The organism is Clostridium algidicarnis (assembly GCF_000703125.1).
In the GTDB taxonomy this organism is placed as follows: domain Bacteria; phylum Bacillota; class Clostridia; order Clostridiales; family Clostridiaceae; genus Clostridium_L; species Clostridium_L algidicarnis.
The window spans coordinates 288,357-337,500 of sequence record NZ_JNLN01000001.1 but is presented as its reverse complement, the minus strand read 5'-3'; the positions used below and the strand labels follow the sequence as shown (position 1 = coordinate 337,500).

Below are 49,144 nucleotides of genomic sequence, written 5' to 3'. Positions count from 1 at the left end.
AACCTGAAACCGTGTGCCTACAACCGGTCAAAGCACCTTATGTGTGTGATGACGTGCTTTTTGTAGAACGAGCCAACGAGTTACGATATGTAGCGAGGTTAAGTACTTAAGGTACGGAGCCGAAGGGAAACCGAGTCTTAATAGGGCAAATAGTTGCATGTCGTAGACCCGAAACCGGGTGACCTATCCATGGCCAGGTTGAAGCAGAAGTAAAATTCTGTGGAGGACCGAACCAAATTGGTGTTGAAAAACCATGGGATGAGCTGTGGATAGCGGAGAAATTCCAATCGAACCCGGAGATAGCTGGTTCTCCTCGAAATAGCTTTAGGGCTAGCGTCGGATATGAGTAGTGGAGGTAGAGCACTGAATGGGCTAGGGGCCGTATAGGTTACCAAACTCTATCAAACTCCGAATGCCACATACTATTAGTCCGGCAGTCAGACTGCGAGTGATAAGGCCCGTAGTCAAAAGGGAAACAGCCCAGACCATCAGCTAAGGTCCCAAAGTATAGATTAAGTGGAAAAGGATGTGGGATTTCAAAGACAACTAGGATGTTGGCTTAGAAGCAGCCACTCATTAAAAGAGTGCGTAATAGCTCACTAGTCGAGAGATCCCGCGCCGAAGATGTTCGGGGCTAAAATCTATCACCGAAGCTATGGGTGTACATTTATGTACGCGGTAGAGGAGCGTCCTGTACTGGCTGAAGTCGTACCGAAAGGAGCGGTGGACGGTACAGGAGTGAGAATGTTGGCATAAGTAGCGAGAACTAGGTGAGAATCCTAGTGGTCGAAAATCTAAGGTTTCCTGGGGAAGGTTCGTCCGCCCAGGGTTAGTCGGGACCTAAGCCGAGGCCGAAAGGCGTAGGCGATGGACAATCGGTTGATATTCCGATACCACTATGTAGCGTTATTACCAATGGGGTGACGCAGGAGGATAAGATGTGCTAGCTATTGGATGCTAGTCTAAGCACTTAGGGAGTCTGGATAGGAAAATCCGTTCAGACAATTCTGAGGTGTGATGGGGAAGGTCATTTTGACCGAAGTATCTGATTCCACGCTGCCAAGAAAAGCCTCTAGGGAGCAAAATAGTGCCCGTACCGCAAACCGACACAGGTAGATGAGGAGAGAATCCTAAGACCATCGGAAGAATTGCAGTTAAGGAACTCGGCAAATTGACCCCGTAACTTCGGGAGAAGGGGTGCCTACGCAAGTAGGCCGCAGAGAATAGGCCCAAGCAACTGTTTAGCAAAAACACAGGTCTCTGCTAAAGCGAAAGCTGAAGTATAGGGGCTGACGCCTGCCCGGTGCTGGAAGGTTAAGGGGAATGCTTAGCGTAAGCGAAGGTATGAACTTAAGCCCCAGTAAACGGCGGCCGTAACTATAACGGTCCTAAGGTAGCGAAATTCCTTGTCAGGTAAGTTCTGACCCGCACGAATGGCGTAATGACTTGGGCACTGTCTCAACTGCAAATCCGGCGAAATTGTAGTGCCAGTGAAGATGCTGGCTACCCGCGATTGGACGGAAAGACCCCGTAGAGCTTTACTGTAGCTTAGCATTGAATTTCGGTATTGTCTGTACAGGATAGGTGGGAGACTGAGAAACTGGGGCGTCAGCTTCAGTGGAGTCACCCTTGGGATACCACCCTGACAGTACTGAGGTTCTAACGGATACCCATGAAACTGGGTGCCGGACATTGTTAGGTGGGCAGTTTGACTGGGGCGGTCGCCTCCTAAAAAGTAACGGAGGCGCCCAAAGGTTCCCTCAGAACGGTCGGAAATCGTTCGAAGAGTGCAAAGGCAGAAGGGAGCCTGACTGCGACACCTACAAGTGGAGCAGGGACGAAAGTCGGGCTTAGTGATCCGGTGGTACCTCGTGGGAGGGCCATCGCTCAACGGATAAAAGCTACCTCGGGGATAACAGGCTGATCTCCCCCAAGAGTCCACATCGACGGGGAGGTTTGGCACCTCGATGTCGGCTCGTCGCATCCTGGGGCTGAAGTAGGTCCCAAGGGTTGGGCTGTTCGCCCATTAAAGCGGCACGCGAGCTGGGTTCAGAACGTCGTGAGACAGTTCGGTCCCTATCCGTCGCGGGCGTAGGAAATTTGAGAGGAGCTGTCCCTAGTACGAGAGGACCGGGATGGACTGACCTCTGGTGTACCAGTTGTCACGCCAGTGGCATTGCTGGGTAGCTATGTCGGGACGGGATAAACGCTGAAAGCATCTAAGCGTGAAGCCCACCTCAAGATTAGATTTCCCATAGCGTAAGCTAGTAAGACCCCTTGAAGAACACGAGGTTGATAGGTCAGAGGTGTAAGTGCAGTAATGTATTAAGCTGACTGATACTAATAGGTCGAGGGCTTGACCAAATATTTTAAACCATATGCAGTTTTGAAAGAACAGGTTCTTTCAGATAAATGAATACAAATCTTTAACAAGATTTGCATAAGCGACTATGATAAAATCAAAGATTAAGTGATAAGGAAACTCGCTCAGCGAAACTGAGGAGTATGATTCTGTAAGCTAAATCAAAGATTTAGACAGAAATCGCATCCGGTGATTATGGCTTAGTGGTAACACCCCTTCCCATTCCGAACAGGATGGTTAAGCACTAAAGCGCTGATGGTACTACAAGGGAGGCCTTGTGGGAGAGTAAGTCGTCGCCGGGTATATCCTTCGGGATTACAATAATTAATGTTCCGTGATAGCTCAACGGTGGAGCACTCGGCTGTTAACCGATAGGTTGGAGGTTCGAATCCTCTTCACGGAGCCAATTATATAATTAAATATAAGGCTTTAAGAACTTTTAATTATGATAGTTAAAGGTTCTTTATTTTTTTGCATAATTTTAAGAAAAAGGGATATTAAACCACAAAGATGTAAAAGTATAAAAGAATTTTTACTATTTTGTAATCTATAATCTATAATAAAAAGCTATCATTATACATAAAGACAAGCATCTACTAGTTATAAAATAATTCGACTTTATTTTATTGCATTTTGATGAAAGATTAGGAGTGGGAATATGTCAATTACAGATCACAGGAACCAAAAGCCTATTTTAAAAAAAAATAAAAAACTAAACAATAAAAATCTGGCTATTAGTATTTTAGTTTTATCAATATTAATAATTGGAATAATTGCAGGACAATTTATAATAAATAAATATGGTGAAAATGATTCAACTGTATCCGCATCAGAAGAAACAAAGTCACCGGATACTGGAAAACCATCTAAAAAGGGTAAAGAAAAGATAGAAGAAAAGGAGTTAGCATACAAAAATACTTCAATAAAAGGTCAAGACAAGATAGATTCTGCAACTATAGCAAAGGATGCTATAAATGGTAAGGCAATTAAAGATGGTAAAAAGGTAATTTATTTAACCTTTGATGATGGCCCTTCCACCACAGTTACACCTCAGATACTTAATATATTAAAAAGCGAAGATGTAAAGGCTACATTCTTTATATTAGGCAAAAGTTTATCTTCAGATGGTGTTACTATTAATGAAAAATCTGGAGAAGTTCTAAAACAAGAATATGATGATGGACATGCTATTGCTAATCATACTTATTCTCATGATTATAAATATCTTTATCCGAGTAAAAATATTAATATGACAAGGGTTTTAGAAGATATTGAAAAGAATAATGTTTTAATTAAAAAGGTTATTGGAGAGTCATTTGAAACTACAGTTGTAAGATTTCCAGGAGGACTTATGTCTTGGAAAGGGCAAGATGTAGCTATAGAAAAACTAAAAGAAAAAAATATAGTACCTGTGGATTGGAATGCATTAAATGGAGATGCAGAAAGTAAAAAGAGGAAACCTGAAGAATTAATTGAAAAGGCTATAAGTACAAGTAAAAATAAGGACAAGGTTGTAATGCTTATGCACGATACCTATGGAAAAGAAACTACAGCTGAAGCTTTAACAAAGATAATCCAACACTTTAAAAACGAAGGATATGAATTTAGGACTTTAAATTAGATATTTTAAATAATAATTAATAATAAGCAAATTACAATATTACTATAAATTACAATAGGTTACTATATATTAAGTATTTTCATAATGTTAAAGAAAAATTATGATATAATAAAAGAGAAGTTGAAATAGACTTCTCTTTTATTATATTACAGAGAGAGGTATTTATGGATAAAAAGGTATTGATTGTAGAAGATGAAAACAGTATAAGAGGTTTTCTCAAAATAAACTTTAGAAGAAATGATTTCACTGTTATCGAAGCAAGTTCTGGAGAAGAAGGTTTTAGAAAGGCAATGTTAGAAAATCCTCATATTGCAGTTTTAGATGTTATGCTGCCAGGCAAAGATGGATTTACATTGTGTAAGGAACTAAGAGATAGGTTTCCTGATATGGGTATAATTATGCTTACTGCTAGAAATCAGGATATGGATAGAATAATGGGTTTAGAACAAGGTGCTGATGATTATTTAAGTAAACCTTTTAATCCAATAGAATTGATGCTTAGAGTTAAGGCAATAATTAGAAGAATTGAAACTAAAGATGTATTTAAAGATAAAGAAGTTGTTGAAAGAAATGGTTTTAAACTAGACTTGTATTCACAAAAATTGTATAAAGGTACGAAAGAAATATATATTACACCTAAAGAATATTTATTATTTAAATTGTTTATAGAAAGTCCGGGAAAGGCCTTTACTAGAGATGAATTATTAAATATAATTTGGGGATATGATTATTTTGGAGATCCAAAAATAGTAGATGTTAATATAAGAAGATTAAGAACTAAGATAGAAGAAGATCCTTCAGAGCCTAAATATATACAAACTATTTGGGGAACAGGATATAGGTGGAATAATGAAAAAGATATTTAAAGTGGATCAAAGTATTAGAGTGAGACTGACATTAAAATTACTTGTAATAATATTGTTTACTATATCAATTTTAGAAGTGTCACTTATTACTTTTGTTCGCCAATATTTTTATAAAAATACTGAAGATATTATTACAAATCAAGTAATGGTATCAGCAGATCTTTATAACAGTTATTTTTCGAACTCTACTTTAGAAGAAAATATACTTGATAATGTAGATGTATTTTGGAAACAAACCAATGCACAAGTACAAATATTAAATACTGATGGCAAGCTTATAATGGATTCATTAGGTGCTACTTCAGAAGAATATATAAAATCCATAGATGTTAAAAAAGCTATTGATGGTGAAAAGGGAAAGTGGATTGGAAATGTAAATTATTATAATCATAAAGTAATGGCAGTCTCTTACCCACTAAAATCTTATGATGAAATTGTTGGAGTTATTAGATTTATATCATCTATGGAGGAGGTTGAAAACTCAATATATGCTATTTCATTTGTATTCGTAATGGTAGGTTCAGTGGTTCTTATCATATCAGGTATAGTAACTTGGTTTGCTGCTAAGAACATAATATACCCAGTAAAAGAACTTACTACAACTGCAGAGCAAATGGCAGAAGGAAATTATTATATAAGAAATACTAAGGTTAAAGATGATGAAATTGGTAAATTATCTGATACATTAAATTATATGGCAGAAGAAATATTAAAAAAGGATAAACTTAAGAATGAATTTATTTCATCCGTATCACATGAACTGAGAACCCCTCTTACATCAATAAAAGGATGGACTGTAACGCTAGGTTATGATTTGGAAGATAAAGAAGTTATAAAAGATGGCTTAAGCATAATTGAAAAAGAATGTGACAGACTTACTGAGATGGTGGAAGAGCTCTTAGACTTTTCTAAGTTTGTATCAGGAAAAGTTTCACTTCAAAAGGTAAGTATAGATATTATTGATATGATAAGTTATATTGATAGATATATGAGACCAAGGGCAGAAAGAGAGGGAGTAGATCTTGTGGTATCAGTAGAAGACAACATACCTAAAGTTCATTTAGATGTAAATAGAATGAAACAAGTCTTTATAAATTTATTAGATAATGCACTTAAATTCACACCAAGAGAAGGAAAAGTAATTATAGAGGCTTATGCTAAAGATAATGAGTTAAATGTTGTAATTAGCGATACTGGGAGTGGAATAAGTAAAAAAGACTTACCAAGGATAAAAGAAAAGTTTTATAAAGGAAAAAGCAGTAAATCACAAAATGGAATAGGTCTTTCTATTTGTGATGAAATAATAAAGCTTCATGAAGGTAAATTTATTATTGAAAGTGAAGAAGGGAATGGAACTGTAGTAAAAGTTATACTTCCACTAAAAGATAAAGTAGCTATAAGTATGTAAATTAAGTATCTAGTATCTTAATTAGTGGTACATTAGGAGGGGAAGATGCGAAAAATTTATATTATAATAATGTCCTTTTCATTAATAGTTATTCTATCGGGATGTAATCCTATTGAGTTTAAATCCACATCAAAAATAATATCACCTGAAAATAAGGATTTAATGATTAAAGGAAAGTGGTATATAGATGATTATAAAATTATGAGACAGGGAAAAGTTAAAAATCATAAGTTAAACAAATACTTAAATACTTATATTCAAATAGATAATAATTTTTTATATGTTGGTGGAGATGTATATGAAGATGTAAAATATAAGTATAGAAGAGTAAATACACATAATTACTTTTTCAATCATAGTGAAATTAATCCTAAAGGCTTAGGGATAGATAAAGATGAATTAGAGGTTATATCCGCAAGCTTAGAAGGTAAGGTTTTGTATGAATATATAAAATATGATGAAAATAAATTGATGTTTTTTTCTGATGGAATATGTTATTTTGCAAGCAAAAGAAGTAATTTAATAGATAAAGATGTTAGACAGTCATACTCAAATAATACTATGGGAGAAGAAACTCAAGATATTGATAAAAATAAAAGATCTGGAGTAATGATTGGTTTAAGAAGTCAGAGAAACCAGTCGGAAAACGGAGATATAAATGAAAGTGGTTATAGGACTTTATGGATTTCAAGTACAGATAAAAGTGACATCAAAATAAAAGAAAAACCTAATGTAATATTTCCTAGAATATCAGGATTTTGGGAGTTAGGTGTAAAAAAAGATTTAGTTAATGGATATGAAAATGAAACTGTTTATGTGAAGACGTATGGATACAAAGAAGATAAATATATTAGAGATTACTTTAAAGATGCTGATAACAATATTTATAGAAATGTAAATTTTATAAGTAATGATTATATTGCTTTAGAATCTATTAAAAATGATAAAAATAAGTCTATAGTATCAGATGAATATGTAGTTTTACCTTTAGATAATATTCAACAAGAAAAGGGCTTAAAGATAGTAGATATTGAAGGGGCTGAAGGAAAGGTTGTCCAAGAAAAGTCATTTAAATCAGCCATAGAATCTAATAAAGACTTAAAATCTAAATTAGAGACTAATTTAAATGAAGAAAGCTTTACTGTGGTTAGAAAAAATGGCCATTGGGCATTTAAAGGTAGAGCTAAACCAAAGTCTAATGATGAGAAATTGTTTTTAGACTATGATATAAAGATATTGCCATCTAAAAGGCTTATAGTTTATGATGAATTAAAAGTCCCGTGGAATAAAATAAAAGAAAGAATGCCAGAGGCTTTAGATGCGTATACTTCTCCAAATAGTGATATAGCAATACTTATTTCAAAGAATAGCCTATTTGTGTATTCTATTGAAAATGGTGAATTAGGTGAAAGGCCTTTAAAAAAGGTTAAATTAAATGAAGAAGAAAGTGTGATTATGGCAGAATGGGCATTAGACGAATTTGTTTATAAATGGGACAAGGTGTTTAGATAATCATATATACATAGTAATAAAATAAGGGAATTGAGAATATTCCTACAATAGTGTAAAATTAAAAGCAGATGTCTATAAGATATATCTGCTTTATTTCACATTAAAATTATTAGGGGGACTGATTAGGTGTTAGAAAAGAATATAATTAAGCAAGTTCTAGGGAAGGCTTTAAGTACAGGTGGAGATTTTGCTGAAATTTTTGTGGAAGATAGTATAAATAATAACATATCATTAGTAAATGGGAAGATAGACGGTGCTGTTGCAGGAAGAGACTTTGGAATAGGAATAAGGATATTTAAAGGGTTCAAAAGTGTTTATGCCTATACAAATGACAAAAGTGTTGAGGGGATGCTAGAAACAGCATATAAGGCATCTTGTGCCATAGGGGAATTAAAGGAAGAGGTAGCTATAAATATTATGGAAAGAATAAATACAAATATTCATCCAATACTTTATGTGCCTTCAACTATACAAAATGCAAATAAAATAGAAGTAATGAAAAGGACATACAAATCAGCCAAAGACTATAGCAAAGAAATAACGCAAGTTATAGTAAATTATTTAGACAAAGATCAAAAGGTTCTTATTGCAAATAGTGATGGTCTATTTACACAAGATAGAAGGATAAGAACGAGAATTCATATAAATTCTATTGCAAGTAATGGAATAGAAAATCAAGTAGGGTTTGAAGCACCGGGTAGATTTATGGGATTTGAAATGTTTGATAGTGTAGATGTAGAACATTTAGCAAAGGAAGCTAGTAAAAGTGCAGTTACAATGCTTCATGCAAAAAACTGTCCAGCGGGAAAGATGATGGTAGCTATTGAAAATGGTTTTGGTGGAGTTATATTTCATGAAGCTTGTGGCCATGCATTAGAAGCAACTTCTGTAGCCAAAGGAAATTCTGTATTTTGTGATAAGATGGGTAAGCAGATAGCATCCACTAAGGTAACAGCTATAGATGATGGTACAATGAAGAATTTATGGGGTTCATTAAATATAGATGATGAAGGCACCAAAACAAGAAGAAATGTATTAATAGAAGATGGAATATTAAAAAGTTATATGATAGATAAACTTAACGCTAGAAGAATGAATATGGAGGAGACAGGAAGTTCAAGAAGAGAATCTTATAGATACGCTCCAACTTCTAGAATGACTAATACCTATATTGACAATGGTAATGACGATAATGATGATATATTAGCTTCAATTGATGAAGGACTTTATGCTAAAAAGATGGGTGGAGGATCTGTAAACCCTATAACAGGAGAATTTAACTTTGCTGTAGCAGAAGGTTACTTAATTAAAAATGGTAAAATTCAAGAACCAGTAAGAGGAGCTAGTTTGATTGGTAAAGGATCAGAGATACTTATGAACATAGATATGGTAGGCAAAAACTTAGCACAGGGGCAAGGAATGTGTGGCTCTTCTAGTGGCAGTATACCTACAAATGTAGGACAACCTCTCATTAGAGTATCTAATATAACTGTAGGTGGAAGGTAAAAGGGGGGATAAGCTATGGATATAAAATTTATTAAAGAAATAATATTTGAAAGAGCAAAAGATGCTGGATTTTCTGAATTTGAAATATATTATAGTAAAGATGATAATCTTAGTATAGGAGTGTACAAAGGTGATATAGATAAATATAGTGTAAATACAACTATGGGTATAAGCTTTAGGGGTATATATAAGGGAAATATGGGATACTCTTATACTGAACTAATAGATGAAGAGGCTATAGATACATTGTTAGAAAGTGCAAAACAAAGTGCTGTTTCTATAGATAATAATGAAGAAGAAATTATATACGGAGAGAAACAAGATTATGTTAAGTTAAATTGTTACAATGAGGAATTAAGCAATATATCTACAAAACAAAAGATAGATTTTATAAAAGATTTGGAAAGTAAAACTTTAAACTTTCATGAAAAGGTTGAAACAATAGCAGGGTGCGAATTAGAATCTTCAACCATAGAATATGGGATAATGAATTCAAAGGGGATAGAATTAGATAATAAACAAAATTTTATATCAGCTTATGTAGTTCCAGTAATTAAGGAAAAGGACATAAAATATGATGGATTTAAATTTAAGATAACGCAAGATTTTAAAGAATTAGATATTAAGATGTTAGCAAAAGAATCTGTAGGAATGGCCTTAGATAGGGTAGGTGGAGAAACTGTAAATAGTGGTAATTATAAAATAGTCTTAAAAAATGATGTAATGGCTATGATGTTAAGTACATTTATAGGTGCATTTAGTGCAGAAAATGCTGAAAAGGGACTATCCTTATTAAAGGGAAAAGAAGGAAGAATCATAGCAAATCCTATAGTAAGTCTAGTAGATGATCCACATTTAGAAGGTAGCTTTGCATCCACACCATTTGATGCAGAGGCTGTAGCCACATATAAGAAATATATGATTAAAGATGGATATTTAAATACTCTTTTATATAACTTAAAATCAGCAACTAAAGAAGGAAAAAAGAGTACAGGAAATGCTTATAAATCTTCTTTTGCATCGTCCATTAGTATTGCTCCAACTAATTGCTATATAGAAAAAGGTAAGAGTACTTTTGAAGATGTACTAAATTATGTAGGAGAAGGTATATTAATAACGGATATTGAAGGAACACATGCTGGCGCTAATGCAATTACTGGAGACTTTTCATTAGCCGCTAAAGGGTTTTCTATAAAGCTTGGTAAAAGTGCAGAGCCTATAGAACAAATAACAGTAGCAGGAAACTTTTTTGAATTGCTTAAAGATATAGAATATATAGGTGAGGATTTAGAATTTACTATACCCATGGGAGCTAATTTTGGATCTCCATCAGTAGTTATAAAATCATTATCTGTAGCAGGAAAATAAAATTAAAATACTTTTTATTTTTAAAAAATTTTAGAACTTATTTTAAATTTAAGTATTACATTAAGAAGACACCTGAAGTTTAAATAAACTTCAGGTGTCTTCTTTAATCATCATAATTTTTTAATTATTATCATCTTTTTCAAAGTAATTGCTTTTTATTATCTTATCGGATATCTCTAGGGCTTTAATAGAATGCTCTTTCATGTCTACAGAGGTCCCTACAAAATCTTTATTTGTAAGAATAGAATAATCCTTTTCTGTTTTTAAAAGATTTCGTCCCATAACTGTAGAATTATAAGATATTTCATTTATACCCATAAGATAAGCTAGGGTAGGCATAAGATCTATTTGTCCACCTGTAACCTCTAATTTTTGCGGCTCTTCAAAGGATTTATCGTATATTATAAAAGGTATATGATTGTCCACATTAAGCCACTTAGGGTCTGGAGATTCTAATTTTTGAACTTGATCATTATAGTACTTATGAACACCGGTATGATCACCGGTTATAGCCACAACAGTATTATTTAATAGACCTTCAGCTTCTAGGTTTTGCAAAAACAATCCTATCTGTTTATCAGTATAATGTACACTTTCAAAATATCCACCAAGTACATTATTATCTAGATCTTCACTTAAATTTAATTCCTTATATTCTTTAGGTAAATCAAAGGGACCATGACTAGTTAATGTAACCATGAAACTATAAAAAGGTTGATTTTGATTTTTAAGAATAGGAACAATTTGCCTAAAATAAGAAGCATCACTAAGACCAAGTCCAATAACTTCATCTATTTCAAAGTCATGAGAATCTATGCATTTCTTAAAACCTACTCCTTTAAGACCTTCCATCCAATTCCAAAAGGCTCCCTTATCAGGGTGAATAGCTAAAGTTTCATAACCCATTTCTTCTAAAAGTAATGGTAAGGAATTATAAGTATTATTAGGATAATTAAAGAAAGTACTACCCTGCCTTAAGGGATAAATAGATGTATTTGTCATCAAATCAGAATCAGAGCTTGTACCCTCATTAACTTGTTCATTTATATTGGGAAAGTATATACTATTAGCTAATAATTTATTTAAATTTGGAGTTATTTCCTTATCCTCTACTTTTTCATTTATAACAAAGTTCTCTAAAGATTCTACTTGAATTAAAATTAAATTTTTATCCTTAAAAAGCCCTTGGTATTGGTTATCAGGAATGTCTTCAAATTTATCCTTATACCATTTATCAATTTCTGATTTTTCTTCAGTAGTAAGTTCTAAGGTCTTTGAATTTTGCCATACAGAATAAGCATTGAAGATATGATATCCTATAGGAGAAAAATATGTAGTAGTGTCAGTGGCATCATACATTGAAAAAAGGTAACTTCTATCATTATCTTTTTTTAGTATTTCTGTAGAAAAAGGTACATAAAAAATAAAACTAAGAGTAACGATAATTGTACCAAAGAAAAGGCCTAGGTGCCTTTTCCCACCTATATAAATATTTTTATGTTTTAAAGTCCATAAACTTAAAATTATTAAATCTAATACAAATAATAGATCATATTTGCTTAACATAGAAAAAACACTACCAGAAAGATTATCTAAATTAGCAGTCTGTTTTATTATAGTAAGTGATGGAACAGTATTAAAACCTCTAAAGTACCAAAGGTCTACTAATATAAATAATGTTAAAATACTGTTTATAGATATAAGATATTTTATATGACCTTTATTTTTAAATAAAAAGTAAAATGACATGAAAAGCATTATAAATGCCAAATAATAATTTAAAAAATAAATTGAAGATTTAAATCCTAAGGCTAAATTAAAACTGTAGGTGTTCTTATTATTAATAAACGATAGGAAAAGAATACACTTAAAAGTGATACTAAATAATGTAATGAAGAACAATATCCCTCTATGTACACTACCTTTGTTGTGCGATGTTGGCGTTTTATTTAACATATCAACCATCCTTTTTAATGAAGTTTTAATTATATTAATTTATTATTAACTGTCTAACTATATAATTATAAGACACAATTTAAATAAAGTGAAGGAAAAGGCGATACATTTAATAAATTAAATTAGAAAATATTAAATTAGCTATATAAATAAGCTTTATTATATTATCAAATAGGTTTGCTTAAAGGTATTTAAAAAAGCAATAAGCCAATTTGATTATTGATGTTATAATAAAGCTATGTTTTAAACTATTAAAATAAGAGGTGAATTAATGTGATACACACAATTGATTGTAAAGGTCTTAAATGTCCACAGCCTGTTATAAATACTAAAAAGTATTTTGATTCTATAAAGGAAGGCGAAGCTTTAATAATCGTAGATAACGAAGTTGCAAAAAATAATATATGTAAATTTGCACAAAGTAATGGATATAAATATAAGGCAGTAGATTCAGAAGGGTTATTTAATATAAACATAACTAAAGAAGATTGCCATTGTGAAATTATGAAGTTTGATAAAAAGTTAGTAATAGTTGTAGGTACGGATAAACTTGGAGAAGGAGAGGAAGTTCTAGGAGCAAATCTCATGAAAAGTTATATGTACGCTTTGTCTGAAAGTGATGATATGCCATCAGACATTATATTCTTAAACTCTGGAGTTAAACTTACTACAAAAGGTTCTAGTGTTATAGATAGTTTAGAGGAGTTAAAAAATAAGGGAGTAAATATCACTAGTTGTGGTACATGCCTTGATTTTTATAATCTAAAAGATGATTTGCTTATAGGAGATATTTCCAATATGTATACAATAGTAGAAACTATGAACAAGTCTGATAATACGATTAAATTATAAAATTATAGACTTTTATATTAAAAATTAGGATTAGGTGTTAAAAGCTTTTCAATATTATATTGAGAAGCTTTTTTAAAGTTCTTTTTATATACTATAACTTATATTACAATAGACCTAACATAATATTATATACTATAATAAAGATTCTAAACTTAACTTAAAGGGGAAAATCAATGAAACATTTATTCATAATAAATCCTAAAGCTGGTAAGGGAAAGGCTGTTACCTTTATTAAAGAAATAAAAGATTATTTTAAAGATGAAGAAGAGTATTTTATAGAAACAACTGAAAGGGAAGGCCATGCAACAAGTTTAGTAAGGGAGTATGTGGCTAGAAATGATTATAGAGTGTATTCCATTGGTGGCGATGGAACATTAAATGAGGTTTTAAATGGTATCATAGGTAGCAATAGTAGTCTTGCAGTTATTCCAGCTGGAACAGGAAATGATTTTATAAAAAGTATTATGGAAGGTGGGAATCATAAAGATATACTTAGAAGAACTATTGAAGGTGCCGAAGAATTTATGGATTTAGGAAAAATTAATAAAAAGTATTTTATTAATATAGCGTCCGTAGGATTTGATGCTGCTGTTACACAAAATGCAAGACATTTAAAGCAAAAGCCTTTTATAAGTGGAAAGTTAGCTTACCTTTTCAGTATATTTTTAACTATGTACAAATTTAAAGGAATAGATGTCGATATCCTTATAGATGGAGTTACTATAAAAAGAAGGATTCTTTTAATTGCTATAGCTAATGGAAAGTACTATGGTGGAGGAATGAAAGTTGCACCAGATGCAAAAGTTACTGATGGATTTTTAGATATATGTATTGTTAATAATATGAGCATGTGGCGGGTACTTAGATTATTTCCAAAGCTAATAATAGGTACACATGGAGAAATAGAAGAGGTAGAATTTTTGAAATGTGAAAGCATACTTATTAAAGGTAAAGAAAGTTTTCCTATTAATATGGATGGAGAGATATTAAATAACAATGAGATTCATATAGGCGTTGAAAAACAACATATAAGCATAGTAAAACCAAATAATTAAACAAGAAAGTTAATTTTAAAGAAATACTTCTTAAAAGAAGTATTTTTTTATACTAATAATAAGTATAAAAGTTATAGAATGTACCTAAATAGTATAGTATAATACTGATATGTAATATACTATATATTTTAATATTAAGGCGGAGGGGTATAAATGGCATTTATGTATGAACCTTCAGCTAACGAGGTTAAAAATGATCTTAGATATTTAAACCTTTTAGCAAATCAGTATCCTACAATTGCAAAAGCTAGTACTGAAATAATTAATTTACAAGCAATATTAAATCTTCCAAAAGGAACGGAACATTTTTTAACTGATATTCATGGCGAATATGAGCCCTTTTTGCACGTGTTAAAAAATGGTTCAGGAGTTATAAAAAGAAAGATAGATGATATATTTGGAAACTCATTAAGAGAATCAGAAAAAAAGAGTTTAGCTTCACTTATATATTATCCGGAACAGAAATTAGAGATAATCTTAAAAGAAGAAGAAAATATAGATGACTGGTATAGGATAACTTTATATAGGCTTATAGAAATTTGTAGATATGCATCATCAAAATATACAAGATCTAAAGTAAGAAAAGCCCTACCTAAAGATTTTTCTTATATAATAGAAGAATTACTTCATGAAGAGCCTGGCAGAGTAGATAAACAGGAATATTATAATGAAATAATCAATACAATAATATGCCTTGATAGGGCAAAGGAGTTTATTATAGCTTTATCTAAATTAATTCAAAGACTAGTTATAGATAGACTTCACATTGTAGGTGATATATTTGATAGAGGTCCTGGGGCACATATAATATTAGATACATTAATTGATTATCATGCAGTGGACATTCAGTGGGGAAATCATGATATATTATGGATGGGAGCAGCAGCAGGATCAGAAGTTTGTATAGCAAGTGTTCTTAGAATTTCAGCAAGATATGCAAATTTAGATACTGTAGAGGATGGATATGGAATAAACATGCTACCTCTTGCAACCTTTGCATTAGAGCATTATAGAAATGATGAGTGTGTATACTTTAAGCCACGTTTTGATTGTGAAACAGCATACAGTTTAAATGAAATAAATTTACTATCAAAAATGCATAAAGCTATAGCTATAATACAGTTTAAATTAGAGAAAAAAGTAATAGAAAAAAGGCCAGAGTTTCATATGGAGGATAGGCTATTATTAAACAATATAAATTATGAAGAGGGTACTATAGAGATAGATGGCAAGGTTTACAAATTAACAGATAGTAACTTTCCAACTATAGATCCTAAAGATCCTTATAAACTAACTGAAGATGAGGAAATCTTAATAGAAAAGTTAAAGTCTTCTTTTATAAATAGTGAAAAGTTACAAAAACATGTAAGATTTCTTTTTGCAAAAGGCAGTATATATTTAAGACATAATTCTAACTTACTTTTCCATGGATGTATTCCGCTAAATGAAGACGGAAGCTTTACTAAAGTTACGTTAAAAAACAAAAAATTTAAGGGTAAGGCACTTTTGGATGAATTTGATAGATTAGCAAGGGAAGCTTACTTTTATAAAATTAATTCAACAGCTAAGCAGTATGGTTTAGACACTATATGGTATTTATGGACGGGCCCATTTTCTCCTTTATTTGGAAAGGATAAGATGACTACATTTGAAAGATATTTTATAGAAGATGAAGAAGCTCATAAGGAACCTAAAAATTCTTATTATAAATATAGAGATGAAGAAAGTGCGTGCAATAGAATATTAGAAGAGTTTAACATGGATAATGTTAATTCTCATATAATAAATGGACATATGCCTGTGCAAAAGAAAAATGGGGAAAGTCCTATAAAAGCAAATGGAAAGCTTTTAGTTATAGATGGCGGGTTTTCAAGGGCATACCAAAGAAAAACTGGAATTGCAGGATACACATTAATCTATAATTCCTTTGGACTTCAGCTAGTTTCACATGAACCCTTTAAGTCTACGGAAGCTGCAATAATAGAAGAAACTGATATTTTATCATCTATGGTAGTTTTAGAACAAAATGTAGAAAGAAAGACTGTAGCAGATACAGATGTAGGTGAAGAGTTAAAAAAGCAAATTAAAGACTTAAAGATGTTACTTCTAGCCTATAGAAAAGGGCTTATAAAAGAAAAAAGATAGAGATTTTATCTCTATCTTTTCATTTCGTTAAATAGTACATATAATCCAATTCCAATTAAAATAACTGGGAAAAGAAGTTTATAATCCATCCAATAAAAGAATTTATTGAACACTTGATTTAGTATTGACATAACGGAAACTATAGTAAGTATAAATATGGGAATTAAAAGTCCCTTTTCCCTATTTCCAAACCAATATAATTGAAATAATCCAATAGCTACAGAAAGCGGGTAAAGTGGCCATATATATTTTTTAAAATGAAAGCTTGAAATGTTTTCTATTAAAAATAATGTGCCTAAAGTAGTAAGTATTCCTCCAGGAACTAACATTCCTGGATCTTTTCGTGTTTCAAAGTATTTTACCTCGAAAAGTATGCCAGGAACTAGAAGGAATAGGGGCCAAAGATTTCTAAAGCTAAGTATGTCTATAAAAAATATTCTATTTATTAAGGCGGACAATCCCAAAAGTATCAATATAATACCAAAGATAATGTTACCTTTCTTCATAAAGATTCACTCCTTTGCAAAGTTTATATATATAAATTCTATTACAAGTTATAACATTTGTAAAATGCTTAAAGTAATAATTCTTTTATGGGTTAGGTGACTATAGTCATAATTTATGGATAATATCTATAAAAATAGTTATAAGCTTTATTAAGTGAGCCGTATTTTTAATAGTATATAAAAAAAGATCTTTGAATTATTGCTAAAATTTTATGAGTTTATTAATAATTCCTATAGATTATATTAAATCCTTTTATAAAACATTAATATCTTTTTTATATAAGAAAAAAAATTAAGTTTTGAATAATGTGTGGATTATTCTGAATTTAACATATAAAATGTAATTATGAGTATATTTTAATACTTGAGAATATTTATAATATTTAAGAAGGGTTGGTTGCTATGATAAGTAATGTAGATATTTTAGAAGCTATGACAATAAAATTAGATGATGAACTTCCAAAGTCTATTGAATTTAAGGAGGGTATAAGACGAGCTCCAGATAGAGGCTTTACACTTACTAAGGCTCAAACACAAATAGCCTTAAAAAATGCCTTAAGATACATACCAGAAAAATATCATGAAACTTTGGCTCCTGAGTTTATGGAGGAACTTAGAACTCGTGGAAGAATATATGGATACAGATATAGACCACAGGGAAGAATTCACGGTAAACCTATAAATGAATATAAAGGGAATTGTATAGAAGGTAAAGCTTTTCAGGTTATGATAGACAATAACCTGGATTTTGATATAGCACTTTACCCTTATGAACTTGTAACCTATGGTGAGACAGGACAAGTGTGTCAAAATTGGATGCAATATAGATTAATAATGAAATATCTAGAAGAGATGACAGAAAATCAAACTTTAGTTATAGAGTCTGGACATCCATTAGGTCTTTTCCAATCAAAACCTGAAGCTCCACGGGTTATAATAACTAACGCCTTAATGGTAGGCATGTTTGATAATAACGAAGACTGGCATTATGCTATGCAAATGGGGGTGGCAAATTATGGACAAATGACTGCTGGCGGTTGGATGTATATAGGACCTCAAGGTATAGTCCATGGAACATTTAATACTATATTAAATGCGGGAAGACAAAAGCTGGGAGTAGGTCCAGATGAAGATCTAAGAGGTCATATATTTGTTTCTTCAGGACTTGGTGGCATGAGTGGAGCACAACCAAAGGCTATAGAAATATCTGGTGGAGTAGGAATAGTTGCAGAGGTAGACTATTCTAGAATAGAAACTAGATTCAAGCAAGGATGGGTAAGCAAGGTATCTTCAGATTTAAAGGAAGTATGTGATTTAGCCAAAGAATACATGGATAAAAAAGAGCCTATATCAATAGCTTATCATGGAAATATAGTAGATTTACTACAATATGCTGTAGAAAATCATTTTCATATAGAATTATTATCAGATCAAACTTCTTGTCATGCAGTTTATGAAGGCGGATATTGTCCTCAAGGAGTGAGCTTTGATGAAAGAACAAAACTACTAAAAGAAGATAGAGAAAAGTTTAAGACTTTAGTTGATGCTAGTCTTAGAAAACATTTTGAATTTATAAAGATTTTAGTGGATAGGGGGACATATTTCTTTGATTATGGAAATTCTTTCATGAAGGCTGTTTATGATGCAGGAGTGAAAGAAATAGTTAAAAACGGTGTAGATGAAAAGGATGGATTTATATTCCCATCTTACGTAGAAGATATAATGGGACCTGAACTATTTGATTACGGATATGGACCATTTAGATGGGTATGCTTAAGTGGTGATCATAAAGACCTTATAAAGACCGATAAGGCTGCCATGGATTGTATTGATCCAAATAGAAGAGCACAAGATAGAGATAATTATATGTGGATAAAAAATGCAGAAAAGAACAAACTTGTAGTTGGAACAGAAGCTAGAATATTATATCAAGATGCTATGGGAAGAACCAACATTGCATTAAAGTTTAATGAGATGGTTAGAAAAGGAGAAGTTGGCCCTATAATGCTCGGTAGAGATCATCATGATGTAAGTGGAACAGATTCACCATTTAGAGAAACATCTAATATAAAAGATGGAAGTAATATAATGGCAGATATGGCTATTCAATGTTATGCTGGAAATGCTGCTAGAGGAATGAGTCTTGTAGCTCTTCATAATGGCGGTGGAGTTGGAATCGGAAAGTCCATTAATGGAGGTTTTGGGTTAGTTTTAGATGGCAGTACTAGGGTTGATAACATAATTAAAAGTGCTATACCATGGGATGTAATGGGAGGAGTTGCAAGAAGAGCCTGGGCTAGAAATGAAAATTCTATAAGCACAAGTATAGAATATAATAAAATGAGGTCTGGGGAAGAGCACATAACCTTACCTTTTATACCAAGAGAAGAGCTAGTAATGGCAGTTATAGAAGAATCATTTAAAAAGATAAAATCAGAAGAATTAAAATTAAAAACAAAAGAAGAAGTTGAATTAATTAAAGAAAAAATAATAATTAAGAAAGAAAATATAAAGGGTTGGAAATAATAATTAATAAGGCTTTAAGTAAGGGCTAATTGTGAAAGGATGAAATTTAATATGAGTAATGAAAAAAGGTTAATGGAATGTGTTCCAAACTTTAGTGAAGGAAGAGATATAAAGAAGATTGAAAAGATTTTGGAAAGTTTCAGAGGAAAACAAGGTGTAAAGTTATTAGATTATAGTAGAGATGAAGATCACAATAGATTAGTTGTAACTGTTGTTGGAGAACCGATTGCATTAAAAAATGCAGTACTAGAGGCTATGGGAACAGCAATTGAAATTATAGATATGAGGGTTCATAAAGGACAACATCCAAGAATGGGAGCTACAGATGTAGTACCTTTTATACCTATAAAAAATGTTACTATGGAAGAAGCTGTAGAGCTTGCAAAAGATTTAGCTAAAGAAGTATCAGAAAAATATGGATTACCAATTTATTTATACGAAAAGGCTGCTTCTACCCCTGAAAGAGAAAATCTTGCAAAGGTTAGAAAGGGTCAATTTGAAAAGATGAACGAAAAATTAAAGGAAGAAGGGTGGAAACCTGATTTTGGACCAAATCATGTTCATGAAACTGCAGGAGTTACAGCTATAGGTGCTAGAATGCCATTAGTTGCTTTCAACGTTAATCTAGATACTGGTAATTTAGATATAGCAAATAATATAGCAAAAAATGTTAGATTCATAGGTGGAGGATTAAGATTTTGTAAGGCCATGGGCGTTGAATTAAAAGAAAGAGGAATAACACAAATATCCATGAATATGACAGACTATACTAAGACCTCACTATATAGATCTTTTGAAATGGTTAAAATGGAAGCAAAGAGATATGGAGTTAATGTAGTAGGTAGCGAAGTTATAGGACTTTTGCCTATGGAGGCTTTAATTGATACTGCTGTTTATTATATGGGAATAGAGAACTTCTCACTAAACCAAGTTTTAGAAAACTCTCTAATGGAATAATGAATTGAAGGGAGTAAACGATATGAAAAATAAGATTATTATAAAAGATGCTTCAGAAATAGTTACTTGTAGCGGATTTGAGGCTAAAAAAGGAAAAGAGATGCAGGATATAGCTGTAATTTATGATGGAGCTATAATTATAGAGGATGGAATCATAAAAGATATAGGTATATCAAAAGAAGTTTTAAAGGATATAAACGAAGAAGAATATGAAGTAATATCAGCAAAAGGAAAGGCTGTACTTCCAGGATTTGTTGATTCACACACACATTTTGTGTTTGGAGGATATAGGGCTGAAGAGTTTTCTTGGAGATTAAAAGGTGATAGCTACATGTCTATTATGGAAAGAGGCGGTGGCATAATAAATAGTGTAGAAAGCACAAGAAAGGCTACAGAAGAAGAACTTTATAGCCTAGGCCAGGAAAGACTAGATTCTATGCTTAAGTTTGGTATAACAACAGTAGAAGGTAAAAGTGGATATGGCCTTGATATTGATACAGAACTAAAGCAATTAAAGGTAATGGAAAGATTAAACAAAGATCATACTGTGGATGTAGTGTCTACATTTTTAGGAGCTCATGCAACTCCAAAGGAATACAAGGATAGAACAGACGATTATGTAAAGTTTATTATAAATGAAGTATTGCCAAAGGCTAAAGATAAGGCAGAATTTTGCGATGTGTTTTGCGAGAAAAATGTTTTTTCTATAGAGCAATCAAGAGAAATATTAAAGGCAGCTAAGTCTTTAGGTATGAAAATCAAACTTCATGCGGATGAAATAGTACAACTAGGGGGGGCAGAACTTGCAGGGGAATTAGGTGCTACATCAGCAGATCACTTACTACAAGCCTCAGATAAGGGAATAAAAGATATGGCTAAAGCAGGTACTGTTGCTACATTACTTCCATGTACTGCCTTTAGTTTAAAAGAATCTTTTGCAAGAGGAAGGGAAATGATAGATAGTGGATGCGCAGTAGCATTAGCTACAGACCTTAACCCAGGTAGTTGCTTTACTAACTCTATACCTTTAATGTTTGCGCTTGCTTGCATTCAAATGGATCTTTCTATAGAAGAGGCAATAACTGCACTTACTATAAATGGAGCGGCAGCTTTAGATAGAGCAGATAAGATTGGAAGTTTAGATGTAGGCAAAAAGGCAGATATTATAATGCTTAAGTATCCTTCATATAAATTTATTCCTTATAATATTGGAATGAATACTGTAGACATGGTAATTAAAAGTGGTAAAGTTGTTATTTAAATTCATAAAACAAAATTTAAGAATAGAGTATAAATAAAATTAAAGCAAAGAAATATGTAATTGAACTTTATATATTTCTTTGCTTTTTATAATTAATCAAATAAAAACATAGATTATACTTCATGTATAAAAGTTTCTTATATTTTAACCTGTAACATGAGATACAGATTAAAATAATTATTTAAACTATACTGTTTTAAAAGAGTATAGTTTAAATAACTTATATACAGGAGGATATTTATGGAGAGTGATAAAAATAAGAAGAGAATGCAATTTTCAGTAGATTTTGATGTATTCCAAGGATTTAATGTAGACAGTATAGATGACAAGGTGGAAGATATAAATAAGAGCAAAAATATGTCTTCAAAGATTTCACAGTGGCCTATAAAACTAAAGATCGTAAGTCCTTTTGCATCCTCCTTAGACAATAAGCACCTACTTATATCTGCAGATTGCGTTGCATATGCTTATGGTAATTTTCATAATGACTTTATGAAAGATAAATCAATTCTTATATTATGTCCTAAAGCTGAGAATATAACTAATTATGAAAACACAATAGTAGAGATTTTAAAAGTTCATCCAATAGAATCAGTAACTTTAGTAAGGATGGAAGTACCTTGTTGCATGGATATAACAGAGATTATAATAAGTGCATTAAAAAGATGTGATAAAGAGATTAATTTTAAAGAGGTTATTATAGATACTAGTGGGAATATAATTTAACAAATATAAAATACACTAAACTTATATTGAAACTTTTATCATATATAGTTTAATAAGCGTATATATATAATTATAGAAAATATTATTATAAAGATTGTGAAACTATTGTATTAGAATATAAAATATGATAAACTTAATATATAATTTAATATAAAATAATAGATATTTAAAATTTTGGTGAGTTTAAGAGAACCAGATTTAAGTTGATACTTAAGTCTTGTTCTCTTTTTTTTTGTTATAAAAGAATGGAGGGTTTTAAATGTATGATGTTACAATTATTGGAGCAGGTGTTATAGGGGCTTCTATAGCAAGGGATATTAGTAAGTATGAACTAAATGCTTGTGTTATAGAAAAGGCTGAAGATGTATCTTCGGGAACTAGCAAGGCAAATAGTGCTATAATTCATGCGGGTTATGATGCAAATCCAGAGTCAATGAAAGGTAAATTAAATGCAAAGGGTAACGCAATGTTTGATAAATTAAAGGAGGAGTTAGATTTTCCTTTTAAGAGAAACGGATCTTTTGTACTTTGTTTTGAAAAAGAAAATGTGTATAAATTAGAAGACTTAAAAAGACAAGGGGAATTAAATGGAGTTCTAAATCTTAAAATATTATCAAAAGAAGAAATTTTAGATATGGAACCTAATATATCAGAAGAGGTTGTAGCAGCTCTTTATGCTCCTACAGGTGGAATAGTTTGTCCTTATGAACTTACTATTGCATTGTCAGAAAACGCTTGTAAGAATGGTGTAGAATTTAAACTAAATACAAAGGTTGAAAATATAATTAAAAAAGACGATAGATATATAATAAAAACTAATAATGGAGATATTGAAAGTAAGGTTGTTATAAATGCAGCTGGAGTTTTTGCAGATGAAATAAATAATATGGTAAGTGAGGATAAGATACAAATAACTCCAAGAAGAGGAGAATACTGTTTATTTGATAAGGCTGCAGGAGATATGATAAATGGTACTATATTTCAACTCCCAACAGATATGGGAAAGGGTGTACTAGTAACACCTACAGTAGACGGAAATCTTTTAGTTGGTCCTAATGCTATGGATATAGATGACAAAGAAGATTTTACAACTTCAAAAGAAGGCTTAGATGATATATTGAAAAGAGCCACTAAAAGTGTTAAAAACATTCCTATGAATCAAATAATAACAAACTTTTCAGGTCTTAGGGCACATAGTAATTTAGATGATTTCATAATAGGTGAAGCAAGAGATGCTAAAAACTTTGTAAATGCGGCAGGAATAGAATCACCAGGACTTTCTAGTGCGCCAGCTATATCGGAAGTTGTATTAAATATAGTTATAAAAACACTTAATCCTTCACTAAAAAGTAACTTTGATCCTATAAGAAAGTCTATACCTAAGTTTAGGGAAATGAACAATGATGAAAGAAGAGAATTAATAGCTAAGGACCCTAAGTATGGTAAGATAATATGTAGATGTGAACTTATAACTGAAGGGGAAATTTTAGATTCTATAAAAGGACCATTAGGTGCAACAACACTTGATGGAGTAAAAAGAAGAACTAGAGCTGGAATGGGAAGATGTCAAGGTGGATTTTGTTCTAGTAGAATAGTTGATATACTATCTAAAGAATTAAATGTTCCAGTTACAATGATAAAGAAAAATAAAGGGAATTCTAATATATTAGTATCAGAAAATAAAGAAGGAATCTAATTTTAAATATAGAGTGGAGGATTTAGGTATGGAAGAATTTGATATAGTTATAATTGGAGGCGGACCAGCTGGTATGGCAGCGGCAGTGGCTGCAAAAGAAGAGGGTATAGATAATATATTGATCTTAGAGAGAGAAGACCACTTAGGTGGAATATTAAATCAATGTATTCACAACGGATTTGGACTCCATACATTTAAAGAAGAATTAACAGGACCAGAATATGCTGAAAGATTTGTAGAAAAGATAAATGAGTATAAAATACCATATAAATTAAATTCTATGGTACTTGATTTAACTAAGGATAAAGTTATAACAGCCGTAAATCCAGAGGATGGAATAATTGAAATAAAAGCTAAAAGTTTAATTTTAGCTATGGGCTGTAGAGAAAGACCAAGAGGAGCTATAAATATTCCAGGAAGTAGATGTGCAGGTATATATACTGCTGGTACGGCTCAAAAGTTTGTTAATATAGAAGGCTATGTACCAGGTAAAGAAGTGGTTATATTAGGTTCAGGTGATATTGGTCTTATAATGGCCAGAAGAATGACTTTAGAGGGAGCAAACGTAAAGGCAGTAGTAGAAGTTATGCCTTACTCTGGAGGACTTAATAGAAATATAGTTCAATGTCTTGACGATTTTAATATACCATTAAGACTTAGCCATACAGTTATAGATATAAAGGGTAAAGATAGAGTAGAGGGAGTTACTGTGGCTAAAGTTGATGAAAACAGAAAGCCAATTAAAGGCAGCGAAGAGTATATACCTTGTGATACTTTATTATTATCTGTAGGATTACTTCCTGAAAATGAGCTATCAAGAAAAGCTGAAATAAAACTATCTAATGTAACCGGAGGACCAGAAGTGGATGAAAGTATGCAAACCGATAGTGAAGGTATATTCGCCTCGGGAAATGTACTTCATGTTCATGACCTTGTGGATAACGTTACTTTAGAAAGTTATAACGCAGGAAAAAATGCTGCAAATTATGTAAATGGAAGAAGCTTTGAAGGTGAAAAGATAGATATAATAGCTACTGAAGGAGTAAGATATACTGTTCCTAAACTATTAAATCCTAATAATGTTGAAAAACAATTAGAAGTTAGATTTAGAGTTGGAGAAGTATATAAAGATTATTACGTAGCAGTGTATTTTGACGATGTAAGAGAGATGCATATAAAGAAAAGGATTCTTACTCCAGGTGAAATGGAAACAGTGAGATTAAGCAAAGAGATGTTATTAAAGCATACAAAATGCCAAAGCATCACAATCAAGATAGAAAGGGAGTAGGTAATATGGAAAAACGAGAGTTAATATGTATATCTTGTCCTATGGGATGTAGGCTTGAGGTTGAAATGGAAGGAAAAGAAGCTATTAATGTTACAGGAAATAGTTGTAAGAGAGGTTATGAGTATGGAATAAAAGAGTGTACTAATCCTACAAGAATAATAACCTCGTCAGTAAAAGTAGAAAATGGGGAAATACAAATGGTACCTGTAAAGACAGAGATAGATGTACCAAAAGGTAAGATGTTTGATTGTATTAAAGCGTTAAAGGGATTAAAAGTAAATGCCCCTATAAACGTTGGAGATACAATAGTTAAGGACATAGCAGGTACTGGAGTTAATATAATAGCAACAAGAAGTATAGTATCAAAATAAACATTAAAATACTTTAGATTATATGAATATAAAAAGAAGAAAGAAAATACAAAGATTTTCTTTCTTCTTTTTAGTTTTTTTAAATATTATGATACTTAATGATTTTTTTGATTAGAGAGGTATGATAAATTGTCCATATTTAATTTAAACATTATAAGTGTGTATACTTACAATGTTTTTTTATTAGGTTTAATAATCAAAGCTCCATTATCTCCAAAAACATATTATACATAAGTTCATGGCCGACTTTTGTAGGATGTATACCATCTATAAAGTATTCTTCTTTATTTTCTAAATTTATTATATTTCTAAAGGAAGCACCAAAATCAATGTATCTTATGGAACTTTTAGTACAGTAATCTATAATACTTTCTTTATAGGTGTATATCAGTGAATTAACCAGAGAATAATCTAAGTATGAAGACCAATAAATCATAGCCATGGAACCAATTACAAAGGGCTGTATGCCAATCACAGGAATTATATCATTGTCAACACAATCTTTTATTAATATTTTTATGTTATCATAAACGGCAAAAGAACTTCTACCAAGTAGGAAGTCATTAGTTCCAGCCATTATAAAAGCATAATCAGGCTTTGGAATAATTATATCCTCATAGAATCTAGACAAAATTCCTGTGGTAGTATCTCCATTTACGCCTTTATTTGTAATTTCAAGATTAATGTTACTTTTTAACATTTCAATCCATCTATATTTTTTTTCTAAACCATAACCAAAAGTTAAGCTATCTCCAATAAAAATAATTTTCAAGGTAACCTCCTGTTTATAAATAAATAATCTTGTTTTATGATATATTTAAAACATAATATGTACTTATTATATTAGGATAGAAAGGAAATATCTATGAAAAATGATAGAAAAGCAAAAAAAGATTATATATTACTAGATGGAGCTATGGGCTCATTTTTAAAACAAAATGGAATAAGTAACTATAAAAGTATACCGGAGTTAAATATTAAAAATGAAGATTTAATTAAAAAGGTTCATGAAGAATACGTAAAATCAGGAAGTGATGTAATACTTACTAATAGTTTTTCTTTAAACAGAATAAACTTAAAAAGTAATGAGCATAAACTTAAAACCTTGATAAAGGCATCTATAGATCTAGCAAATCAGTCAAAGAAAAATATTTTAGTTGCTTATGATGTAGGACCACTTGGGATTGATATGAATGATAAATTTGTGGACTCAAAAGACGTATATGAAACTTATTATGAAATAGCTAAAATAATTAAAGATTTAGATATAGATATGATATTTATAGAAACTATGTATCAAATGCAAGAAGCATTATGTGCGTTAGATGCATTTAAGGATACTAATAAAGATATATTTTTAAGTTTTACATTTAATGAGGATAATAGGTTATATTCAGGAGAAACTACAAAAGATATTGTAAGGTTACTTAAGGATTATAAGTTAAAAGCTTTGGGGTTTAACTGTGTAGATGTAAGATCAAAAGCTTTGTCATTAACTAAGGAATTTAAAACATATTCACCATTTCCTATAATAGCTAAACCTAATTTAGGAATTCCAAAAGAAAAAGATAATATATTAACTTATGGTGTATTAGAATCTGAATTTATAGATGAAATGGAATCTATATATAAAGCAGGAGCAATATATATAGGTGGATGCTGTGGCACTAATCCAATTCATATAAAATTATTAAAAGAAAGACTTATGGATATTTAAAATATGATAAGTATTAGAGAAAATTAAAATAACTTTTTAAAACAACCTTCACATATAAATTTATTCCCATTATCAGCCGACATACCTTCATTTTCAGCTAAAGATTTTGAACAGATATAACAGGACTTTTTATGGCTCTTTTTCAAATTATCTTTAGGCAAATTAGAAGGCGACTTTACTACCTTGTTTGATGGTGGGGTATATTCTATTGGGTCTAAGAGAGCTTCATTTTCATCTATTTTATAAGATATATTATACTTACTTTCTGCGTAAAGTTCTAATTCAAACCTAGGGTTTACTTTATCATACAATTCCTCTATATAAAGTCTTCTTATTTGAGCATCATTTATTATTAATCCGCTTTTTTCTATTCCATCAAATATACTCTTAGTAATATTGTTAGTGTCAGGGTGACGTTTAGAGCTTTTATAATAAACCTTCAATATTGCTATTAAAGATTCTGTAAGTGTTATATTAGGGTTTTGGCACATTGTGGCATAGGCAATTTCCTCTTCATATAAGGCATATCTATCGTGGTATTTTCCTGAGTTATAAGGTAAAATAGCTCGTCCACTAAGATTAAACAATTTAAAATTAGATTTTGATATAGGAGAGCCCTTTACCACAACTTTAGCATAATAGCATGACATAAACATTACTCCTTTATTAGAATTTAAGATTATATAAAGATCTTTATAGCTTTATTAAATATATTATTTCCATGGTAATTATTCTATCATTGAAAACTTATGTTCTCAAGTGCCATTTTTAAATTTTATGTATTAATTTTATTATTGACTTCGAACTCATTGATTATATAATACGTATTAAGTATAATATAATGATAAAATGATTATATTAAGGATGGTTGAATATGGATAAAGATATAAAGATATTAGCGATAGAAAGCAGTTGTGACGAAACAGCCGCAGCTGTTGTAATAAATGGAAGACAAGTTCTTTCAAATATAATTTCATCCCAAATAGAAACACATAAAAAATTTGGAGGTGTAGTTCCAGAAGTAGCATCGAGAAAACATATAGAAGCAGTAAATATAGTGGTAGAACAAGCCTTAGAAGAAGCTTCTATGGATTTAAGCGATATAGATGCCATAGCGGTAACATATGGTCCAGGACTTGTAGGAGCGCTTTTGGTAGGCATACAATATGCAAAGGGCTTAGCTTATGGAAGTAAAAAACCTTTAATAGGTATAAATCATATTGAGGGTCATATAAGTGCGAATTTTATCCAATACAAAGATTTAAAACCACCATTTATGTGTCTTGTAGTATCAGGTGGACATACATTTATTGTATATGTAAAAGATTTTGGACAGTTTGAGGTTATAGGTGAAACTAGAGATGATGCTGCAGGAGAGGCCTATGATAAAGTTGCAAGGTCACTAGGGCTTGGATATCCAGGAGGTCCTAAGATAGATTTACTATCCAAAGAAGGAAATAAAGATGCTATAAAGTTCCCTAAAGCTAATTTTCATGATGGCACTTTAGATTTTTCTTTTAGTGGTGTGAAGTCATCAGTTTTAAATTATCTAAATAAAATGGAAATGAAAAACGAAACAGTAAATAAAGCAGATGTGGCTGCATCATTTCAAAAAGCTGTAGTTGAAGTGCTTACAGACAATGCTCTTAAGGCTTGTAAAATAAAAGGTGTAGATAAAATAGCTATAGCAGGTGGAGTTGCATCTAATTCAGAACTTAGAAGAAATCTTATTGAAAAAGGAAATAAAGAAGGTATAGAGGTTTTATTCCCAGATCCGATTTTATGTACTGACAATGCTGCCATGATAGGAAGTGCTGGTTATTTTGAGTTTATGAAAGGAATAAAATCTGATTTAGATTTAAATGCAAGACCCAATCTTAAATTAGGAGAAAGATAATTATGAAATTTTTACCTTACTCTAACAGTATGCATAAATACAAACCCAAAAGAAAGGTTAATAAATTAAGAATTATAGAAATAGTTGTTGTATTATTATTTTTAGTAACATTTTTTGGAATGTTATATGAAAATATAAGTAGCCATAAGATGAGCATTAAAGCAAAAGGCAAAGGCAAATATGTGTCTATAAATGAAAAAAAGATATATTATGATTTAATTGGACATGGAAAGGCTACTATAATTCTAGAATCTGATATAGGAGCTGATCACTTAGAATGGAGTAAACTTGTTAAGAGTATGCCAAAGAATTTTAGAGTTTTTTATTATGATAGGGCAGGATATGGTTTAAGTGAAGGAGCGGGAAAAGATGTAAGTATAGAGGATGAGGTTAAAGACCTTTCAGATATTTTATATAAAGGAGCAGTTAATGGACCTTATATATTTGTGGGAAATTCATATGGATCACTTTTAGCTAATAACTTTGCTAAAATGTATCCAAATGAAGTCATAGGCTCAATACTCATAAATCCTATATTAGAGAAGGATCTTAGCTTAAAGGAAACCCAAAAAGATTTAAAAAAACAAATAAGAAATAAATCAGTCCAGGAGACATTTTCCAGTATAGGTTCTATAAGAATACTTAATAATATAAATGTGATTAAAATAAGAAATGATATAACATCACTGCTTTCAGAAGAAAATGCAGAAGTGTTTAATTCCTTTACTGTAAGCAAAAAATATTTGAAAGCATACAAAGAAGAATTAAATATTTTGAAAGATTACAATTTGGATTTACAACAACAAGGAATGTTAGGAGATAAACCATTAGTAATTTTATTAAGCGAGAATAAAGGTGACGAATATATAAAAGAAGCAAGTAAACTTGCACAACTATCATCTAAATCTGAAGTTAAAGTATTACCTAATATAAATAATATACCATTAGAAGATGAAAATTCAATTATATTTTATTTAGGAAATATTTTGAAAGATACAGATAAGTTATCTGAAAAGGAGTAATTTATAGAAAGGTGAATAATATTTTTTGTTATTTGCAAGTATACTTAAATATAAAGTTTTAGTGAGGATTTCAATATATAATTTGAATACCTCACTAAAACTTTATATTTTGACATACAGTTGTAACAATTATAGTTTAATATATATGTAAAGGTAGAATATAGGTATAGAGAGGATGATTTAAATGGATGATAGGTATGAAAACAACTCTGAAGGTACAAAAGCGAACATACAAGGATATTCACCAGATTTTATTATTATACCAAAAGAAGACCCCTTAAATAATAATAAAAATCATCGAAGGGAGAATACAAGTATGGAGAAAATAAATAATAAAAAGAAAAGAAATAGAGATAGAAGTATCTTCCCATATGTGGCCTTGTCATTGATATTTGCTATAATAGGAGGACTTCTAGGAGCAGCTGGAGTACTATATATAGCTCCACAAAGTGAAAACTTTAAAAATACAGCATTATATAAAACTATAACAGAAGAAAAAAGCAAAGATTATGGACCTACTACTTTAAGAGAAGAGAAAGATGCACTAACAGTTACTGAAATTATAGATAAGGTGGGCCCAGCTGTGGTTGGAGTTACTACTAAAAGTATAAAAGACTATGGCATTTTTGGAAATCAGGCAACAGAGGGTATAGGTTCTGGATTTATAATAAATGAAGAAGGTTATTTGCTTACAAATTATCATGTTATAAATGGAGCTCAAGATGTAAAAGTAATATTAAATGATGGTAAAGAAGTTGGCGCAAAAGTTATAAACTACGATGCAGAAAATGATATAGCTGTAGTTAAGATAAAGGAAGAGATGAAGATGCCAGGAGTAGTGGAACTTGGAGATTCGGATTCTGTTCAAGCAGGAGAATCTGTTGTTGCAATAGGAAACCCTCTAGGAAAAGAATTTTTAGGTACAGTAACATCGGGTATAGTAAGTGCAATAAATAGATCCATAAATATAGGTGGTAAAGACTTAACACTTATTCAAACAGATGCAGCTATAAATCCTGGTAACAGCGGTGGCCCTTTATTAAATTCAAGAGGTCAAGTTATAGGTATGAACACTGCAAAGATTAATTCACAATCAGCAGAAGGTGGCGTAGAAGGTATTGGTTTTTCTATACCTATAAATCAAGCTAAAGCAAAACTTGGAGATTTATCAAAACCTATATTAGAAATAGGCATTAGGGGAAGAGATATATCAGAAAATGTATCTAAAGAAAACAAAATACCTGTGGGAGTTTATGTTATGGAGGTTATAGAATTTAGTCCAGCAGAAAAGGTTGGAATAAGACCATCAGATGTCATAACAAGTTTTGATGGTAATAAGGTAAATACTATGGCTGAATTAAATAAGCTAAAATCTCAAAAAAATAATGGTGATGAGGTTAGCATTGAAGTTTATAGGGAAGGAAAAAGTAAAACTATAAATCTCACATTACAGGAAAAAAAGTAAATTTAACAAGAAGAGATAAGTTTAAAAAGCTGATATAGTAATTACTATATCAGCTTTTCCCATTCGTCATATAAGGTTTCTGAGACTTTTTGTAGTTGTAGCAATTCTTTGTTAATAGATTCACTCTTTTCTGCGTTTGAATAAACCTCTTCTAAACATAGTAGTTCTTGAAGTTTTAGTATATTTGACTCATTAGATGAAATATCTTGTTCTAAAGATTTAAGTTTAGTTTCTTCTTCTTTTGCCTTTTTATCTAAAAGTCGTTTTTTACGTTTTTCTTCAGACACCTGAGTTTTACTTTTATTTTGGAGCTCTTCTAAGCCTTCATATCTAGAGGGATTCTTTTTCTTTTCTTGGAAGTAATTATAATTTCCAAGGTATTCTTTTATGCCATCTGAATTAAGTTCACAGATATTATTTATAACCTTATTTAAAAAGTATCTATCATGAGAAATAATAAGTAAAGTTCCATCGTAGTTATTTATGGCATCTTCTAAGGCTTCTCTTGACATAATGTCTAAGTGATTTGTAGGTTCATCTAATAATAGAAAATTAGATTTTGAAAGCATGAGCTTTAAAAGGTTAATTCTACACTTTTCGCCACCACTCAATTTATTTATTTCTTTAAAAACATCATCACCAGTGAAAAGAAAAGATGCTAAAGCATTTCTAACTTGCGTTGTTGTCATGTGAGGATACTCATCCCAAATTTCATCTATAATTGTTTTATTTTCATTTAAGTTTGACTGTTCTTGATCATAGTATCCTATAAAAACATTTTTACCTAAGGTCTTAGTACCAGTACTAGCAGGGATGTCGTCCATTATAATTTTAAAAAGAGTAGTTTTACCTCTTCCATTTTCACCAATAAGGGCTATACGATCCCCTCTTTTTATATCAAAATTAACATCGGAGAAAAGGTGGTTTTCTCCAAAGCTTTTGCTTAAATTTTCTACATATAATACATCATTTCCACTTTTTATTAAGGTTTCGAATTTTATTTTAGAAGCTTTTGCATCTTTATCAGGAGTTTCGAGTCTTTCTATTTTAGCTAAAGCTTTTTCTCTACTTTCTGCTGCACGTACACTTTTTTCACGATTAAAAGATTTATATTTTTCAATAATGTCCTCTTGCCTTTTAATTTCAATTTGTTGGAGATTATAAGCCTTTAGCTTTGTTTCAAACTCTTTTTTTCTAAGATCTATATATTTTGAGTAATTTGCGTTATAACAATCTACGTGTCCATTAATAAGTTCAAAGGTGTGTGTAGTTATAGCATCTAAGAAAAATCTATCATGAGATATAATAACGATGGTTCCTTTATAACCTTTTAAGTAATCTTCAAGCCACTCTATAGCATCTAGGTCTAAATGATTTGTAGGTTCGTCTAGAAGCAATATTTCAGGCTTTGTAAGAAGAAGTTTACAAAGAGCGACCCTAGTCTTTTGACCACCACTTAGAATATTTATAGGCTTTTCATAATCCTCTTCTAAAAATCCTAATCCTTTTAATACCTTATTAATATTTGCTTTATAGGTATATCCACCTTTATTATTATATAATTCAGTTAAAGTAGTATAGTCTTTTATGACTTTATCATGATAGGAAGCGTTATTAGGATCATAGCCATCGTTTAATTTCATTTCTAACTCTTTTAGTTTTTTTTCAATGGCTAATAGCTCACTAAAAACAGAAAGCATTTCTTCATAAATACTACTATTAGATCCTAGGGAAAGATGCTGTGAAAGATACCCTAGGGCTTTATTTTTATCTATAAATACATCACCTGTATCATAAGTGAGTTCACCTGTTAATATTTTGAATAAGGTAGATTTACCAGCTCCATTAGCACCTATAAAACCAACTTTATCACCTTCATTTATAGAAAAAGTTACTTTGTCTAACACTACATCTACACCATAACTTTTAGAAATATTTTTACAACCAATAACAATCATATTAATACCGCCTTGTTTTTTTTATTATTGACTACATTATACTATATTTTCATTTTTAATAACAAAAAATATATTTATTATTATAACATAGATCATCTATAAATCTTGCATTTAGTAATTTGAACGTAGTAAAGGTATACATTTAACTTTGAAAAAAAGGTCGTAAAATTATTAATAAAAAAATTTAAAAAACATATTGACTATTAGTCATTAAGGGATATAATAATATATGTTAGATAAATGACCGACAGTCATTAAACTAAATAAGTTTACTATAAATAGATAAAAGAACTAAGGTAGAGTAAACAATTTAAAGGGTTTCCTATGGAAGAAGGAGTATGGAAGATTATGAATGTAACATAAGAATATATCAGGAGTGGATAATGTGGATAAGATAACTAAAAAGGATGAAATAAAAAGCAAGTCAGAAAATAAGAAACTAATAAAGGAGAAGGATTTATATAGTGCGGCTTATGAACTTTTTACTACAAAAGGATTTCAAAATACGGCCATAGACGATATCGTTAAAAAGGCAGGAGTAGCCAAGGGAACATTTTACCTATACTTTAAAGACAAATACGATATTATAAACAAAATTATACTTCAAAAAAGTTCTGGTCTTATAAAAGAAGCCATGCAAAAAACCAAAGAAGAATCTTTTGACGATTTTATAGATATGTTTTTATTTTATGTTAACTATATAATAGAATATTTAAAAGATAATAAACTTATGCTTAAGATTGTAAATAAGAACTTTTCATGGGGAGTATATAGAAGAGCTATAATGCAACCTGAACAACATGAAGAAATGAGAGAAGTAATAGATATACTTATAGTTAATATGGAATCACGAGGCACAGATAAAAAAGAATCAGAAAAGATTCTATTTATGATTATAGAGCTTATAGGAAGTGTTTGTTATAGCAGCATTATACTTGAAGAACCCTACGACATGGATACAATGAAACCTATTTTATTTAAAACTATAAAAAAAATGTTAGAAGTTTAAACATAAAGAAAGGATTGAGGCAAAGTGAAAAAATTTGGTGAATTCATAGCAAAGCATAGAAATATAGTTCTTATAGTAGCAGTACTTTTATCAATTATATCAGTCTTTGGTATGGTAAATACAAAAATAAATTATGATGTTTTGACTTATTTACCACAGGAACTAGATTCTATGAAAGGTCAAAATATATTGGATGATACATTTGCAAGTGCATCTTTATCTATGCTAATTATGGATGATGCAGAACCTAAAGAGGTATCAAGAATAAAAGAAAAAATTCAAACAATTGAGGGAGTAGACAGTGTACTTTGGATAGATGATGCATTAGACATATCTATTCCAAAAGAAATATTGCCAGACGATGTAAAAAAGGCACTTTACAGTGGTGATTCTACAATGATGGTAATAAAGTATAAAGAAGGAAGCTCCTCAGAGGTCACACAAAATGCTATAACAGATATAAGAAAGGTAATGGATGAAAAAAGCTTTCTAAGTGGCGTATCAGCTATAGTAAAAGATACAAAGGATCTTTCAGATAAGCAGACTCCTATTTATGTGTTAATTGCAGTAATTTTATCTACAATAGTTTTAGCACTTACTATGGAATCTGTAATTATACCATTTATATTTTTAGCCTCCATTGGGTTTGCAATTTTATATAACTTTGGAAGCAATATATTCTTAGGCGAGGTTTCTTATATAACAAAAGCCTTGGCAGCGGTACTCCAATTAGGGGTAACTATGGACTACTCAATATTTTTATTACACAGATATGAAGAAGAAAAGCTTAAAATAGAAGATAAAGAAGAGGCTATGGCAGAAGCAATAGCAAATACTATAACAGCTATATCAGGAAGTTCTCTTACAACTATAGCAGGTTTCCTTGCACTTTGTGTTATGGAACTAGCCCTTGGAAAAGATATAGGAATTGTAATGGCTAAAGGAGTATTACTTGGAGTAATATGTACGGTAACTATTTTACCAGCATTAGTTTTATACTTTGATAAAGCTATACACAGGTTCAAGCATAAAACAATATTGCCTGAATTTACAAAAGTTGCAGATTATGTAACTAATCACTATAAGCTTATTGTTGTTATATTCATTATAGCTTTTATACCAGCAATTTATGGAGCCAATAATGCAAAGGTTTATTATAACTTAGATGAATCATTACCTAAAGATATGGAATCTGTAGTAGCCTTAAACAAGCTTAAAGAAGATTATAATATGACAACTACCCATATGATAGTTGTAAAAGACGATTTGCCACAGTACAAAAAGAAAGAAATGGCAGATAGAATAGAAAAGGTTGATGGAATAGAAAAAGTTTTATCTTATGATAAATTAGTAGGTGGATCAATTCCAGAAAGCTTTGTCCCAGAAGATATAAAATCAAACTTTAAAAAGGATGGATACAACTTAATAGTTGCAAATTCTATATATAAAGCAGCACAAGATGAAGAAAATGCTCAAGTAGACGAAATAATAAATATTGCAAAAGAGTATGATGAAGATGCTATGGTATCGGGAGAAGGACCTTTAACTAAAGATCTAATTCGTATAGCAGAGAGCGATTTTAAAAGAGTAAATGTAGTTTCAATTTTAGCTATATTTGCTATAATATTTGGAGTATTTTTATCTTTTTCATTACCATTTATTTTAGTATTATCAATAGAACTTGCTATATTTATAAATCTTGGAATTCCGTACTACACAGGTACAGCACTTCCTTTTATCTCAAATATAGTAATTGGAACCATACAGCTAGGAGCAACTGTAGACTATGCTATCTTACTCACATCTAGATTCAAAGAGGAGATTGGAAATGGATATGACAAGATAGAAGCTATGAAAATATCCGTGCAAGGTTCAGCAAAATCTATAGTAACAAGTGCTCTTACATTTTTTGCCGCTACTGCAGGAGTAGCACTTATATCAGATATGGAACTTATAAAGAGTCTATGCTTTTTAATGGCTAGAGGAGCTCTTATAAGTATGGTTGTAATAATATTCATATTACCATCAATATTAATAGTTTCAGAAAAATTTATAGGTCTTACAACTAAAGGATGGGGACAAAAGAAAAAGCCAAACGAAGATGTTAAATTATCAGCTTAAAATTACAGGAGGTAAGTACAATGAGAAAAGATAAGTTAAATTATATGTCAAAAACAATTATAAGCCTTGTTTTAGTGGCTTCAATAGTGAGTCCTAACTTAGTACAGGCATCAGAAGCAATTAAAAAAGATGAATCAGTATATATAACCTTGGATAAAGAAGGAAAGGTACAAGATAAGATAGTAAGTACTTGGATTCATAATCCAAACGGTGGTGATATAAAAGATAAGTCCAATTTAAAGGACATTAAAAATATAAAAGGTGAAGATAAGCCAGAGATAAATGGAGAATCAATTACATGGAGATCTAAAGAAAATGATATTTTTTATCAAGGAAACTCTAATGAAGAGCTACCTTTAGAAATAACAATGATATATTATTTAAATGGAGTAAGTATAAAACCAGAAGAATTAGCAGGAAAATCTGGTAAGGTAAAAATAAGCTTAGAAATAAGAAATAAAGAAGCACATAAAGTTACTATTAATGGCAAAGAAAAAACAATATATACACCTTTTGCTACTGTAGCCTTACTAAACTTACCAATAGATAACTTTAAAAATATAAATGTAAACTCTGGACAAATAGTTTCTGATGGAAATAACAATATAATAACTTATATTGGATTACCAGGATTAAAGGAGAGCTTAGGACTTAACACTATGGATATAGATCTTGGACTTGAAGATAAGCTTGAAATAGAAGCTGATGTTGAAAACTTTAAGATGGGACCAGTAATGATAACAGCCACACCTGATCTTCCAGAAATTGAAAAGCTAAAAGATTCTAAAGATCTTTCAGAACTAGTTGATGGAATAGATGAATTAAAGGATGCTAGTGGAAAGTTAAAAGAAGGTAGTGAAAAGCTATCAGAAGGAGAAAGTCTTTTTGCTGAAAAGATGGGGGATTTAGTTGTTGGTACTGATAAATTAAAGGGCGGTAGTACTTCCCTAAGAAATGGAGCCTATGATTTAAAATCTGGCATAAATACTGCGGGAAAAGGTATTGGATCAATTCAAGGTGAAATGTCAAAAAAAGAAAATCAAAAAAAGATTGCATTAATAACAGATGATAATAATGTTAAAAGAGAAAGAACATTAATTAATGATGCTTACTTTGCAAAAGATATTGATGTTTCAAGTGTTGGCGGGTTAATACCTTTACTTAGTGAAAATAATATAAACCTTATGGGTAAGACCTTTGTAGATTATAGAGCAGTTGGCATATCAAAAATGCTAGCAAATCCCATGATTGAACAGTTGAAAGCATTATCTACACCAGAAAATATAAGTAATATTGAGGCTTTAATAAATACCACAGATCAGCTAAGTAGTGTAGATGTAGATGCTAAAAAACTACAACCGTTACTAGAAGTTATGAAAAATGTAGATAAATTAGCACCACTTATGGGAGAATTAAATTCATTGGCTACTATGGATCTATCAGTGATAGATACACTGGCTCCTATATTTCAAAATGCTAGTGCAATTAACAATATATTAGATTCAGCAAAAGCTCTAGAAAAGGTAAATGGAGTAGAGATGGAAAAAACTTTAAATCAGCAACAAGCTATGGCTAATAAATTTGTTGCAGATACAAATGAGCTGGTTAAAGAAGAAAATGTTAATGCATTAAGAGTAGCAGTAAATACAGCGTATCCATTAGAAAATCCACAAACAGCAGCTGCAAATAATCAGTTGCAAGCATTAATTAGCGGATACAATAGTGCAGTTGTAGGTGCTAGAGATGGATTTATTAAATCTAAAGGTAGCATGGATGGCATGGAAGAAAGCTTACAAACTTTAATAGCACTTCAAGAAGCTCTTGGGCAAAACAAAGATGCTTTAGAAGCTATTTCAAAAGCTCTTAATCCAGAAACTATGAAGAATATTAATGAAATGACTGTTGCATTAAAGGGAGCTCAATCTAAAATACAAGATCCTGAGACACAGGCTATGTTAAATGGATTAAATGAAGTACTAAACAATAAAGAGGTTATGGGCGAACTTAATAAGGTAAATCAAATGCTTCCAGCTATACAAGGAATGAAGTCTACTTTAGATAAAAACAAACAAAATATAGCTGTATCAAAGAAATTATTAGAAGCTAGTAAGAGTAAAGAATTTAAAGAAACAGTAGAAAATATAGCAGTATTAGAAGAAGATATGAAAAATCTTCAACCTATAATAACAGCTCTAGAAAATAATATGACACCAGAGGTAATGGATAAGATATCCAAGTCACCTGAAAGTATAAATACACTAATGGCTATGCAAAAACACCTTAAAGATAGTGAAGATATACTTTCAATAATGAGAGAATCTTTAGAAGGAAATAATGTAAATAAGGTAAGAGAATCCTTAAATAAACTTCCACAATTAACTGGAGGGATAAAGCAACTAGAAGAAGGTGCAAATAAGTTATATCAAGGTACATCAGATTTAAACAATGGAATTGAAGGTTTAAGCTCTGGAGCCGCACAATTAAAAGATGCTTCAAATCAATTAGAAAACGGTGCTAAAGAATTAAACGAAGGAATGACAAAGTTTGATGAAGAAGGAGTAACAAAGCTTCATGATAAAGTAAGTGAAGGGGTAACTGATATAGATGATGTATTAGCATCTAAAGATGAAATAGTGAAATTATCAGAAGACTACGGAACATTTTCAGGTATAGAAGAAGGCATGGAAGGTAAGGTTAAATTTATAATAAAAACTGAAGAAATAAAAATACCAGAAGCAAAAATAGAAACAAAAGTTGAGGTTAAAGAAGAAAAGAAAGGTTTTATTAACTGGATAAAGAATATATTCAGCAAATAAAAAATAAGCTATGATAGGGCATTACAATATAAATAATATTAAAGCACCATAACTTAAAATAAGATGCAACTAAGATTTAAATAGAAGGTATAACCTCTTTTAAATCTTAGTTGCATTTTTTATGGAAATTTTAATTGCTTAAAATATTATTAGATATCATTGATAATGTTGATTAAAAGAGGTAAAATATTTTGTATATTCATAAGATACTTGTATTAAAAGTTATAATAACCTATTTAATAGGGGCATTTTTTAGATTAAGGAGAGTAAATGATGAAAAAAAAGACAATTACTTGGATTGTAGGGATAGTTGCACTGGGAATTATAGTTTCTTTACCTATAATACTAGGAAAGAAAAATGATAAATCAATAAGCGTAAAAACATCAAATGTAGAAATTGGTAATTTAAGTTCTTACTTAAATACTACAGCTACCATAAAGTCAAAAACAATAAAAGAATATTATGGCCCTCAGCTTAAAGCAAATGAGGTAAATTTTAAAGTGGGAGATAGTGTGAAAACTGGAGATGTCATAGTAAGTTATGATATAGAAGATATTAATAATGCAATAAAACAAGCAGAAATTCAATATGATAATGCAGTACTTCAAAAACAAGAACTTATAAATCAAAAGCAAAGTATAGAAGATAAGAAAGCCAAAGATGCAGAATTAAAAAATTCAAATAAAGATTTAACTAATATAGATAAAGTTAGTGAATCTCAAGGTGCAGCTATGGCTTTGCAATCACAATCTGGATTAGTTGAAATATCAGAAGAAAAAATAAAACAAGCAGATAATGCTATAAACTTGGCAAAGATATCATTAGATTCTGCAAAGTCAAAATTAAGTTCTATAAATTCAAATATAGTAGCAGATTTTGATGGAGTAATAACTGCTATTAATATAACAGAAGGTGCTATTGGAAATATGACACAACCAGCCGTTGTAGTTCAAGATATATATAATTTAAAAGCATTAGTAGCTCTTGGTAAGTATGATGCTTCAAAAGTAATACTAGACCAGGAAGCAGAAATTGTCATATCGGGTAATAGAATAAAGGGAAAAGTAGTTTATATAGATCCTGTGGCTAAAAAGGTACAAAGTGCTACAGGTTCGGATGTAATACTTAATGCGGATGTAGATATATTAGAAAAGGTAGAAGATATTAAACCAGAATTTGATGTGGATATAGAAATATTGTTAGCTAAAAAAGAAAACATACTAAAGATACCAGCAGAAGCTATTAGATCAGATAAACAAGGTAAAAATTATGCATATATAATGGTAGAAAACAAAGCCGTAGAAAAACTAATAAAGTTAGGATTGCAGTCTGATATGGAAGCAGAGGTAATGGAGGGTCTAGATGAAGGAGATACAGTTATTTTAAATCCAACTGCTGCTATAAAGGATGGATCTTTAGTAAAAGAAGCATCTGTGGGTGATATAAAATGATTGAAGTTGTAGATATAGTTAAAATATATAAAACAGGACAAATTACATTTAAGGCTTTAAATGAAATAAGTCTTAAAGTAGATAAGGGAGAATTTACATCAATTATGGGTCCCTCAGGATCAGGTAAATCTACATTTATGAATATACTAGGTTGCTTAGATAAATTTGACGAAGGACAATACACATTAAATGACAAGGAGATTTCAAATCTTTCAGATAATGAACTTGCATACATAAGGAATAAAGAAATAGGCTTTGTATTTCAGTCTTTTAACCTTTTGCCTAGAATGAGCATATTAGAAAATGTAGAACTTCCTATGGCCTATGCTGGAGTATCTAAAAGTGAAAGAAGAGATAGAGCTCTTAGTGCTTTACAAAAGGTAGGATTATTAGATAGAATAAAACACAGACCTAATGAAATATCTGGAGGGCAAAAGCAAAGGGTTGCAATAGCAAGAGCTATAGTAAATTCTCCAGCAGTAATAATGGCAGATGAGCCAACAGGAAATTTAGATTCTAAGTCTTCAGAAGAAATAATAAGGATATTTCAAACTTTAAATGATGAAGGAGCAACTATACTTATGGTAACTCACGAGCCAGATATAGCACAATATACGAAAAGAATAGTGAGGTTTAAAGATGGAGAAATTGTATCGGATGATATTGTTAAAGATAGGATAATACTAGATAAGTATGTAGAATCAAAAAGTAAGTTATCTAAATAGGAGGGATGAATTTGAATATTGTTGAAAATTTTAAAATGGCTTTAGATAGTATAAAGGCCAACAAGCTTAGATCATTCCTTACTATGTTAGGTATAATAATTGGTATAAGCTCTGTTATAACTATATTGGCATTAGGAAGAGGTGGAAAAAATAGTATAGTCGGGGAGTTCGAAAAAATAGGAGCATCAACTATTAATATAAAAATTAATACACAAAAAGCTGAATCCTCTGATTATATTAACTTAGAAGATATAAGACAGATAAAAGAAAAGGTAGAGCTCATAAAATACATAACTCCTGTGTCTCAAAAGCAAGGCGTTATAAGAAGTGAAGATAAAAGCAAGGTGTCCATTATATCTGGCGGTAATGAAGATTTAAATTATATTCAAAACTTAGAGATTATTTATGGTAGGTTTTTCACTGAAAAAGAGACCAATGAAGGAAAGCCTGTAGTTGTAATAGATGAGGTAGGGGCTAAAAGTCTTTTTGGATATGCAGATGTTATAGGAAAAACAGTTGTGATGGGACAAAAAACTTCGCCTAAAAAGGTTACAATAATAGGGGTTTATAAAAGCACAGGATTTTCCTATGGAGGAGTAGATGAAAATATCCCAGCATTTACAATAGTACCTATAGCAGTTTTAAAAGATTTATTTCCTAATGATTTTGTAATTGATTCTATGATGATTGCAAGTAAAGATCAAGATAAGGGTGAAGAAGCTGCAACAAAGGCTATAAATATATTAGAAATAAGACATAATAATAGAGGTAGGGATCTTTATAAGGGGGAAAATATTTTAAAGCAACTAGACCAAATAAATAAGGTAGTAGACATATTTACCGCATTTATAGGGGCTGTAGCAGCAATATCTCTTTTAGTTGGAGGTATTGGGGTTATGAATATAATGTTAGTGTCTGTAACTGAAAGAACTAGGGAAATAGGCATTAGAAAAGCAATAGGGGCCACTACTAATACAATATTACTTCAATTTTTAGCAGAAGCTATTATAATTTCTTTGCTAGGAGGAGTTATTGGAATGATATTAGGTATTGGAGCCGCTTATATTATAGGTAGCTTTGTAAATATTACACCTATATTGTCATTACAATCTATTTTAGGTGTTATACTATTTTCTTCAGCAGTAGGAATATTTTTCGGAATATACCCTGCGCGTAAGGCTGCTAAATTAGACCCTATAGAAGCATTAAGATATGAATAAGAAATAAAATTTTCAATATATATTAAGAAGGCTTCTCATAATTATGAGAAGTCTTCTATTTTTTTAAAAACATATCATAATAGTGTTTACAAAAAAAGAAAAATATTATACAATACAATTGAGAATGATTATTGATATTAATATGAAAAGATATAAAATATAATGTATAGAATTTGCTATTAGAACAAAATATATAAGGAGTGATTATTATGAGTATACTGGTAATAGGTGGAGATAAGCTTGGAAATATTAAAGATTATTTAAGGGGAAATGGTTTTGAAACTATAAATCACATTACAGGAAGAAAAAAGGGCGATTTAAAATTAGATATACCTGTAAATACTGACCTGGTTTTAGTTTTAACAGATTTTATAGGACATCAATTAAGTAAGACCATAAAAGGAAGAGTAAAAGAAAATGATACTAACATAATATATTCTAGAAGATCTATTAGTTACTTAGATCAAAATATAAAGCAATTTTTAAAAAATAATCAATAAAAATATTAAAGGATTGATTATATTGATAAAGTATATTACCTATAGTTATTTAAATAAGATAGAAAAGTTCCAAGATAATGATTATATTAAGGCTAAGATATATTATCATATAGCACCTACTATAAAACAAATAAAGCCTGCTTCAATAGTAACACTTACAAATGAAAAAAGAGATCTTTGTAATTTGTGGGACATTAACAAAGAAGAAGTATTACATGATTTAAAGTTGGATTATTTCAAAATCAGGGAAGATGAAAGGAGTAGCGGTATTATGATTTACAATAGAGATAAACTTGAAGAGGTAATTTATAATGAAGAAAGGTTAGAGTTTTTATTACAATATGGGTATAATAAAGATATGAATCTAAATGAAGTTTTATTTAAATTAAAAGAACGATTTTCTTTAGCCTGTCCTCATGAGATAGGATTATTTTTAGGATATCCTATTGATGATGTTAAAGACTTTATTGATAATAATAAAAAGTGCCTTGCTACTGGATATTGGAAGGTATATAACAACTTACCTTATGCAAAAGATCAATTTAAAAGATTTGATATAGCGAGGATAGATGTGATGACAGAAATAATTAAAAGTAATAAAGGAGTCAAAGGTTATAAAAATTAATATAATATACTTTAGAAAGGTTAAAATTAAAAAATATCACAATATATATAGTTGTGCATATAAATAAAAAGTAGAAGTTATAAAGTACATACTTTAAACTTCTACTTTTTATTTATATTTATATGGATTACTTATACGTTAATGTGAGTTTTATTATATCTTTCATTATATTTCTTGCAAGATTACAAGGCATATTGTAGCACATTAAAGTTTTCATTATCATTGGATTATTACATTCTATCTTTCTTAATATTTTTTCCACATCTTTATCTTTACTTCTAAAATCATCGGAATAATTAACATGGTCAATTTCTCTACATCCCTTTGCGCAAGGATCATGAGTTGGAATCTTATTGTCCATTTTTGGCGGTATGTTACAAGGCGGTCCCATCATAGGATTTAACATATTAGGATTACCCATCATATGCATAGGACACATCATCATATTAGGGTGACACATCATATGCATATGTTGCATCATATTATTAGAAGGACACATCATATCCATAGGCTGCTGGATCATGTTAGGATTACACATCATATCCATAGGTTGCATCATGTTAGGATTACACATCATACCTATAGAAGCTACCGTTGAATCTTCAGTGATTCTAAAATTGTCCTGCATATTAGAGATAACATCTGGATCTTGAACCCAAGGGACAAAGTTTATATCATCGTCTTTTTCCACAAAGGAGTCTTTTTCACACATAAAATAATACCTCCATTTTTAAACTACAATATATACTATGTAATCATATATAATTTGTTACAAGTTAAAATAATATTATAAAACAGTACCATATTATAAAGTAGATGAATATTAATAATATAACAGGGAGGAATTTTTATGTTTATAGATTATAAAAACTTTTTTTCTGAAATAGATCATTATATAAAGTTAGATACTGGTAAAATAGTGAAAACTATAAATTTTGATAATGCAGCTACTACACCGCCTTTTAAGTATGTACTTGATAATATAAAATACTTTTCATCTTACTATGGTTCAGTTCATAGAGGGGTAGGTTACAAGTCTAATATTTGTTCGAATTTCTATGAAGAGGCTAGGGTAGCTATACTAAAATATTTTATGGCACCTAGTGATGAATATACGGTTATCTTCACTAAAAATACTACAGAGAGCATAAATAAATTATCTAATAGATTAATTTATAATAAAGATGATGTAGTTCTTTCCTCCTATATGGAACACCATTCTAATGATTTGCCTTGGAGGGGTAAATGCAACTTAGATTATATAGACATAGATAAGGATGGAAGATTATCTATAGAAAGTCTTTATGAGAAGCTTGAATACTATAATGGAAGGGTTAAATATGTAACATTAACTGGAGCATCAAATGTTACAGGGTTTATTAATGATATATATATGATAGCTGAAATATGTCATAACTATGGAGCGGAAATTATAGTGGATGGAGCTCAGGTGGTACCTCATAAAAAGATATGTATTAAAAAAGATAATAGTAAAGCTGTTATAGATTATTTGGTATTTTCTGCACATAAGATGTATGCTCCCTTTGGCATAGGCGTAATTATAGGTAAAAAGAAGGCCTTTGATGGAGGAGAGCCCGATTGTAAAGGTGGAGGAACTGTGAAATTTGTTACTAGGGAAGAAGTGGTATGGGAGGATGTTCCTTTGAAGGAGGAGGCAGGTACACCAAATTTTATGGGGGTGGTTGCGCTTATTTCTTCATTAAAGGTTATGGAATATTTAAATATGGATATCATAGAAAGACATGAAAGAGAGCTTACAAGATATTTACTTTGTAATTTAAATAAAAGAGAATATATAAGTATATATGGAAGCACTAAAATGGACAACGATAGATTAGGCATAGTGAGCTTTAATATAAAAGGACTTCATCATGAAAAGGTAGCTGAAATGCTATATAAATATTATGGAATTGAAGTTAGGTCAGGATGCTTTTGTGCTCAACCTTATGTACAAAGACTTCTTAAAATACCACCTAAAGAGATAAAATACTATAAAAGTAACTTGAATTTACCAAAGCCTGGAATGGTTAGAGTGAGTTTTGGAATATACAACACAAAAGAAGAAATAGATTGTTTTATATCAGCACTAGACTATATCAATGGTAGGTATAATTATTTTAATAAGTTTTAAGTTTCAGATGGGATTTAAGCCCATCTGAAACTTAAAATATTTAAAAGTTATTTATTGAAAATATGATAGCTTGGTATACAATCCTTATATAATAATTCTACATTACCAGAAATAAGAGGATTTGCGTAGTTATAAAACAATTCATTTACACCATTACCTTCTTTATTGATCCAATCTCTAGGTATGTATTTAACATTGTTAGCCACAGTGGATGCTTTTATAGGAAAGGTTTCAGTTAAATAAGTGCTACCAGCCATTCTCTTAATTCCAACCATATATCCGGACATACCATCTTTCGCAAATCTAAGAGCGGCAGCACCAGAAGCATAGGCTTCCTCCACGTCTATAGAAGAGGATATATGCATGGCACATCTTTGAAGTACCCCTAGTTCTAAGGACTTAACCCTAGTTGTTATATGATTATCTAAAATTAAACTCTTTAGATAATTTCCAACACCTCCTAATTGAGCATGTCCAAAGTTATCATGGCATTCCGCAGATTGAAGAGTAGATAAGAAGTTTCCATCATTATCCTTTAAACCTTCAGAGGCAACTATATATACATGATTTTGTTTTTTGAACTTTTCTTTAACATCCTTTATAAAGGCATCGGTATCAAAGGCTATCTCAGGAAGATATATAAAATCAGCTATAGGTTTATTATTAAGTTTTGCTAAAGAAGCACTAGCAGCAAGCCATCCTGCATCTCTTCCCATAGTTTCTAATATAAATATACCGTTATTTATATAAACTGAAGAATCTAAGTATGTTTCTAAAGCTACTGTGGATATAAACTTTGCAGCACTTCCAAAGCCAGGAGTGTGATCTGTTATTGGAAGGTCATTGTCTATGGTTTTAGGTATACCCATTATTTTAACATCTATATTTTTATTTTCAGCATATTTGCTAAGCTTTGAAACAGTATCCATAGAATCATTTCCACCTATGTAAAAGAAGGCTTTAATGTTTAATTTCTGAAATATATCAAAGATTTTAATATATTCACTTTCATCGTTATTATAATCTTTCATTTTATATCTACAAGAACCTAATCCAGAAGAAGGGGTAAGTTTAAAGGTATCTAATATATTTTTATCACAGGTTGATAAATTTATTAGATTTTCATTTAAGATACCCTCTATACCATTTAACCCTCCGTACACTGTATTAAATATGTTTAATTTTGTATTTTCATCTACTAGACCTACAACGCTTGAATTTATAACAGAAGTAGGACCGCCAGATTGAGCAATAAGGCAATTACACATTACAATTATCTCCTTTACATATATGTTATATACTATATAAGCTATTATGAGTATAAAATATTCATCAATTAATAATATATAATATATAATAAGAAAAATAAAGGCTTTTAACGAAATATATAAGGAAATGATAGTATCATATGATTAATATTAGAATTATTATCACCTTAATATTGTTTAAAAAGTTATTCTTTTTAATATGATATTTGAATATATTTCTAAGTAAAATAATATATATTAATTAACATTGTCAGCATGTTTGAAAGGGGAAAAACATGACACTTTTATCTATATTTGTAGTGGCTATTGCTTTATCTTTAGATGCCTTTGGAGTAGCACTAAGTATAGGAATTAATTCAAATATTAAGTTTAAGAATAAGGTATGCTTTTGTATGTCTTTTTCATTTTTCCAAACCTTATTTATGTTAATAGGTTCCTGTGGCAGCCTTATATTTAATAAGTATGTAAATTATACTTCTAGTATATTAGGAGGCATTATAGTAGCGGTAGTTGGTATAACAATGATAATGGAAGGTATGGAAGATAAAAAGAAGTATATTTTTTTGAAGCCAAAGATGTGTATATTATTAGGCATATCCGTAAGTATAGATGCTTTAGTTATAGGATTTACATTTTTTGAGACGATAAATAGTTTAATGTTACTTATTGAAATAAGTTTATTTATAGGAATGGTAACTTGTATTCTTACAAGTATAGCATTTATAATAAGTATATTTTTTAGAAAAATAGAATTTATATGTAAGTATGCAGATTATATAGGAGGCATAATATTAATTATATTAGGACTTAAATTAATATTTTCGAGGTAAATAATCCCTTTGACTTTATAATATTATTTGTTATAATATTAGTGCATTTGCACATAATAAGTGTAATTGTGGGTGGGAGAGGGAAAGATATGAAGAGGAAAAGAATTGAATAAATTATTTGACTTAGATATTAATGAAACTACTAGAAAAAAAGAAATGTTAGCAGGGCTTACATCATTTTTTGCTGCTGCTTACATAATAGCGGTGAATCCAGCCATACTAGCAGATGCTGGCATACCTATGGAAGCGGCGGTTATAGCTACAGTGTTATCTACTTTTGTTGGATGTTTGTTGTCAGCATTTTGGGGAAAGTCACCAATGATATTGGTTCCTGGTATGGGAGTTAATGCTATGTTTTCTTATACCATAGTTAAAACTATGGGAT

38 protein-coding genes, 1 tRNA gene and 2 rRNA genes (2 of these 41 only partly in view) are annotated in these 49,144 nt (G+C 30.6%); 34 read left to right on the top strand and 7 right to left on the bottom strand.

The window, feature by feature from the left end:
- The 9 genes from BV55_RS0101610 to BV55_RS0101570 all read left to right on the top strand — a co-directional run.
- Positions 1–2,364: ribosomal RNA gene (locus tag BV55_RS0101610) — 23S ribosomal RNA — on the top strand (it extends 540 nt beyond the left edge of the window).
- Between the two features lie 183 nt (positions 2,365–2,547).
- Positions 2,548–2,664: ribosomal RNA gene (gene rrf / locus BV55_RS0101605) — 5S ribosomal RNA — on the top strand.
- 29 nt (positions 2,665–2,693) lie between these two features.
- A tRNA-Asn gene (locus BV55_RS0101600) sits at positions 2,694–2,768 on the top strand.
- Between the two features lie 252 nt (positions 2,769–3,020).
- On the top strand, positions 3,021–3,983 hold the full coding sequence (locus BV55_RS0101595; protein ID WP_051652363.1) for a polysaccharide deacetylase family protein: 963 nt from the start codon (positions 3,021–3,023) through the stop codon (positions 3,981–3,983).
- Positions 3,984–4,147: 164 nt separating this feature from the next.
- Positions 4,148–4,849: a response regulator transcription factor gene (locus BV55_RS0101590; RefSeq protein WP_029450980.1), complete on the top strand. Its 702-nt coding sequence runs from the start codon at positions 4,148–4,150 to the stop codon at positions 4,847–4,849.
- Positions 4,833–6,257, top strand: coding sequence for a sensor histidine kinase (locus BV55_RS0101585; RefSeq protein WP_029450979.1), 1,425 nt, complete (start codon positions 4,833–4,835; stop codon positions 6,255–6,257). Before BV55_RS0101590 ends, BV55_RS0101585 begins: the two co-directional genes overlap by 17 nt.
- A 45-nt stretch (positions 6,258–6,302) precedes the next feature.
- Positions 6,303–7,769 (top strand): hypothetical protein, encoded by a 1,467-nt coding sequence (locus BV55_RS0101580; RefSeq protein WP_029450977.1) that lies wholly within the window; start codon positions 6,303–6,305, stop codon positions 7,767–7,769.
- A gap of 126 nt (positions 7,770–7,895) precedes the next feature.
- Entirely contained in the window at positions 7,896–9,275 is a 1,380-nt protein-coding gene (locus BV55_RS0101575; protein ID WP_029450975.1) for a TldD/PmbA family protein, read from the top strand.
- A 15-nt stretch (positions 9,276–9,290) separates the two neighbouring features.
- Positions 9,291–10,643 carry a TldD/PmbA family protein gene (locus tag BV55_RS0101570; RefSeq protein WP_029450973.1) on the top strand — a complete coding sequence of 451 codons (1,353 nt, stop codon included), beginning with the start codon at positions 9,291–9,293 and terminating at the stop codon, positions 10,641–10,643.
- 120 nt (positions 10,644–10,763) lie between these two features.
- Here BV55_RS0101570 and BV55_RS0101565 read toward each other — a convergent pair whose 3' ends face one another.
- Positions 10,764–12,608, bottom strand: a complete 1,845-nt coding sequence (locus tag BV55_RS0101565) for an LTA synthase family protein (protein WP_051652362.1) — start codon at positions 12,606–12,608, stop codon at positions 10,764–10,766.
- 264 nt (positions 12,609–12,872) lie between these two features.
- Between BV55_RS0101565 and yedF the strand changes: the two genes are divergently transcribed.
- The 3 genes from yedF (at position 12,873) to BV55_RS0101550 (ending at position 16,651) form a co-directional block, all read left to right on the top strand.
- A complete protein-coding gene (gene yedF, locus BV55_RS0101560) occupies positions 12,873–13,451 on the top strand; it encodes a sulfurtransferase-like selenium metabolism protein YedF (RefSeq protein ID WP_029450971.1) in 579 nt (192 codons plus the stop codon).
- A 173-nt stretch (positions 13,452–13,624) separates the two neighbouring features.
- The gene (locus tag BV55_RS0101555) at positions 13,625–14,506 is read left to right on the top strand and encodes a diacylglycerol/lipid kinase family protein (RefSeq protein WP_029450970.1); all 882 of its coding nucleotides are present in this window, start codon (positions 13,625–13,627) and stop codon (positions 14,504–14,506) included.
- 153 nt (positions 14,507–14,659) lie between these two features.
- Positions 14,660–16,651 carry a fructose-bisphosphatase class III gene (locus tag BV55_RS0101550; protein WP_029450969.1) on the top strand — a complete coding sequence of 664 codons (1,992 nt, stop codon included), beginning with the start codon at positions 14,660–14,662 and terminating at the stop codon, positions 16,649–16,651.
- An 11-nt stretch (positions 16,652–16,662) separates the two neighbouring features.
- Here BV55_RS0101550 and BV55_RS0101545 read toward each other — a convergent pair whose 3' ends face one another.
- Entirely contained in the window at positions 16,663–17,157 is a 495-nt protein-coding gene (locus BV55_RS0101545) for a LiaI-LiaF-like domain-containing protein (RefSeq protein WP_029450968.1), read from the bottom strand.
- Positions 17,158–17,559: 402 nt separating this feature from the next.
- Here BV55_RS0101545 and BV55_RS0101540 point away from each other — a divergent pair, with 402 nt between their 5' ends.
- The 7 genes from BV55_RS0101540 to BV55_RS0101510 all read left to right on the top strand — a co-directional run bounded on the left by BV55_RS0101540 (position 17,560) and on the right by BV55_RS0101510 (position 25,982).
- Positions 17,560–19,683, top strand: a complete 2,124-nt coding sequence (locus BV55_RS0101540) for a urocanate hydratase (RefSeq protein WP_084170469.1) — start codon at positions 17,560–17,562, stop codon at positions 19,681–19,683.
- A gap of 51 nt (positions 19,684–19,734) precedes the next feature.
- Positions 19,735–20,640, top strand: coding sequence for a glutamate formimidoyltransferase (ftcD, locus tag BV55_RS0101535; RefSeq protein WP_029450965.1), 906 nt, complete (start codon positions 19,735–19,737; stop codon positions 20,638–20,640).
- A gap of 22 nt (positions 20,641–20,662) precedes the next feature.
- Entirely contained in the window at positions 20,663–21,901 is a 1,239-nt protein-coding gene (gene hutI, locus BV55_RS0101530) for an imidazolonepropionase (RefSeq protein WP_029450964.1), read from the top strand.
- Between the two features lie 240 nt (positions 21,902–22,141).
- Positions 22,142–22,627, top strand: coding sequence for a hypothetical protein (locus tag BV55_RS0101525; protein ID WP_051652361.1), 486 nt, complete (start codon positions 22,142–22,144; stop codon positions 22,625–22,627).
- 259 nt (positions 22,628–22,886) lie between these two features.
- Entirely contained in the window at positions 22,887–24,323 is a 1,437-nt protein-coding gene (locus BV55_RS0101520) for an NAD(P)/FAD-dependent oxidoreductase (protein ID WP_029450962.1), read from the top strand.
- A gap of 28 nt (positions 24,324–24,351) precedes the next feature.
- Positions 24,352–25,611 (top strand): NAD(P)/FAD-dependent oxidoreductase, encoded by a 1,260-nt coding sequence (locus tag BV55_RS0101515; protein WP_029450961.1) that lies wholly within the window; start codon positions 24,352–24,354, stop codon positions 25,609–25,611.
- Between the two features lie 5 nt (positions 25,612–25,616).
- The gene (locus BV55_RS0101510) at positions 25,617–25,982 is read left to right on the top strand and encodes a DUF1667 domain-containing protein (protein WP_029450959.1); all 366 of its coding nucleotides are present in this window, start codon (positions 25,617–25,619) and stop codon (positions 25,980–25,982) included.
- Between the two features lie 196 nt (positions 25,983–26,178).
- On the opposite strand, the gene BV55_RS0101505 is transcribed toward BV55_RS0101510, so the two are convergent.
- Positions 26,179–26,754: a GDSL-type esterase/lipase family protein gene (locus BV55_RS0101505; RefSeq protein WP_029450958.1), complete on the bottom strand. Its 576-nt coding sequence runs from the start codon at positions 26,752–26,754 to the stop codon at positions 26,179–26,181.
- Positions 26,755–26,847: 93 nt separating this feature from the next.
- Here BV55_RS0101505 and BV55_RS0101500 point away from each other — a divergent pair, with 93 nt between their 5' ends.
- Positions 26,848–27,699 carry a homocysteine S-methyltransferase family protein gene (locus tag BV55_RS0101500; RefSeq protein ID WP_029450957.1) on the top strand — a complete coding sequence of 284 codons (852 nt, stop codon included), beginning with the start codon at positions 26,848–26,850 and terminating at the stop codon, positions 27,697–27,699.
- A gap of 23 nt (positions 27,700–27,722) precedes the next feature.
- Here the strand turns inward: BV55_RS0101500 and BV55_RS0101495 are convergent, their stop codons facing one another.
- Entirely contained in the window at positions 27,723–28,349 is a 627-nt protein-coding gene (locus BV55_RS0101495) for a RusA family crossover junction endodeoxyribonuclease (RefSeq protein ID WP_029450956.1), read from the bottom strand.
- Positions 28,350–28,573: 224 nt separating this feature from the next.
- Here BV55_RS0101495 and tsaD point away from each other — a divergent pair, with 224 nt between their 5' ends.
- The 3 genes from tsaD (at position 28,574) to BV55_RS0101480 (ending at position 32,083) form a co-directional block, all read left to right on the top strand.
- On the top strand, positions 28,574–29,596 hold the full coding sequence (gene tsaD, locus BV55_RS0101490; RefSeq protein ID WP_029450955.1) for a tRNA (adenosine(37)-N6)-threonylcarbamoyltransferase complex transferase subunit TsaD: 1,023 nt from the start codon (positions 28,574–28,576) through the stop codon (positions 29,594–29,596).
- Positions 29,597–29,598: 2 nt separating this feature from the next.
- Entirely contained in the window at positions 29,599–30,618 is a 1,020-nt protein-coding gene (locus tag BV55_RS0101485; protein ID WP_029450953.1) for an alpha/beta hydrolase, read from the top strand.
- 184 nt (positions 30,619–30,802) lie between these two features.
- Positions 30,803–32,083 (top strand): S1C family serine protease, encoded by a 1,281-nt coding sequence (locus BV55_RS0101480; RefSeq protein WP_084170467.1) that lies wholly within the window; start codon positions 30,803–30,805, stop codon positions 32,081–32,083.
- A gap of 44 nt (positions 32,084–32,127) precedes the next feature.
- Here BV55_RS0101480 and abc-f read toward each other — a convergent pair whose 3' ends face one another.
- A complete protein-coding gene (gene abc-f / locus BV55_RS0101475; RefSeq protein WP_029450951.1) occupies positions 32,128–34,041 on the bottom strand; it encodes a ribosomal protection-like ABC-F family protein in 1,914 nt (637 codons plus the stop codon).
- Between the two features lie 394 nt (positions 34,042–34,435).
- Between abc-f and BV55_RS0101470 the strand changes: the two genes are divergently transcribed.
- From BV55_RS0101470 to BV55_RS0101435, 8 genes are all read left to right on the top strand, one after another.
- Positions 34,436–35,050, top strand: a complete 615-nt coding sequence (locus BV55_RS0101470) for a TetR/AcrR family transcriptional regulator (RefSeq protein WP_035794503.1) — start codon at positions 34,436–34,438, stop codon at positions 35,048–35,050.
- Between the two features lie 24 nt (positions 35,051–35,074).
- Positions 35,075–37,171, top strand: coding sequence for an efflux RND transporter permease subunit (locus BV55_RS0101465; RefSeq protein ID WP_029450949.1), 2,097 nt, complete (start codon positions 35,075–35,077; stop codon positions 37,169–37,171).
- A 20-nt stretch (positions 37,172–37,191) separates the two neighbouring features.
- The gene (locus BV55_RS0101460; protein WP_029450948.1) at positions 37,192–39,987 is read left to right on the top strand and encodes a YhgE/Pip domain-containing protein; all 2,796 of its coding nucleotides are present in this window, start codon (positions 37,192–37,194) and stop codon (positions 39,985–39,987) included.
- A 273-nt stretch (positions 39,988–40,260) separates the two neighbouring features.
- Entirely contained in the window at positions 40,261–41,439 is a 1,179-nt protein-coding gene (locus BV55_RS0101455; RefSeq protein ID WP_029450947.1) for an efflux RND transporter periplasmic adaptor subunit, read from the top strand.
- Positions 41,436–42,164: an ABC transporter ATP-binding protein gene (locus BV55_RS0101450; protein ID WP_051652360.1), complete on the top strand. Its 729-nt coding sequence runs from the start codon at positions 41,436–41,438 to the stop codon at positions 42,162–42,164. The genes BV55_RS0101455 and BV55_RS0101450 overlap by 4 nt, the downstream gene beginning before the upstream one ends.
- An 11-nt stretch (positions 42,165–42,175) precedes the next feature.
- Positions 42,176–43,384 (top strand): ABC transporter permease, encoded by a 1,209-nt coding sequence (locus BV55_RS0101445; RefSeq protein ID WP_035794205.1) that lies wholly within the window; start codon positions 42,176–42,178, stop codon positions 43,382–43,384.
- A gap of 209 nt (positions 43,385–43,593) precedes the next feature.
- A complete protein-coding gene (locus BV55_RS0101440) occupies positions 43,594–43,884 on the top strand; it encodes a DUF2325 domain-containing protein (RefSeq protein ID WP_029450944.1) in 291 nt (96 codons plus the stop codon).
- A gap of 22 nt (positions 43,885–43,906) precedes the next feature.
- Complete coding sequence (locus BV55_RS0101435) at positions 43,907–44,509, top strand: DUF3793 family protein (protein WP_051652359.1); 603 nt, start codon at positions 43,907–43,909, stop codon at positions 44,507–44,509.
- Between the two features lie 127 nt (positions 44,510–44,636).
- Here BV55_RS0101435 and BV55_RS0101430 read toward each other — a convergent pair whose 3' ends face one another.
- The gene (locus tag BV55_RS0101430) at positions 44,637–45,221 is read right to left on the bottom strand and encodes a hypothetical protein (protein WP_029450942.1); all 585 of its coding nucleotides are present in this window, start codon (positions 45,219–45,221) and stop codon (positions 44,637–44,639) included.
- 138 nt (positions 45,222–45,359) lie between these two features.
- Here BV55_RS0101430 and BV55_RS0101425 point away from each other — a divergent pair, with 138 nt between their 5' ends.
- Positions 45,360–46,661 (top strand): aminotransferase class V-fold PLP-dependent enzyme, encoded by a 1,302-nt coding sequence (locus tag BV55_RS0101425; protein ID WP_029450941.1) that lies wholly within the window; start codon positions 45,360–45,362, stop codon positions 46,659–46,661.
- A gap of 47 nt (positions 46,662–46,708) precedes the next feature.
- Here the strand turns inward: BV55_RS0101425 and BV55_RS0101420 are convergent, their stop codons facing one another.
- On the bottom strand, positions 46,709–47,929 hold the full coding sequence (locus BV55_RS0101420) for a 6-phosphofructokinase (protein WP_029450940.1): 1,221 nt from the start codon (positions 47,927–47,929) through the stop codon (positions 46,709–46,711).
- Positions 47,930–48,204: 275 nt separating this feature from the next.
- Here BV55_RS0101420 and BV55_RS0101415 point away from each other — a divergent pair, with 275 nt between their 5' ends.
- Both BV55_RS0101415 and BV55_RS0101410 read left to right on the top strand, forming a co-directional pair.
- Complete coding sequence (locus tag BV55_RS0101415) at positions 48,205–48,759, top strand: manganese efflux pump MntP (protein ID WP_029450938.1); 555 nt, start codon at positions 48,205–48,207, stop codon at positions 48,757–48,759.
- 156 nt (positions 48,760–48,915) lie between these two features.
- Positions 48,916–49,144 carry the beginning of an NCS2 family permease gene (locus BV55_RS0101410; protein WP_084170585.1) on the top strand. It continues 1,007 nt past the right edge of the window, so 229 of the gene's 1,236 nt are visible here — the first part of the coding sequence; it begins with the start codon at positions 48,916–48,918; the stop codon falls past the right edge of the window.

What these genes read in the sequence shown, in the direction of transcription:
- BV55_RS0101595 (WP_051652363.1), top strand. Translation starts at nt 3,021, where the DNA reads ATGTCAATTACAGATCACAGGAACCAAAAGCCTATTTTAAAAAAAAAT.
- BV55_RS0101590 (WP_029450980.1), top strand. Translation starts at nt 4,148, where the DNA reads ATGGATAAAAAGGTATTGATTGTAGAAGATGAAAACAGTATAAGAGGT.
- BV55_RS0101585 (WP_029450979.1), top strand. Translation starts at nt 4,833, where the DNA reads ATGAAAAAGATATTTAAAGTGGATCAAAGTATTAGAGTGAGACTGACA.
- BV55_RS0101580 (WP_029450977.1), top strand. Translation starts at nt 6,303, where the DNA reads ATGCGAAAAATTTATATTATAATAATGTCCTTTTCATTAATAGTTATT.
- BV55_RS0101570 (WP_029450973.1), top strand. Translation starts at nt 9,291, where the DNA reads ATGGATATAAAATTTATTAAAGAAATAATATTTGAAAGAGCAAAAGAT.
- BV55_RS0101565 (WP_051652362.1), bottom strand. Translation starts at nt 12,608, where the DNA reads ATGGTTGATATGTTAAATAAAACGCCAACATCGCACAACAAAGGTAGT.
- BV55_RS0101555 (WP_029450970.1), top strand. Translation starts at nt 13,625, where the DNA reads ATGAAACATTTATTCATAATAAATCCTAAAGCTGGTAAGGGAAAGGCT.
- BV55_RS0101550 (WP_029450969.1), top strand. Translation starts at nt 14,660, where the DNA reads ATGGCATTTATGTATGAACCTTCAGCTAACGAGGTTAAAAATGATCTT.
- BV55_RS0101545 (WP_029450968.1), bottom strand. Translation starts at nt 17,157, where the DNA reads ATGAAGAAAGGTAACATTATCTTTGGTATTATATTGATACTTTTGGGA.
- BV55_RS0101540 (WP_084170469.1), top strand. Translation starts at nt 17,560, where the DNA reads ATGATAAGTAATGTAGATATTTTAGAAGCTATGACAATAAAATTAGAT.
- ftcD (WP_029450965.1), top strand. Translation starts at nt 19,735, where the DNA reads ATGAGTAATGAAAAAAGGTTAATGGAATGTGTTCCAAACTTTAGTGAA.
- hutI (WP_029450964.1), top strand. Translation starts at nt 20,663, where the DNA reads ATGAAAAATAAGATTATTATAAAAGATGCTTCAGAAATAGTTACTTGT.
- BV55_RS0101525 (WP_051652361.1), top strand. Translation starts at nt 22,142, where the DNA reads ATGGAGAGTGATAAAAATAAGAAGAGAATGCAATTTTCAGTAGATTTT.
- BV55_RS0101520 (WP_029450962.1), top strand. Translation starts at nt 22,887, where the DNA reads ATGTATGATGTTACAATTATTGGAGCAGGTGTTATAGGGGCTTCTATA.
- BV55_RS0101515 (WP_029450961.1), top strand. Translation starts at nt 24,352, where the DNA reads ATGGAAGAATTTGATATAGTTATAATTGGAGGCGGACCAGCTGGTATG.
- BV55_RS0101510 (WP_029450959.1), top strand. Translation starts at nt 25,617, where the DNA reads ATGGAAAAACGAGAGTTAATATGTATATCTTGTCCTATGGGATGTAGG.
- BV55_RS0101500 (WP_029450957.1), top strand. Translation starts at nt 26,848, where the DNA reads ATGAAAAATGATAGAAAAGCAAAAAAAGATTATATATTACTAGATGGA.
- BV55_RS0101495 (WP_029450956.1), bottom strand. Translation starts at nt 28,349, where the DNA reads ATGTCATGCTATTATGCTAAAGTTGTGGTAAAGGGCTCTCCTATATCA.
- tsaD (WP_029450955.1), top strand. Translation starts at nt 28,574, where the DNA reads ATGGATAAAGATATAAAGATATTAGCGATAGAAAGCAGTTGTGACGAA.
- BV55_RS0101485 (WP_029450953.1), top strand. Translation starts at nt 29,599, where the DNA reads ATGAAATTTTTACCTTACTCTAACAGTATGCATAAATACAAACCCAAA.
- BV55_RS0101480 (WP_084170467.1), top strand. Translation starts at nt 30,803, where the DNA reads ATGGATGATAGGTATGAAAACAACTCTGAAGGTACAAAAGCGAACATA.
- abc-f (WP_029450951.1), bottom strand. Translation starts at nt 34,041, where the DNA reads ATGATTGTTATTGGTTGTAAAAATATTTCTAAAAGTTATGGTGTAGAT.
- BV55_RS0101460 (WP_029450948.1), top strand. Translation starts at nt 37,192, where the DNA reads ATGAGAAAAGATAAGTTAAATTATATGTCAAAAACAATTATAAGCCTT.
- BV55_RS0101455 (WP_029450947.1), top strand. Translation starts at nt 40,261, where the DNA reads ATGAAAAAAAAGACAATTACTTGGATTGTAGGGATAGTTGCACTGGGA.
- BV55_RS0101450 (WP_051652360.1), top strand. Translation starts at nt 41,436, where the DNA reads ATGATTGAAGTTGTAGATATAGTTAAAATATATAAAACAGGACAAATT.
- BV55_RS0101440 (WP_029450944.1), top strand. Translation starts at nt 43,594, where the DNA reads ATGAGTATACTGGTAATAGGTGGAGATAAGCTTGGAAATATTAAAGAT.
- BV55_RS0101430 (WP_029450942.1), bottom strand. Translation starts at nt 45,221, where the DNA reads ATGTGTGAAAAAGACTCCTTTGTGGAAAAAGACGATGATATAAACTTT.
- BV55_RS0101425 (WP_029450941.1), top strand. Translation starts at nt 45,360, where the DNA reads ATGTTTATAGATTATAAAAACTTTTTTTCTGAAATAGATCATTATATA.
- BV55_RS0101420 (WP_029450940.1), bottom strand. Translation starts at nt 47,929, where the DNA reads ATGTGTAATTGCCTTATTGCTCAATCTGGCGGTCCTACTTCTGTTATA.
- BV55_RS0101415 (WP_029450938.1), top strand. Translation starts at nt 48,205, where the DNA reads ATGACACTTTTATCTATATTTGTAGTGGCTATTGCTTTATCTTTAGAT.